Below are 57,671 nucleotides of genomic sequence, written 5' to 3' on the forward strand. Positions count from 1 at the left end.
TAACGCTCATATTTTTGCCGCGGGTGGGGCCGTTGTCTAGTTGGTGGGTGTGGGGTGCGTGTCTACTTTTGAATAAGCCTCTGTATGTTTTGAGAGCCCACGTTTAAACTAACTTGACCAGCAGCTTCCCGCCAAGCCGGCGGATTCCCAGATTGAACAATGCCATACCAACCACCATCACTTGGCAGATCAACCCGAACAGGAAGAACAGCCTGCATTGACCTCGAAATTTCAACTATTCCCAAGTCGCCCAATTGTGATAACGCGATAGTAACAATTTGCTCATTTGCCTCGCCAGCCATCTCACTAATCAAATTCTGAAGGTCATCTTCCCTCAAAGTTTTCACTTCAGACAACTTCTTCAAGATAATTAGTTGAGTTCGACCAACTAGACCTGGGCCCCCAACCCATTTGACAGCTTCCTCAAGCATTCGACGGCCCTTTTGCGTAAACTGCAAGGTGGAATCACCTACGGTGTCAGCAATTACAACAAAATCACGCCCAGATAAAATATCTCGATTATCTTTAAGCACCCCATCGTACTCATCTAGAGACAACTCACTTTCAGCCTTGCCGTCATCAAAAATCCTTGCGAGCAAGAATCGTTCAGCAGGGTCAAAACCATCCAACAGCTTCTGAGACAAAAACTATCAGCTCCTATCAGAAAATCTGGCCTACAGTTGACGCCTCAAACCTATAGTAGAACATACATTCTAGTCAACAGTTTTTTAGAACATTCTTTCCACCTGTGTCTCGGTGCTCCGTTGTCAGCCCCTAAAATAAATTTTTACTCACCCACATACTTCAGCTTCTGCAGCTCCGGCACGTACTCGAAGTCCACAATGTCACCATTGATGACCATGGGAATAGCTTGATCAATGACATCCAGCGGGACTATGAACCACTCTGAGGGTTTAAAAGGCTGCCCATCACCATCGTTCATAACGATGTCCAGGCGTACGTCGCTAAAGACTCGGTGAAGGAGGTGTTCCAGTTTTGAAGCCCTAATATCCTTCACCGCATATTCAGCAACCACTTTAACCGGCGCCATCAGGTAGGTGGGCTGTGTCTCTGCATGAGCTATTCGCTTCTGCACAGACCCACGTGAAAACCCGATCTTATAAAGGTCACGAAGCTGCGCAATATCCGGGTTAGTGCTTAGCGATTTCAGCACATAAATGTAGCCATCGGGCATGAAGTTATCGCCCAGTTCTTCGGTTGCGAAGTCACTGTGACTAGTTCCCTGCAGAGCAAGTCCAGCCTTCTCCCCCAAACGCCCAGCTAACGACTGGCGGTACATTGAGGACTCAGTTCCATTTTCAAAAATGACTCTCAGCCGTTCCTTTGGCACCTTTCGATCGCCATTCTTAACGTATTCGGTCTCCCCTACCTCTGCTACATAGAGCATGACTCCGCCCAGTACAAAGAAACGCCCCTGCTTGATAGTTGAGACGCCTGAGAATTTACCAAGTTTCAGCTCGCCGGTTTCCAGTTGCTGGTGCTTGAGCTCAAAGAAAGGCTTAAATTTTTCAAAGTCTTCGGCTTTTTTACGCTGAGCTACATCGAACTCATCGGGTTCGCGTTGCAGCTCCTCCATGCCGGTGAAGTCGTAGATATCATTCCCGTCTTCAAGCAGGTCGAGTACATCGATGTCACTTTCAAATAGTTCATCGACGCTGGTGGGGGCTTCGGGCAGTGTCAGAAGGTCAAACTCGTCCAGGTGTCGCACTAGATCAGCTTTAGCTTCATCGTTGAGAAAGCCCACTAGTCGTGCCCCTAGTTTACGTTCAGAAATCTCAAGGGTTTCCGGCGAGGGCAGGCGGTCGTGCTCCCGTCGGAAATCTACGATCTCTAGGAAAGCACGTTCAAGCCTATCGGTAGCGGTAATGGGCTTGGGTTTCTCGGGGGTATCGAGCAGCCCGTCGGTGTCATCAGCAATGAGCTGGTCTAACAAATCATCGAATGAGGGTTTCTCAGTGCTCATGGATTAGCCTTCCTAGCTCTGCGACTCTGTTTCGGGTACCTGCCCAGCAGCTGCCCGTCGCTGTTCCCGTTCTCGCTTAGCTTTTTGCAGGATGAGTAGGGCTTCAGCATAGGTACGTTCGGTGGCGTCTTCGGTTCGGCGTTCGGGCTTGCGGCCGTTGACCTGTACCCACATTTTGATTTTGGGGTAGAGCGTCAAGGCTTCTTCCGGCGTCATCACGATTTTATTGGTGGCTATGGTATCTGAAATAAGCCGAAGCACATTGGGGGTGACTGACTTAGAGAGCACCTCAAAGGCTTTCTGGAAGGGGTTAATAGTGTCAATCAGATTGATGTTGAGTTCATCAATATTGATGAACTTATCAGCCATCATCACAAATTTTTTGTCACCGACGTTGCGCACTTCGCCGTTCTTGACGACGGAGTCCACAACAACCTGCTGACGGACTTCTTCTACTTCTTCATCATTGAGGTCTGGGTACTGGGTGCGGATAATTTTGGGGATGATGACCTTGTTGGTGGTTTCTGCATCAAGGGCCCCTGTTGCGGCACGGGCAAAGGAGTCATCTTGCAGGATTTTCGCTTTGAGGTCGTTGAGGTCGGTGCGGACGATTTGGCGTACTCGCTCTGTTGAGGGTTCTTTGAAACCTTTGATGGCGATGGTGCCGGGGTCGGGGTAGTCGTCGTTTCCTTTTTTGGCTTTGAAGTTGAAGTTGGGGGCTAACACCTGTTCCATGAGCAGGGAGGCTGTGATGGCTTTGAGGGTGTTATTGACGGAGACTGTGACCTGGCTTTGGGCGGCATCTGGTTCGGCGATGAGGTTGGTGAATTGGGCGTGGGTTTTGCCTTCTGAGTCTCGGGTGACCCGCCCGATGATTTGGATGACTTCGGTGAGGGAGGCTCGGTAGCCGACGGTGAGGGCGTGTTCTGCGTAGGGCCAGTCGAAGCCTTCTTTGGCCATGCCGAGTGCGATGATGATGTCTACTGCGTCGCGGTTTTTGGAGGCGACGGTGGTGAGGTAGGCGAGGGTAGCGCTGCGTTTTTTGGGGTCGGTGTCGTCTACTAGGTCGGCTACGCGCACCAGTTGGCCGGTGTCTTTGCGGCGCATGACGATGATTCCGGTTTCGTCTTCGGTTTCTACGTGGTCGCCGATGGTGTCGAGGATGAAGCCGACTTCTTCGTATTTGTCTTTGGTAGATTCGCCTGAGCCAACGCTGGGTATGTGTAGGATAGTTTTCTTGTCGAGGTCGAGTACCTGGTCGATGGCGTCGGTGTAGCGCCCCTGGTAGAAGTGGTGGCCAATTCCTAAGGTTTTGAGGTGCTGGTAACCGTTGAGCTGGTCGTAGTAGTTGAAGGTGACGGGGGTGAATTTGGCTTCGTCTTCGGGGGTGAGCACGGGTACGGAGTCGCCGCGGAAGTAGGAACCAGTCATTGCGACGATGTGGGCGTCGGAGTGGGCCATGATATCGCTGAGCAGGGAGCCTAGGCGGCTGTTGTCGAGGTCTGCTGAGACATGGTGGAATTCGTCGATGGCGAGCACGGTGCCGTTGAATTCTTCGGGGGCGAGTTTTTCGAAGGCGAAACGTAGGGTGGCGTGGGTGCAGACGAGGATGGTGTCTGGGCCTTTGAGGAAGGCGGTGAAACGGTCTACTTTTCCGCTGGATGAGCCGGGGGTGCAGAGGTTGTTTTCGGGTTTGACGTCCCAGTCGGCGAAGAAGCCGTGGGCGGTGAGGTTGGTGCTGGCGAAGGATGCGCCGATGGAGCGTTCGGGAACAGCGACAATGACTTTACTGCGGCCTTGGTTGAAGAGTTTGTCGAGGCCGACGAACATGAGGGCACGGGATTTGCCGGAGGCCGGGGGTGCTTTGACGAGTAGATATTGGGCGGCACGTTCTGCATAGACACGGCGCTGCATTTCGCGCATGCCCAGTTCGTCGGTGGTGACGGAAGTGCCTGCCTGGGCGTAGGTGACGTTGACGATGTTCTTGGTGTTGTCGGTTGGGGTGCTCATGGTTAGTTCTCGTGGGTGGTGGGTGTAGTGGCGGGTGCGGATGCGGTTGCCTTGGGTGCGCGGGCACTGCGGCTGGTTTTCTTGGCGGCTTTGGCAGCGGCTTCTCGTTCTGCTTCTTCGGCGATCATTTTTTCGTAGAGGTCAAAGAGCACTGCCAGGCGTTCTTCGTCGGTTTCGAAGGGTTTTTTGGAGTAGAGAGAGTCGACGAGGTAGTCGATGGCTAGATGGGCGTTTTTCAGGTCGTCTGGCATTTTTTCGGGGCTGTAGAGTTCAGCCAGGGTCTTCTCGCAGTGGTACTCGCGGACGTCGAGCACACGCAGGGCGGCAGCGGTCAGCTTCTCCTTGGTTTTCTCGCTGAGGGGAGGAACCGGGAAATTGTTGTAGACCAGGGTGTTGGTATAACGTAACCGAGTTTCAAGTTTGCCTCCCACTGCGGCAACCCAGGCCATGTGTAACCGCGAGGTCAGTAGGGCAAAAAGCCAGGGCTCAGCGTCATAAATCGCATATGCAAGATTTGAGATAACGGTATCAGCGCCCACAAAGCCAATCGGAATATAGGAGCGCCGCTCTGAAGAAACGCTTGGAACAATAATAGAATCTGTAGGCTTGAAACGTGGTTCTGCAAACGCGTATGACTTATCAGCTAACTTTTGCGTTGCAACTTTCTTGCTAGATATACGCATTTCAGCTACTTTATCGAATCTATTTTTAAGAATTGAATAGCTTAAAGCTTTATCTATCTGAAATTCATCAACCCAAACACAGTAACGTGTTTTACCTTTAATAAAGTCATCAGCGCCTATAAACTTCTTTAAAAATTGACTAGCTTTGGGTTCTTCTTCTAAAATTCTGTTTTTCTCGTCTTCTTCTAATATCAGATTTCCACCATCTGTAGGTTTTGAGCCGAAGAGCATTGGAGGCAACAGTGTTGACAGTGGCTGCTTCCTAGCGTTAACAATGACGTTTGAACCACTCGTAAGATAGGGGCTGATATTCTCAGTGCTCTGCACTATTCCATCTGAAAAGATACGTTTCAAACGGGCTGATTCATTGCGTAGGCTAATCACCACCACTGTGACGCCTGCATTGCGTTTTGCATTGTTCTCCCATTTAAAGGAGGTATAAGCGTAGCCGATTTCGATTCCACCACTAAGGATCGTAGGGAACATGAGGGCTACGTGGTCGCCTTGGGCTACTGAGTTCGTTGAGACAAAGGCTAGCTGGGCTTGAGTGCCGCGGATATAGTCAGCTCCCTTGACGAACCAGAGGGCAATATAGTCCAGCTTCTTAGAGTAGGGTCGCTCCCCAAATACATAGGGGAAGTCTGCCTTTTGCTCCTTGGTCTGCATGGACGAGCCAACATAGGGCGGGTTGCCGATGAGGTAAATTTCGTCTGTGCCCTTGTTGGGGCAGATCTGGTTCCAGTCGAGGCGGGTGGCGTTACCGGCCTTAATCTGGCCTGTCTCTTTGAGAGGAATGAGGGGGATTTCAATGCTGAATTTTTCTTTGAATTCCCGGTTCATCTGGTGCTTGGCAATCCAGAGGGACAGCACCGCTACTTCTACCGCAAAGTCGTCAATCTCGATACCGTAGAAGTGTTCAATTGAAATCTGGGAGTCATGGTAGAGGAAGCCCTGCTTGTTACCGCCAATTATCTGGAGGCGTTCTAAGATAGCGTGTTCGAGGCGGCGGAGTTCCTTGTAGGCAATGACCAGGAAATTGCCGGACCCACAGGCAGGATCAAAGATTCGGATATCCGCTATACGATCTAGCAGTCTCTGAAGCTTCTTGACGCTGTTGTAGGAGGCATCGAACTCTTCGCGGAGCTCATCCAAGAAGAGAGGTTCTATTGTTTTAAGAATGTTCGGCACCGAGGTGTAGTGCTGACCCAGGTCAGAACGCTTATCCGGGGCCACCACTGCCTGGAACATGGAACCGAAAATATCCGGATTGATTTCCTGCCACTTGAGGGTACCCAGTTCGATGAGGGATTCACGTGCCTTCTGGGTAAAGGCAGGCACCACGAGCCCGGCGTTCTCACCGCCCCTACTGAATAGTCGGCCGTTCACGTAGGGGAAGTCCGCAAAAACCCCGGTTTTCTCGTGAGGGTCAGAAGTATCTAAGGCGTCAAAGAGAAGGGTCAAGAATTCGCGGGTATCACTACCGTCCGCCTGGGTGAAACTGCTTACCGCATTCGTGAACTGGTTATCGTCAAAAATTCCGGTGTCCTCTGCGAAGAAGCAGAAGAGCAGGCGGGTAAAGAAAACGTTGAGCAGGTGGCGGGCGCTCTCCGACTCAGTTACATGCGGGTTGGCTGAAAGGAGTTCATCAAACAGCTTGCCCATCTTTTCAGCGGCTTTGACATCTGCGTGGGCTTCTGAGGTGTATTGGGCTTTTTCCATCCCGGCCCAGGGAAGAAAGAAGGTGAACTTCTGGTCAATCTGGGCTATGGGGGTAGCGAGTGTTTCACCGGTTTTGGTGTCTGCTGCCAGCAGTTCCTGGTAGTCAGTCACGATAATAAACCGCGGGGAATAGCGGGTAACGTGGGCTGCGAGCCGGAGCTTTTCTAAAAGTTCTAGGGTGTCTTGGCCGGGCTGGGTTTCGCTGAAGTAGACGTAGTTCTTCAGGGCTACCTCGCGGTCAGGCTCTTGAGCAACATTCAGGTGTCCGCTTTTGAGGCGGCTGATGGTGCTTTTGGGGCGGCCGTAAGCTGCCAGCAGGTCGAAGATGAAGTCCTGGTCGTAGACTTCACGCCGCCCTAGCGGCTTCATGCGTTCCTCAATTGCGGAAAGGTTCAACCGAGCCATGCCACTCCCCTATGGTGATAAGATTTCGACTTCTCTAAGGATACCTATTCTGGGCTTCGGCTAGACGATGTGGACACTACAGCCTCACAGCGAAAGGCTTTCTGGAGCCTATCTACCCTGGGATAATTGGAAAATGGTGTTTACAGCTACTCTTGATCCTTGGTCCTTTTTGAAAACCGAAGCCGTTCCGCTGACCGTCATAACAGCAATTCTTGGTGTTATTTTTGCGGTGCTCAACCTCATGAAGCTAGCGTCAGACTCTCGCGAGCGCACCAGGCCCTACATCGCTCTCGAGCCGAGACTGGGCGTCCATCTCGACGGTGCAATTGATTTAGTGGTTACTAACTACGGTCAATCCCCCGCTCACAACGTTGTTCTCAAGCCTCTTGGCAAGCTTGAAGCTGGTAAAGACGAATACATTTTGCCTCTTCTGGACAAAGTTTTTAATCGCTCTTTCTATTTAGCTCCACACGCGAGTTTTAGAATCATGTGGCGGACGATAGAGGCGGGGAGAGAATGCGGTGCCCCTGAAGTTCTGGACGTTGAAGTAACGTATAGCTGGAGTAAACCTACTCTACTGTGGCGAAACCGTGATTACACAGAAGTAATCACGGTTGACACAGGCTTCACTGCTGCAGCGCCTATGCCTGCAACGGGGCCGATACGTAAACTTGGTAGCCCTAGCGAAAAATCCTTAGCTAACATCAACAACGCAATTAGGACGCTGAGTCAGCACGTTGCAAATCGCTACTAGCGGACTTTCAGTAGCATGTGGAAATTCAATGATTATTTGTTCGGTGGTGTCTCGCGATGAACAAGGTGATGCAGGCTCACAGCGAAGCTGCTGGCTCGGGGCTGGCGTGAATCACCCTTGTGAGCGCCAGCGAACCGGGTGAGAGGGTCGGCAGCGAGCGTGAGCCTGCATCACCTTCCGAACAAGTTTCGATAAGACAGCTCAAGGAGCCTTAAAGGGAAGCCTTGATCTCGGCCGCACTCGCCGTCGGTGAACCCACCTCGACCAGGCCGCACTCGGTCACCGTCAGCAGGGTGGGGTAATCGTCCACGCCCAACCCGAGCACCTGCTGCTACTCGGCGTCCGCGCAGGCCCAAGTTTAGTACCCCCTGAAAAGTGCAAGTGCCGCTGCAAAAAGCAACGGCACTTGCACTTTTCCGATGGCAGCGACCTTACAGGGCAGCTTCACCAAAGGGGTTCTACCTTTCTATCGCTGTCTATTTACTGCCCCTGGGCAGCAGCTTCGTCAGCAGAGGCGACGGTGAAACGGGTGCCAACGTGGGCCGGGTTTTCGATTTCGTCAATGGTGGCGACGGCGAAATCCTGGGTTGAGACGAACATGCCGGCGGGTACGTCCAGCTCGGTGCGGTAGTCACCGGTACGAGCGCCGGGGGTGATCATGGGTGAGGGGGCCAGGACGGTCCACTTCAGGTCGGTAGCTGCACGGTAGTCGCCCAGAATCTCAGCGAAGGTCTTGGCTTCGGGCAGGTACTCTTCGGGGAAGTCGGGGCTCTCCAGCAGCAGGCCTTCCCCGGCATTCAGGGAACCGGCACCGCCAACAACCAGGAAGCGGCCGGTGGGGGCAGCGGCAATGAGAGCACGGTGGGCGGCAATAGCTGCTGAGTAGTCACTGCGGCTAGCTACGGAAATGACGGTGGCATCGGAAGAGTTAATGACCTCTACCAGGGCTTCGGTGTTAGCCAGGTCGAGGGCTGAGGTGCCTGCTGAGCCGCTGCGGGTGTAGCCGGTGACTTCGTGGCCGCGGTTCTTAGCTTCTGCGACGATGTCTGAGCCGACCATACCTGCTGCGCCGATTACTGAGATGTTCATGGGGTTTTCTCCTTGAAGAAGTGGTTTTCGTTTTCTGATAGTTCTATAGTATGTTTTAGAAACTAATTACCTCAAGGTAACTATTGGAAGATTTTTAAAAAACTTTTCGAAAGGCCCACCATGCCCTCTTCAACCCAGGTCAGCGCGGACGTCCGCCCCGCCTCCCTGCCGGCCGCAGAGCAGCTGCCCGCCGACGTCCTCAACAAGCACTGCCCCTCACGCACCGTCCTGCGCCACCTGACCGACCGCTGGACACCCCTGATTGTTGCCGTGCTCGCTGACGGGGAGCCGGTGCGCTTCAAGGACCTCAAAACCACCATCCAGGGCATCTCCCCCAAGGTTCTCACCGAGACCCTACGCTCCATGGAACGCGACGGCCTCCTCACCCGCCACATCACCGCCAGTGTGCCGCCGCGCGTGGACTACCAGCTCACCGACCTGGGGCTGACCACCGTCGGACCCCTGGCAGCCGTCCGCACCTGGGCTGAAACTCACCTGGATGAGGTGCTAGCTAACCGCGAGCGCTTTGATGCCGCCCAGACCGTTTAAAAGCACCAGATCCTTTAAAGCAAGTGTGCCGCTCAGGCACCAAAGCGGGAGAAAGACCCCCGTCTCAGGACTGAGCGGCACATCGGCAGCTTTGTAGATTTTTAGGCTCGGCAGGTTTTATAGGTCCAGGCAGGTCGGGCCCAGCAACACCTTGAGATCACCAAAGAGGGCCGGGTTGGGGTTGACCCGCAGGTCTGCGCCCAGGCGGATGAGCAGGCGCTTGGTGCGGGTGGTCATAGCGATGCGGACCTCTGATTCACCCTTATGGTTCCTCAGGATGTCGCGCAGCTGCCCCAGGGTTTCCTCGGTCGCCTTGTACTCGGGGATAGCGATAGTGACGGGCCCGCCGGTGCCGTCCGCCGAAATCTCGGGGATATTCAGCTCCTGGGCGCTCAGGGTCACAGAGCCGTCATCGCGGCGCTGCAGGCGCCCCTTGATGGTACAAATCAGGTCTTCTGCCAGCACACCGGCAATCGGCTCGTAGGCCCGGCCAAAGAACATGACCTCGATGGAGCCGGTGCGGTCTTCCATCTCAATACGGGCATAGGGGTTACCGGAGTTCTTAGCGATACGGCGAGAAACGCTGGTAATCATGCCCGCGATAGTCACAATCGCCCCATCGGGCTTCACCGAATCTTCAGACACAAGACCCTGAATCGTGGAATCTGACAGAGAGTCCAGGGCATCTTCAAGACCACGCAGGGGGTGGTCAGAGACGTACAGACCCAGCATCTCGCGCTCAAAGTTGAGCTTATCGCGCTTCTCCCACTCGGGGACGTCCGGAATCTGCACCGCCAGCTCGTTCGCCGGGTTATCGTCGTCCAGCCCCAGACCCCCAAAGAGGTCGAACTGGCCGGCAGCCTCCTGACGCTTGACCGAGACAGTCGCGTCGATGGCCTCTTCGTGAATCATGGAAAGCGGACGCCGGTCGTGCCCCAGCGAGTCAAAGGCACCGGCCTTGATGAGGGAGTCCACGGTGCGCTTGTTACAGACGACAATCGGCACCTTGGCCAGGAAGTCGTTGAAGTTCTCGTAGCGGCCCTTTTCTTCGCGGGCATCGACCATAGCAGAGACCACGTTGGCACCCACGTTACGGATAGCGCCCATACCGAAGCGGATATCGTCGCCCACAGGGGTGAAGTTCAGGGCCGACTCGTTCACATCGGGCGGCAGCACCGTAATCTTCATGTGGCGGCACTCGTTCAGGTAGAGGGCGAGCTTGTCCTTGTCATCGCCCACCGAGGTCAGCAGCGCAGCCATGTATTCCTGGGGGTAGTGGGCCTTCAGGTAGGCCGTCCAGTAGGAGACCAGACCGTAGGCCGCCGTGTGGGCCTTGTTAAAGGCGTAGTCAGAGAAGGGCAGCAGAATATCCCACAGGGCCTTCACTGCTCCTTCGGAGTAGCCGTTATCGAGCATACCCTGGTGGAAGGTGGCATACTGCTTATCCAGCTCCTCCTTCTTCTTCTTACCCATAGCGCGACGCAAAATATCTGCCTCACCCAGGGAGTAGTTAGCAACCTTCTGGGCAATCGCCATAACCTGCTCCTGATACACAATCAGGCCGTAGGTGGTATCGAGGATCTCCGCCAGGGGCTCTTCGAGCTCCGGGTGGATGGGGGTGACCTCCTGCAGGCCGTTCTTACGCAGGGCGTAGTTGGTGTGGGAGTTCGCGCCCATGGGGCCGGGGCGGTAGAGCGCCAAAACCGCCGAAATGTGCTCAAAGTGGTCAGGCTGCATGAGCTTGAGTAGCTGGCGCATGGGCCCACCGTCGAGCTGGAAGACACCCAGAGTATCACCGCGAGCCAGGAGCTTATAGGACTCGGCGTCATCCAGTTCCAGGGTTTCAAGGTCCAGGTCTTCGCCGCGGTTGAGCTTAATGTTCTCAATCGCATCCGAGATGATGGTCAGGTTGCGCAGGCCCAAGAAGTCCATCTTAATGAGCCCCAGCCCCTCGCAGGTGGGGTAATCGAACTGGGTGATGACCTGGCCGTCCTGCTCACGGCGCATGATGGGGATAACGTCAATCAGGTCGTGGCTCGACATGATGACGCCCGCCGCGTGCACGCCCCACTGGCGCTTCAGGCCCTCGATACCCTTCGCGGTCTCAAAGACCTTCGAAGCATCGGCATCAGATTCGATGAGGTCGCGCAGTTCCTGGGCGTCGTTATAACGCTTGTCCTCGGGGTTGTAGACGTTGGCCAGGGCAATGTTCTTGCCCATGACGTCCTCCGGCATGGCCTTGGTCAGGCGCTCACCGGTGGAGAAGGGGTAGCCCAGCACGCGGGAGGAGTCCTTGAGGGCCTGCTTAGCCTTGATGGTGCCGTAGGTGACGATCATGGCCACCTTGTCTTCGCCGTACTTCTCGGTCACATAGTGGATCACTTCAGAACGGCGGCGATCATCGAAGTCCACGTCGAAGTCAGGCATGGAGACGCGGTCGGGGTTGAGGAAGCGTTCGAAGATCAGGTCGTGTTCCAGCGGGTTCAGGTCGGTAATACGCATGGCGTAGGCGACCATGGAACCTGCACCCGAGCCACGGCCCGGGCCCACGCGGATGCCGTTCTCCTTGGCCCAGTTGATAAAGTCAGCAACCACCAGGAAGTAGCCGGGGAAGCCCATCTGGGAAATGATGCCCACCTCGTACTCGGCCTGCTTGCGCACCTCATCGGGCACGCCCTTGGGGAAGCGGTAGTGCAGACCGCGCTCAACCTCTTTGACGAACCAAGATTCCTCGTTTTCTCCCTCGGGCACGGGGAAGTTAGGCATGTAGTTGGCCTTGGTGTTGAACTCCACGGAGCAGCGCTCGGCAATTTCCATGGTGTTGTTGCAGGCCTCGGGGTAGTCGCGGAAGAGCTCGCGCATCTCAGCCGGCGACTTCAGGTAGAAGTTGTCGGCGTCGAACTTGAAGCGTTTGGGGTCCTGCAGGGTGGAGCCTGACTGTACGCACAGCAGCGCGGCGTGAGCCTTGGCGTCCTCAGCGTGGGTGTAGTGCAGGTCGTTGGTGGCAACCAGGGGCAGGTTCAGTTCTTTGGCCAGCTTGAGCAGGTCGGCCATGACGTTCTTCTCGATATCGAGCCCGTGGTCCATGAGCTCGCAGTAGAAGTTCTCTTTGCCGAAGATATCCCGGAAGTCACTGGCTGCCTGCATGGCCTCCTTGTACTGCCCCAGGCGCAGGCGAGTCTGCACCTCGCCCGAGGGGCAACCGGTAGTGGCAATCAGACCCTTACCGTAGGTCTGGAGCAGCTCCCGGTCCATACGCGGCTTGTAGAAGTGGCCCTCCAGCGAGGCCAGGGAGGACGCCCGAAACAGGTTGTGCATGCCCTGGGTGTTCTCTGCCCACATGGTCATATGGGTGTAGGCACCACCACCGGAGACGTCGTCGCGCCCGCCCTCACCAAATTTCACGCGGGTGCGGTCCTGACGGGCGGTACCCGGGGTCAGGTAGGCCTCCACACCGATAATGGGTTTGACCCCGGCGTTATTGGCCTTGTTCCAAAAGTCGAAGGCACCAAAAAGGAAGCCGTGGTCGGTGGTTGCCAGGGCATTCATGCCCAGCTGCTTCGAGTGCTCGAAGAGGTCGGTTAGACGAGCAGCGCCATCGAGCATGGAGTACTCGGTGTGCACGTGCAGGTGGGTGAAGTCGGTGTTAGCCATGCGGGTTGCGTCCTTAGCGTCGGGCTCTAGAAGTTGCCCTCACGCAGGGTATCGAGAGCGTACTGAAGGTCAGGGGTGTAGGGGCTTTCGAACTCCACCTGCTCGCCGCTGGTGGGGTGGGTGAAGCCCAGCCGGTGGGCATGCAGCCACTGGCGGGTGAGGCCCAGATGCGCGCTCATGGTGGGGTCTGCCCCGTAGGTCAGGTCGCCCGCGCAGGGGTGGCGCAGGGCAGAGAAATGCACACGAATCTGGTGGGTGCGGCCGGTTTCAAGGTGCACCTCAACCAAGGACGCTGGCCCAAAGGCTTCGAGCACCTCATAGTGGGTGATGGCCGACTTGCCGTCCTCGTTGACCGCGAACTTCCATTCGCTGCCGGGGTGGCGGCCGATGGGGGCATCGATAGTACCCTTGAGCGGGTCGGGTAGCCCCTGCACCAGGGTGTGGTAGACCTTGGTGACGGTGCGGTCCTTGAAGGCGTTCTTCATGACCGAGTAGGCTCGCTCGTTCTTGGTCACAACCATCAGCCCCGAGGTGCCTACGTCTAAGCGATGCACAATCCCCTGACGCTCAGCAGCACCGCTGGTGGCAATATCAATCCCGGCGTGCTTCAGCGCCCCGACAACCGTAGGGCCGTGCCAGCCCATCGACGGGTGGGCAGCAACACCGGTGGGCTTATCAACCACCACGATGTCGTCATCCTGGTAGACAATCGAAAAGCCATCAACCTGCTCAGCCTCAATCTGCGTTAGATCACGCGGCGGGGTGCCCGCAGCCTGCACGGTCATTCCCTCAAGCAGTTTGGACGAAGCCTTAGCCTTCACTCCCCTGCCCTTGGCATCGAGAAGCTGAACCTCGCCGTCCTTAACCCAGCTACTCACCGTTGTGCGCGACTGGCCGCTCAGCTCAGCGAGCAGGGCATCAAGCCGGGTACCGGCCTGGTCGGCTCCTACCACAAATGTCAGTTCAATCTTCTGAGACACTAGACCCCCACCTCGTTCTTCTTTGCCTTATCGGATCGTACTTCACGCTGACCGTCCATGCGGTAGCCCAGAAAAGTCAGCAGAACAATCGCCGCCATTGATACACAGATAGCGGCATCGGCAATATTAAAAATCGCAAAATTCGGTACAGAAATATAATCGACCACATGCCCGATGCCGAAGCCAGGTTCCCGGAAGAGGCGGTCGTGCAGGTTGCCCACAATGCCCCCTGCCAGAGTTGCCAGCAGAATAACCCAGGGTAGGGTCTTAGCCCGCACCACCAGGGTCAGCGCCACCAGGGCGCCCACCGTTGAGATCAGGGTGAACAGCCAGGTAGACCCCTCGCCCATAGAGAAAGCAGCACCCGGGTTCAGGTAATAACGCCACCAGAGCAAGCCGTCGATTACGGTGATAGCCTGCCCCACGGTCATGGTGGTCTCGACCAGGTGCTTGACCCACTGGTCAGCCCCGTATACCAGGGCAAAGAGGGCCAGGGCTAGCAGGGCCTTAGCCACCCCAGAAATCGTACGAACCGGCACCAAAACTGTGCCCTCCTGCTGGGTTTTAGCCACCGTACTCCCTGCCTTCAAACATCAAAAACTGCACACACCAGCTTATCGCGTTCGGCACCCAGCCGGTACCGCGGGGCGGTATCTTAAACATCTCAGGCGGCCCCTCTTACCGAGGAGCCGCCTGAGCGTATTGAGGCTACCGCCTAAACACTAGGAAAGCCTAGGAGTTGTTGCTGAAAACCCCGTTACGCTGGCCAAACGCGCCGAAGCCCTGGGACTGTGCTGCCGCTGCGGCGGGAGCGCCCTCAGCCTTGGGTTCAAGAGCGGGGGTCTCTTCGAGGGTGGTCAGCTGCTTGTTCAGGTAATCGCGCAGGGAAGTGCGGTACTGGTTCTCGAAGGAACGCAGCTTGGCAACAGAAACCTCGAGGTCGCTCTTGGTCTTTTCCAGATCGCCAAGCACCTGGTTCGACTTCTGCTCAGCTTCAGAAACAAGCTTGGCGGCTTCGTCACGACCTTCGGTAATCAGGCGTTCACGCTCGCGCTTGCCCTCGAAGACGTAGTCATCGTGAACCTTCTGGGCCATAGCCAGCAGGCCGGTGGCGCTAGAGGGTGACAGAGTGGGCTCAGCGGCGGCAGGTGCTGCTGCCGGAGCAGGAGTTGCCGCAGCGGGCTGAGAATCAACGACGATTTCAGCCTCGGCCAGGGCACCGCCCTGCTGCTGGGCAGGAGCCAGTGAAATCTTCGCCTCTGCCTCTTCAAGCTGGCGCTTGAGGCTAGCATTCTCGGCGTTCAGACGACGCAGTTCAATGACAATCTCGTCAAGGAAATCGTCAACCTCTTCAGGGTTGTAGCCTTCCTTGAACTTAGTCGGCTGGAAGCGCTTATTGATTACTTCCTCAGGCGTGAGTGCCACGATCATTCACCTCTATTTTCTAAAAATCTTTATGCTTTGGCCCGTAGTGTTCCCGGTGCGCAGTATGTGCTGGAGTCAAGCGCATGAAGCTCGAACTTTCAGCGCGCTAAAAGTTCGGGTAGTCCCCTATTTACTACAACACAAAATTACCTGGCAAAGGGGCACCGCGCAACACTATGACCCCAGTTAAGTGTGAGCCACTGGTCACGTCACCACTTGAGGGGACAACCCCCAGCCTGCTGACTGACAGGCTTCAAGAGCCACCTTGCACACCCTACATGCAGCAGGCGTTTACCTACCAGGTTCTAAACGGAGAGGTTGTAGGCCAGGTTAGTTAGCAAGGAATAAGCGAACCAGAGAGCCATCAACAGAATCATGAAGCCCAGATCCAGGGAGATACCGCCCAGGTTAATGGGTTTAATTAGGCGGCGGGCAGCATTCATGGGCGGGTCAGTGACCGCATACACAAACGATGCAATTACCAGCACTAGACCCTTGGGCCGCCAGTAGCGGGCAAACATCTGCACCCAGTCGAGCACCAGGCGAATCATGAACACAACAATCAGCCGGTAGGCCGCGATGGCCAGCAGTGCAAAGAGATAGCCCACTGCGGTTTAGGCCTGGTTGAAGGGGGTGACGTCGTCGCTGTCCAGAGCTACCGGAACCTCGGTACCCTCAGCACCGAGAACCTCAAGGTTAGCGGGGGTCAGCAGGAAGACCTTGTCGGTCACGCGCTCGATGTGGCCGTTCAGGGCAAAAGCCAGGCCGGCAGAGAAGTCGATGAGACGCTTGGCGTCGGTATCGCCCATGTCGGTGACATTCATAATCACGGGGATGTTCTCACGGAAGGACTCACCGATAATCTTGGCGTCGTTGTAGGAGCGGGGGTGAATGGTGGTGATACGGCGCAATTCTTCGCTGCTTTCTTCGGAGAAGGAGGGGGTCAGGGCGGTTGAGGTATAGCTAGGTGCCTGCTGGCGGGTACCGGGGAAGTCCCAGTCGGTGCTGGTGCTTTCGGCCTGCTCAAGAAGCTGGTCGTCAGCCTCGGCTACAGAAACGCTGCCGGTGGTTGCTTCGGGAGCCGGACGGCTGCGGGGGGGCTCGGGTGAAATGCCCAGAAGGACGTCGCGGTCGGCGGTTGATGAGATATGGGCGCGCCCTTCGGTGGGAGCCAGTTCATCGGGGTAGGCGTCGTAGTGGTCGTCAGCCTCGAAAACGGTCTCTTCGTAGATCGTTTCGGGGCGGCGCTGGGGCCGCTCTGTGCGCTGCGCTTCGTCTTCTACCTGGCCCAGGCCCAGGTAGGCCATTGCCTGGTGTAGTGTGCGAGCCATTTTTACCCTCCCTTTGAGTAGCCTGTCCGCCGGTTGACGGGGCTTACAAACCTCTGTTCCTATCAACCTTTTACGGTACCAAAAAGTTGCCTGTCTTTCTCGCAGACAAGCCCAAGGGAAACTTCAGTATTCCCGGTGAATTATGAGCGTCTGCCCTTAGTGGGCCGGGCGGGCTCCCATGATAGAGGAGCCAACCCGCACCGAGGTAGCTCCCCAGCGTATGGCCTCAGCCAGGTCGTGACTCATACCCGCTGAGATAGTGGTGGCCTCGGGGTAGTGTTCCAGCAGCTGCTGGGAGTAGCCGTGCAGTCTCTCAAAGGCGGCTGCGGCGTCCTGCCCCAGCGGGGCAACCGCCATGAGCCCACCCAGGGTGAGGCCCGGCAGGGAGCTGATGTGGTCGGCGAGGGCTAAAATCTCGGTGGGGTCTGCCCCTCCGCGTGCGCCCAGGGCTGCCTGCCCGGCAGTAGCTTCAACGGTGGTATCGAGCCCTACCTGGATGAGGCAGCGCAGACCACCCTGTGTCAGTGCTGCCGGAGCGTCCGCCTCACCGTTCTCATAGCGGGCCACGCGATTGACGTAGGCCTTAGAAAGGGCATCGGCAAGCTGGGGGCGGTCAACCGACTGCACCTCGTGCGCGTACTGCACCACAGACTTAGCCTTGTTGGTCTGCAGCTGGCCGATAAAGGACCAGCGCAGCGGGTCATCGCTGCCCGTGTAGGCGGCCAGCTCACGGGCCTTGCCAGCGGCCTCTTGGTCGCGGTTCTCACCCACAGCGCGCACGCCCGCGTCATACAGGGCGGCGGCATCTGAGGCCGGGAAAAACTTAGTGACCACAATCAGCTCGGGCAGGGGGGACGAGGCGGTTCGGGCGCCGCTCATATCTTCCGCAGCGTCCTGAATGCGGGCCTGCACCTGAGCTAGGCGGTCGCTGAGTTCTGCACGACGTTCGGGGCTGTAGGTCAGGGTCATATTTTCATTCCTTAGAGCGGGCATCTGGGTTACAGGTGGGAGAGGCTGGGCACCTCAGCGGCTAAGGGGCCAGCTTCTACCCAGACTAGGCCAGCGATGCGCCCGGCAGGCTCCTGCCTCTGAGTATGGCCGCGGTGCGAGAAGAGGTGCTCATTTTCAAAGGTACAGGCCGCAAGGTCGCTATGCACGCGGGTTACCTGCGGCAGGGAGGCAAGGACGGCGCGGGCCCCGGCAGGCAGGTCAAGGCCGGGGGTACCCCAGGAGGTGCTGGAATAGACCTGGGGAATCAGCTCAGCAGATTCCTGCCGCATGGCCTCGGGAACCTCGTAGCAGCGTCCGCAAATCGAGGGGCCAATCCAGACCTGAATATTCTCGGCCCCCCTCTGCTTCATGGCCTCAACCTGACGTTGAATTACGCCGTCAAGCAGGCCCCGGCGCCCGGCGTGGGCCACGCCCAAGACCGGCTGGCCCGTTACAGCGTGCTCCCCCACAAAGACCAGGGGAATGCAGTCAGCCACCATAATGGCCAGGGGCCGACCCTCACGAGAGAGGGCAACATCGGCGACCGGTGCAGTATCACGAATTTCTTGAGGGCTAAGACCCTTCTCAGTCTCGACACTAAGCCGGTCTGAGGCGTCCGCATCAAAGACCACGGTGCCGTGCACCTGGTTGAGGTAGGTGAAGCCGCAGGACGCTCCTTCCCCCAGCAGCGCTTCTTCAAGGGCCTGCCGACGAGCCAGGGTCTGGTCAAGGTCATCGCCCACGTGCAGCCCCAGGTTACCGGCAGCAGCCGATGTGAAGGCCACGTTGACCCGGGCGCCATTTGCCAGGGTTACTAGCCGGTGGGAGAAAAGAGTGTCTGCCATGGGCCTTGCCTATCTTTCGGGGAGAGCAGGAACGCTGAAGGGGGTGAAAGCTAGGTCTAGCTTTCACCCCCTCTCAGCCTTTAGACGGCTTGTTTCCGTCTAGGGTGTGGGTCTGAAGTTTTTACTTCAGGAAGTCGGGCACATCGAGGGTATCGCGACGTGCTGACTGGGAGTCCTCAACAACGGGGGGCAGGTCAACGTCGAAGCCAGCGTTGGTAGGAACGTCGTTACCACCCTTATTCCAGCTGTTACCTGCTGCGGGTGCTGAGCCGAAGCCAGTGCCTGCGGCGGGAGCTGCTGAAGCGCCACCGAAGTTCTGCTGGGTACGAGCAGCCTGGTTAGCGGCGGGGTTGGTGTTGTTGGAGTTGGTTTCGGGGTTGACCGAGTCAAAGCCTGCGGCAATAACGGTAACGCGAGCCTCGTCACCCAGTGCGTCATCGATGACGGCACCGAAGATGATGTTGGCATCGGGGTGGGCAACTTCCTGCACCAGGCGGGCAGCTTCGTTGATTTCGAAGAGGCCCAGGTCTGAACCACCCTGGATGGAGAGCAGGACGCCGTGAGCACCGTCGATGGATGCTTCCAGCAGGGGTGAGGCGATAGCCAGTTCGGCTGCCTTGACGGCGCGGTCTTCACCGGAGGCTGAGCCGATACCCATGAGAGCTGAACCTGCACCCTGCATGACGGACTTGACGTCTGCGAAGTCGAGGTTGATCAGACCGGGGGTGGTGATCAGGTCGGTGATGCCCTGGACACCGGAGAGCAGAACCTGGTCTGCTGACTTGAAGGCGTCGAGCATGGAGACGTTGCGGTCCGAGATGGAAAGCAGGCGGTCGTTAGGAATAACGATCAGGGTGTCGACCTCGTCGCGCAGGGCGGCGATGCCGGTCTCTGCCTGGTTGGAGCGGCGACGACCTTCGAAGGTGAAGGGACGGGTCACAACACCGATGGTCAGTGCGCCCAGAGAACGAGCGATGCGGGCAACGACGGGAGCACCACCGGTACCGGTGCCACCACCTTCACCTGCGGTCACGAAGACCATGTCGGCACCCTTAAGTACCTCTTCGATTTCCTGTTCGTGGTCTTCTGCTGCCTGGCGTCCAACGTCGGGGTTAGCGCCTGCGCCCAGGCCGCGGGTCAGTTCGCGACCTACGTCGAGCTTGACGTCTGCATCAGACATGAGCAGAGCCTGGGCGTCGGTGTTGATCGCAATGAATTCAACGCCACGCAGACCAACCTCAATCATGCGGTTGACAGCGTTGACGCCACCGCCGCCGATACCGACGACCTTAATGACTGCCAGGTAGTTCTGGGGAGTTGCTGTATCCATGGATTCCCTACTAATTTGTGCCTTGTTTCAAACCAACTCAACCTTAGAGTGAAAGTTGAGGTTGGAGTAAACCTATTGTTTCAATCAATGAAAGAGTATCAACTTCACCTTGCAATGTCGCCCTCGTTTCACCCATGACCTTATTTTTCTCAGAAAATATCAAGGTCAAGAAGGAACTTCAGGTAGAAGTTGAAACTATTTTACGGTGGGGACGAGGGGGCTTGAGACATCGTAGGTTTCTACGGCCTGCTGGCTGCCCACCGAGTCCATAAGCTGAACTAGAACCTTAGCTTTAAGGTCGCTGTCTTCCGGGGTTCCCCAGACTACCTGCGTCCCGTCCACCATTTCTAGGGTAATGGTTGATGCAGAGTCAGCCTTAGCCTCAGATACCTGAGACAAAATCGAGGTCGGCAGGGCCGCCAGCACACCGGTTACGGTACTAAAAGCAGCCGATCCCAGAATATCCAGGCCTCCGGCAACCAGCGGAACGCCGGCGTCCTCAACCGACGCTGCGGTGCCCAGCTGCACTCCCTCGTTATCAACCAGCACGAAGCTACCCTCGTTCTCCACCACAGCCACGGGCACCCGCTCATGCAACTGCACTACCAGCTCGTGGGGCGGATTCGCCTGCAGGGTCACCCCGTAGAGTACGTTCTCGTTACCAATCAGAGAAGCAACCTCAGACTCGCTAATGCGGGTCATGGGCACCCCCTGGAGCTGGCTCAGCTGCTGCTGTACGGTAGCCTCATCCAGCAAAGAAGCGCCTTCTACCGTAATCGTCCGGGTAGCCAGCAGGGGCGAGAAGAAAACAACCCCCACAAAAATCAGGGTAGCGAGCACCAGAGCGCCCGCCCCGTAGGCCCACTTCTTCCAGCTACCGGCTGCCCGACGCTTGGGGCGCAGCTGCACGGGAGCAGAAGGCAGACTCTGGGGCTCGCTCTGCCCGCTCTGCCGCTCCTCTTCCTGGGCCTGGCGCCACTGGGCGAAACGACTGTTTTCAGAGATATCCACCAGGTTATCGCCAGCCTCTGGTAGCTGGCTCACCTTAGCGGAGTTCAGGCGAATACGGGGCTTCTTTTCATCGGCCACTAGAGCGCAGCACCTTCACGGGCAGAAAGCTTCTCTACCAGCACCCGGCCCAGGGCGGTCACGTCACCGGCACCAACCGTCATGATGATATCGCCGGGCAGGGCGGCGGCTACGACAGCGTCAATCGCCTGGTCGGTGCTCTCAGCGTAGTGCACCTCGGAGAAACCGGCCTCGGTGATGAGATGGCTGGTCACCCCCTCCATGGGCTTCTCGCGGGCAGGGTAGATATCGAGCACGTAACTACGATCAGCCTGAGACAGCGATTCAGCGAACTCGGTAGCGAACTCCTTGGTGCGGGAGAAGAGGTGGGGCTGGAAAATCACGTAGAGGTTATGCCCGGCAGCGACCGTACGGCCGGTTTCCAGGGCGCGGTGTACTTCGGTGGGGTGATGGGCATAGTCATCAAAGACCTTGACCCCGGCAGCTTCACCGCGCAGGGTAAAGCGGCGGTCAGTACCCGAGAAGTGGGCCAGCGCCTTCACAGCCTCTTCGGGGCTGGCACCTGCCAGCAGGGCACAGACAAAGGACGCCGTAGCGTTGAGCTGGTTATGAATGCCGGGCACCGGCAGGGTCAGGGTAATCTGCCCCGCGAACTGCTGGCCGCCTACGGCAAAGTCCCAGACCAGGTTCGAAGAGCAGTCGGTTCCTTCAGAGGTGATACCGGTCAGGCGAACCATGGCGCCCTCCCCCTCACCGTAGGTGACAACCTGCACACCGGCGTCCGCGGCCTGAGCAGCGAGGGCGGCTGCGCCGGCGTCGTCAGAGCAGGTCACGAAGACACCGCCGGGCGCCATAGAGGCGATAAAGCGGTTGAAGGCCTCGAAGACCCGCTCGTTGGTGCCGTAGAAGTCCAGGTGGTCGGGCTCAGCGTTGGTAATAACCGCAATCTCGGGGCGGTAGCGCACAAAAGAGCCGTCGGATTCATCGGCTTCAGCCACGAACCAGGACTCCGGCCCGGACGCCCCCAGGTGGGCGTTGGTGTTATAGCCGGCGATGGTAGAGCCGACCGCAAAAGAGGGGTCCAGCCCCAGGCCGTCTAGCATCACCGAAATCATGGATGAGGTGGTGGTCTTGCCGTGGGTACCGGCAACCGCGATCACCTTGGAGTCGCGCATGGTCGCCGCCAGAGCTTCAGAGCGGTGCATCACGCGCAGGCCGCGGGCCCGGGCAGCAGCGAGTTCGGGGTTATCTTCGCGAATCGCGGTTGAAATCACCACGGTATCGATGCCCTCGATATTCTCGGCAGCCTGGGGCACCGATACCCGGGCACCCAGCTCTCGCAGGCTATCAACAGCGGCGCTTTCAGCCTGGTCAGACCCGCTCACGGTCATGCCAGCGCGCAGCATGAGCCGGGCGATAGCCGACATACCGGCCCCACCAATACCCACAAAATGCACCCGGCCCAGGTCGGCCAGGGCCGGACGCTCGGGGAAGGGAGGGTTGAGAGGAGCGGGAAGGTCGATTGAAAGATCCATTAGTGAGGTGCTCATACGCGGGCCGCCTTCAGTACTTCGTCTGCCATAACCTGCGCAGCATCGCGGATGCCGTGCCGGTAGGACTTTTCTGCCATGTCGGTAAGTTTATCGGTGTCTGCTAGCAGGGCCGGTACATTCTGACGGAACCAGCTAGCGGTGAAATCTGAGTCGTCCACCAGCAGGGCTGCCCCGGCCGCCACCAGAGAGCGGGCGTTGAGAGCCTGCTCGCCGTTACCGATGGGTAGGGGAACAAAGATAGCCGGTAGGCCCACGGCAGCGACCTCGCTGACGGTTGCCGCACCAGAGCGCACAATCATGAGGTCAGCAGCGGCGTAGACATCTTCCATGGAGGTAATGAACTCAACCTGCTGGTAGCCGGGGGCTGTGCGGAGCTGGCCGGACTCGTCCTTAACCGCCTTGTCACGACCGGTGATGTGCAGCAGCTGGTAGCCTGCCGGGCCAATCTCGTCGATGATTTCGGCAACTGCCCGGTTAAGGCTCAAGGCTCCCAGAGACCCACCGGTGACCACCAGGGTGGGCAGGGCCGGGTCAAGGCCCAGACGCTCCCGGGCAGCACCCTGTTCAGAAGCGCGGTCGAGGTCGGCGATGTTCTGACGCATTGGCATACCCACGGTGCGAGCACCGGCGATGGGGGTATCGGGGAAGGCGGTAGCTACCAGGGCAGCCTTCTTCGCGCCCACCTTGTTGGCAAGGCCGGGCTTGGCGTTGGCCTCGTGAATCACTACGGGCACACCGAGCTTGCGGGCTGCCAGGTACATGGGGGTGCACACGTAACCGCCCACGCCCACCAGGACGTCCGCCCCGGTATCGGTCAGAATCTTCTCGGCCTGCTTGAGCGAGGCCCGGAACCGGCCAGGGAACTTGATGGCGTCCAGGTTGGGTCGGCGGGGGAAGGGCACTTTAGGGATAAAGCTGATGTCGTAGCCCGCTGCCGGTACGAGCCGGGCCTCCATGCTATTTTCGGTGCCGACGGTCATGATGGTGACGTCAGGCTCGCGCTCCTGGAGGGCTCGGGCGATAGCCAGCATGGGGTTGATATGCCCGGCTGTGCCGCCGCCTGCCAGCACGACAGTGGGTGCGTGGGTCATCAGGTTTCACTCCCTTAGTGTTCTGTTTCGACCCTTAGTTTACGCGGATTGGGCCACAGGCACACCTTGAGGCCCCTGGTCGTGAGCCACCTTACCCCCTTAGTGCTCCTCGGGGAGCTTGCGGGCTTTGCGGATAGTGCGCAGGCCAGCGGGCAGTTTTTGTTCCTTGGGGGCGGGGGCTTGCGGCTCGGTGGTCTGCGGCTTGGCTGCGGTGCTGGGCGCAGCCGGGCGGGCAGGGTGCTGGGGCTGAGCCGCAGTGGTGCGGGTGTGAGCCTGCTGCACGCTGGCAGAGGGGCGGGCCCCGCTGGCCGAGCTAGAGCGTCGGGCCATAGCGGCCTCGGCACTGGCTTCAGCTGACAGGGGGCTTGACCGGCGGACGGTCTGGGCGGACGGACGCGCCGTAGCTGCCGAGGGCCTCACGGTGCGCGCACTCCCCTGGGCGCGTTGAGGGGCGGACGCCACCGGGCGGGCCGGGGTGCGCCCATCGACGAGGGCGCCCAGGCGGGTGGTGAGCTTATCAAGAGTCCAGCCTGTGCCGTCGGGGTCTGCGGCGATGACGGTCTGCTCCCGCTCAGCGATACGGGCCAGAGCAAGGCGGCGGGCGGCGTCCTTTTGCATCTTGCTGTTGGCGATGCCGGTACGCTCCCCCACAATCGGGTTGAGGGGGGTCTGGCGGGCAAAGGCGATGAGGATACCGATGCCGGTCAGTGACGACACCAGGGCGGAACCACCGGCAGAAATAAAGGGCAGGGGCACACCGATGACGGGCATAAGCCCTACTACCATGGCGATGTTGAGCAGGGCTTGGCCGGCGATCCAGGTGATGATGCCGATGGTGGCGTAGCGGATAAAGAGGTCAGAGGAGCGCAGCAGGATACGCATAGCGCAGTAGATCAGGGCTGCGTAGAGTAGCAAGACGGCGATAGCACCGATCAGACCCAGTTCTTCACCGACCACCGCAAAAATATAGTCGTTGTGGGCTTCGGGCAGGTAGTTGTACTTCTGGCGGGACTGGCCCAGGCCCACGCCCCAGAAGCCGCCGGTAGCGAGTGCTGCCAGGCCAGAGTTGGCCTGGTCGCAGGTGGCCTCAACGCAGTCGCGCCAGAAGGCAAAGGTGTTGAAGAGACGCTCGATGCGGTTGGGGCTGATGGCTACCATCATGATGGCTGCCAAGGTGCCCAGGCCCGCGCTAATCATCACTAGCCCGCGGGAGGGGCGGGCTGCCAGGAAGATTGCACTGAAGAAGAGGGCGTAGATGAGTACGGTGCCCACGTCGTGGCCTGCCAGAATCAGGGTGACAATCAGGCCAAAGCCGAGGAGGGCGGGAATGAGCCCCTTGTAGGCGGTCTGGGCCAGGGTTCCCCGGTCGATGCGCCCCTGACGGGAGTAGACCGAGGCCAGCCAGAGAATCATGATGGGCTTGGCGAATTCTGAGGGCTGAATCGAGAAACCAGCGATGTTGATCCAGTTGCGGTTGCCGTTGACGGTGCTACCTACAAAAATCACGGCGATGAGCAGTAGGGCTGCTGCCCCCAGCAGGGTGTGCACTACCCAGGGCCGCCGGTACCAGATGACCGGTACCAGGTAGCCCACGATCAGCATAGCAACGAGACCCAGTATCGCGAACATGCCCTGGGAGCGGGCCTGGCTGAAGGCACCTGCGCCCGATGAAATCTGTTCCACGCTTGAGGCAGAGAGCACCATCATCACGCCGAAGAGGGTGAGCACGGTGGCGGTCACTACCAGCACGATGGGCACATCGGTCAGCACCATGGATCCCAAACGTACCTGGGCGTTCTCCCAGGTGTTCCGGGATTTCTCCCACAGACGCCGAATCAAGCCAGGACGCTGCGGTGACCGGGGTTCTGCTGCCAGGCTCATAGTCTTTTCGCTTCTCTTCTCTCGGGTGAGGACGCCCCACCGTAGGTGCGGTTAAAGGTGAGGGAGGGTGGGAACCAGTGGTTACTGATTGCCCGCCCTCCGCACAGATAGGTTCTAGGAATTGATCTGGTTGACCAGGTCAGCTACCGCGTCGATGAAGGCGTTGCCGCGTTCAGCGTACGAGGTGAACTGGTCCATTGAGGCTGCTGCAGGGGCCATGAGCACGATATCGTTCTGTTCCGAAATCTCGTGGGCCTTGGCAACCGCCAGTTTCATGACGGCCCGTCCGTCTCTGGCATCGGCCAGTAGGGAGCTCTCGCTGATCTTGTAGACCGGCACGTCCGGGGCCTGCTCAGCCAGGGCAGATACCAGGGCTGCGGTGTCGGTGCCGATCATGACCACGGCCTTGAGGCGGTCCTTGTGTTCAGCAACCAGCTCGTCGTAGGTCACGCCCTTCGACAGGCCACCGGCTACCCAAATCACGGGGTTGAAAGAGGCCAAGGAAGCATTCGCTGCGTGGGGGTTGGTGGCCTTAGAATCGTTGACCCAGAGTACCCCGTGGGTGTTGGCCACCAGCTGGATGCGGTGGGCGCCAGGTTCGTAGTTCTGCAGGCCTGCCTTGACCTGTTCAGGTTCAATACCGGCGGCCCGGGTCAGGGCCGCTGCCACCAGGGCGTTTTCGACGGTGTGCTTGGTCGGCAGCTGGCCGGTGTCAGCCACCTCAGCCAGTTCCAGGGCCTGGTTGCGGCGGTCATCGAGGAAGGCCCTGTCAATGAGCAGGCCGTCAATCACACCCAGCATGGAAAGACCGGGAGTATCTGCCCAGAAACCGATGGCGCGAGCGCCCTCGACGACGTCCGCCTCTTCGACCATCTGCACGATCTCGGGGTAGTTAGCGTTGAAGACGCAGGCTACCTGGGTGTTCTCGTAGATACGGGCTTTATCGGCCAGGTAGTTCTCGTAGCCAGCGTGCCAGTCGACGTGGTCTTCTGCCACGTTGAGCACGACAGAGGCTAGAGGCGACATGGAGTAGGTCCAGTGCAGCTGGAAGCTGGAGAGCTCCACGGCGAAGAAGTCGTAGTCGACGGGGTCGCGCAGGGCATCCAGGATGGGGGTGCCGACGTTACCCACGGCAATGGCCTTGTAGCCTGCGGTCTGCAGGATAGATTCGGTCATGCCCACGGTGGTGGTCTTGCCGTTGGTACCGGTAATGGCCAGCCAGGGGGCGACCTTACGGCCTTCGCGCTGACGCAGACGCCAGGCTAGCTCTACATCGCCCCAGATTTGAATCTTCTGGGCTACCGCATCGGCCAGAATGCCGATGGTGGGGGCAAGCCCGGGTGAGGTGACCACCAGGTCAGCGGACTGGCCCTCGACCAGGGGAAGGGCATCCATGGCTCCGGCGCCCAGCACCGAACCGGCTGCGCCCACAATCTTGAGGGTATCTGCCTTGCCGCGGGTGGTTTCGTTATCGTTACCGTCCACCACAACTACGCGAGCACCCAGCTCAATGAGAGTGTCAGCGGCTGAGAAGCCAGAGATACCCAGGCCCGTTACAACCACGCGCAGACCGGCCCAGTCAGACTCCCAGCTGGTCAGCGCTTCCAGACGCTCATAACCGTAGACGGGGTTTGCGTTACTTGCCTTCATTAGAAGACACCTCCATTGCTCAGTAGCCAGTCACCGTAGAAGATGCCCAGGGCCACTGCTACAAATAGGCCTGCCAGGATCCAGAAGCGGATGACTACGTTGACTTCGGTCCAGCCCTTGAGCTCAAAGTGATGCTGCAGGGGGGCCATGCGGAAGATACGCTTACCACCGCTCATCTTGAAGTAGCCCACCTGCAGAATGACGGAGATGGCAATCATGACGAAGAGGCCTGCGATAATCGGCAGAAGCATCTGGGTGCGGGTGATGATAGCGAAAGCAGCTAGCGCACCGCCCAGGCCCAGGGAACCGGTATCGCCCATGAAGATAGTAGCCGGTGATGTGTTCCACCAGAGGAAGCCGATCAGGGCACCAATCAGGGAGGCTGCCAGCATAGCCATCTGGCCTGAGTCAGGAACCTCGTAGCAGACGTTATCCAGGGAGCCGGGGGCGCACAGGTGCTGCTGCTGCCACATAGAAATCAGTAGGTAGCCGCTGAAAACCATAATGGCTGCACCGGTTGCCAGACCGTCCAGCCCATCGGTCAGGTTCACGGCGTTAGTGGTGGCCGTAGCAATCAGGCTGGCCCAGATGATGAAGAGGATAATACCCACCACAGGCCCGGCAAAGGCCAAATCCAGCCAGGAGATATCGCGGGTGAAGGAGAGGTTGAAGGAGGCAGGTGACCAGCCGCGCTCGTCCTTAATCAGCAGCGCACCAACCGCAAAGAGGGTACCGATGAGCCCCTGGAGCACAATCTTGCCCTTGGGGGTCAGGCCCTCACTCTGCTTCTTCCAAATCTTCTGGAAGTCATCGATGAAGCCAACGCCCGCCATACCCAGCATGAGGAACATTGCCAGCAGTACCGATGCCGACGGGGCCAGGGTAGTGCCAGTGAGCAGGGCTGAGAGACCCAGTGCCAGGAAGAATCCGAGGACGGTTGCTGCCATCATCATGACGCCGCCCATGGTGGGGGTGCCCCGCTTGGTCTGGTGTGAGGTGGGGCCGTCTTCGCGAATGAACTGGCCGAACTGCTGCTTCACCAACCATTTGGTGTAGAGCGGGGTTCCGGCGATCGAGATGATCAGGCCGAAAGCGGCAGCCAACAGGATGGAAATCATGTGGTGTCTGTGCCTTCCCGGTTATGAGTTATCTGTGGTCTTGGCGGCAGCATCGGGCTGGGCGCCACTGTCTGAGTTTAGTGCCTGAACAAAGTCACCGGCGCTTAACCAGGGCTGTGATTGCCCACTATCACCTTCATTGTGGGTGAGGTTGCCCTCATAGTCAGCAACTTTTTGGCCGAGAAGGCCCAGGCCAGCCCCGTTTGAGGACTTGAAGAGGACGATATCGCCCGGCTCTAGGGCGCCGCGCAGGAGTTCGAAGGCTTCCTCGGTGGTGGCAACCCAGGTTGCCTCGTTACCCCAGGAGCCTTCCAGGTGGGCGGTGTTGTAGATGGGCTTAGCGATGTCGCCTACGGCGATGAGCTTAGAAATGTTGAGGCGTACTGCCAGCTGGCCGATGCGGTCGTGTTCGGTCAGGGTCTGGTCGCCCAGTTCCAGCATGGCACCGAGCACGGCCCAGGTGCGGTTGGTGGAGGGCAGACGGCCCAGCTGAGCCAGGGTTTGCAGGGCAGCGGTCATGGACTCGGGGTTGGCGTTGTAGGCGTCGTTAATGACGGTCACGCCGTCGGCCCGGTCGGTACGCTGCATACGCCATTTGGAGGCTGCCCCAGCGGTGTTGAGCTGCTGGGCAATGCGGTCGGGAGCAATTCCTACCTGGTAGGCAACGGTGGCTGCCGCCAGAAGGTTGTAGACGTGGTGTTCACCGATGAGCTGGGAGCTAATCTCATAGGCCTGCCCGTCGGGGAAGGTCAGGGTGAAGGCGGGTTTGCCTTCATCGGTGGTGGTGAGGTTGGACGCCGTCATGCGGTTTTCTGCCACGCCGGGGTTAGCGGTGTGGGTTAGTTCCGCTTCGCGTCCTTCAACGCCGAAGTAGGTGACGGGGGTGGACGCCCGGTTCAGCATGCGCCTCACCCGGTAGTCGTCGATGTTCAGGCCCAGGCCCAGACGGACACCCTCGGCCATCTCGCCCTTGGTTGCTTCGATGTTATCGACGCCGCCGAACTCACCGGCGTGGGCGGTGCCCACCTTGAGTACAACGCCGTAGTCCGGGGAAATCATATCGGTCAGGTACTTGATGTTACCTACCCGGTCAGCGCCCATCTCAATGACCAGATACTTGGTGTCTTCTTCGGCCCGGAAAACGGTCAGCGGCACGCCGACCTCACCGTTGAAAGACCCGATGGGGGCTACGGTCTTGCCCTCTGCCCCGAAGATGGCGGCCAGCAGGTCCTTGGTGGTGGTCTTACCCGCAGAGCCGGTAATACCCACGACCGTCACGTCGCCGCGCTCACGCAGGCGGGCCACGATGTAGGCGGCCAGACGCCCCATAGCCAGCACAACGTCGTCTACCAAAATTGAGGGGTAGGGCTGGCCCGCATCGTCCTGAACCTCACGTTCAACAAGAGCTAGAGAGGCCCCCTGCTCGAAGGCGGCGGGTAAGAAGTTATGGCCGTCCGTTACCTCACCAGGCTTAGCGATAAAGAGGCAACCGGGGCCGACCTCACGGGAGTCAGTGGTAGCAGAAGTGCAGGTCAGGGCAGAAGCACCGGCGGAGTCTAGGCCCAGCAGGGTACCCGCTACAGCTTCTTCAATCTCAAGCGCTGAAAGTTCAATCATAGGTTTACCTTTAGGTTACTTCTGGTGGTTCTGGTAGGCCGGGAGCACGCTGAAACCGGCAGCCTGAAGAGCGCGGGCGGTCTCTACCCGGTCGTCAAGGTCGATATCGGTACCGGCAACGTCCTGGGCTACCTCGTGGCCGCGGCCAGCGACCAGAATCGAGTCCTTGGGGCCGGCCAGGGCGATAGCTTCGTCAATGGCAGTGGCACGGGGCTCGATGATAAGCACCCGGTGGGCGCGGGCACCGGCTTCAAGAGCCGCAAGAGCACCGGCCTCAACAGCCTCGCGGATGGGGGCAGGGTCTTCGCCGTGGGGGTCGTCGTCGGTGACAACCACGATATCGGCGTAGGTGGCCGCGATTTCGCCCATGAGGGGGCGTTTGGTCTGGTCGCGTTCACCGGTTGCACCGAAAACGATAATGACCTTGCCGTCCGCATCTGCCGGCTCGATTGCTTCAAGGGCACGCTTGAGGGCATCGGGGTTGTGGGCAAAGTCCACCAGGGCGGTGGGTTCGGTGGAAATCAGCTGCATGCGGCCGGGGACAACGGGAGTCAGGGTCTCGGTACGGGCTAGCACTTCGGTAATACGGTCGCGCTCTAGCCCGTCGCGGGCGCTCTCAAAGACCATTACGGCAGCTAAGGCAGCGTTCGAGACGTTGAAATCGGCAGGGAGCAGGGTGGCGCTGGGCAGTTCAAAACCGTCGCCACGGCGCAGGGTAAAGGAGTGGCCGATGCCGGAGCGCTCTACCTGCACCAGAGCCCAGTCTTGGGCAGCAAGGGAGGTGAGAGCGTCCGCCCCCGGCTCATAGCCGGCACCGAAGTTGGTAAAGAGGCGCACCACGGCGCGGGCCCCCAGGGCCTGAACCGCACGCTCTGCCATAGCAAGGCCCCAGCGGTCGTCGGCGGTAATGACGGCGCGGCGGGTGCGGGCCGGGGTGAAGAGCTCGACCTTGGAGTCAAAATAGCTCTCCATGGTGCCGTGCAGGTCTAGGTGGTCCTGGGTGAGGTTGGTAAAGCCCGCAATGTCGTAGCGGATACCATCGACGCGGCGGTAATCCAGGGCATGGGATGACACCTCCATCGCTGCGCTGGTAATACCCTGCTCACGCATCAGAGCGATAAGGGAGTGCACGTGGGGGGACTCGGGAGTGGTGAGCTTAGAGGGAATAGCCTGGCCACCGGCAAGAATCTCGATGGTACCGATCAGGCCGGTCGTGTGGCCCAGGGCCTGCATGATCGAGTTGGTCATGTAGGTGGTGGTGGTCTTACCGTTGGTGCCGGTCACCGCAAAGAGGCGGGGCGCTCCCCCGCTACTAGGCTGAGAAGCATAGATACGGGCAGAGAGCGGGCCGACAGCAGCTCGCACCTGGTCGGTGGTGACTACGCCCAGGCCCTCAGGAAGGCCTAGCTCACGCACAATCTCAAGGCCCGCTGCGTCGGTCAGCAGGGCGGACGCCCCCAGCTCGATTGCAGCAGGAAGGAAGGAGGCACCGTGGGCCTTCGCCCCACCCAGGGCAACATAGAGGTCACCGGGCTGCACTTCGCGGGAGTCCATGGTGATACCTGTGATAGGGCGGGCGGACGCCTGCACCAGCTGGGCCGCTAGCCCCACCTCGGCCAGCCAGTCGGCAACCTCAGCGCAGGTGCGCTCGGTAACCTGACGGGGGCGCAGGGTCTGGGCGCTGCCATCAAGTGCTCGGTTTTCTGTCACGGGCTTTCCCTCCAATGGGCGGTCTATGTCAAGGTGCGCTGCGTGGCGCGAGTGCTAATAGGGTCTACTTTAGCCGTTTTCGTCGTGGCCCTCAGCGAACTTAGGGGTCTCTTGCGGCTCGGTAGTGGAGCGCGGCACATTGTAGATGTGCAGGGTTTTCTCCATAATCTCCGCGAACTGGGCCGTAGTGTTGGCCAGGCCAACAGCCGATGCCGTGGTCTGCGGACGGTGCATGGTTACCGAGACCAGGAAGCGGGGGTTCTCGGTGGGAGCGACCCCCACAAATGAGGTAGTCCAACCGTCATAGGTGCTAGAACCTTCGCCCACATTTTCTGCGGTACCGGTCTTACCGGCAACCCGGTAACCGTTAATCTGGGCCCCCTTAGCGCCACCCTGGTAGACCACAGCTTCCATCACCTGCAAAGTCTTACGGGCGGTTTCCTCACTCACCACGCGGGTACCTTCAGCGACCTCGCGGACTTCCTCGGTGCCGTCCGTATCAATCACAGCATCAATAATTCGGGGCTTGAGCATAACCCCCTTATTCGCCACAGCCTGGAAAATCATTGAGGTCTGCAGGGCCGACTGGGCAACGCCCTGGCCAAAGAGAACCGTGTACTGCTGGCGGATATCCCAGTCCCGCCAGTCACTGACCAGGCCCTGGGACTCACCGGTGAGCTCAATACCGGTGAACTCCCCCATGCCAAACTTCTTAAGCCAGTTGTATCGCTGCTCCTTGGTGAGCTTGCTACCCATCATGACGGTACCGGTGTTCATCGAGTCAGCAATAATACCGGCAACAGTGCGCTTCTGGGCGGGGTGCACGAAAGCATCAGTAATGGTCTGCTGGTCAATTTCGAGCTCAGCAGGCACATCGTAAACGGTCTCAGGTTCAGCGATACCCTCTTCAAAGACGGCAGCAGTGGTCAAAATCTTCTCGGTAGAGCCAGGCTCAAAGACCTGGGTAATAGCGCGGGGGTTCATATCGGCCAGCTCAAAACGCTCAGCACCGGGGTCCATCGTCGAAGAATCTGCCAGGGCCAGAATTGAGCCGTCACGCACGTCCATCACAATGGCCGTACCCCACTCAGCCTTCAACTCCTCAGCACGGGCCTTGACCACCTGCTGGGCAAAGTACTGTACGTCCTGATTAATGGTCAGGCGCACGCTCTTACCGTCCTGGGCAGGGGTATTCTGCTCATCCCCAATCGGGATGCGGATGCCATCGGCTGAAATTTCGTAGATACGTTCACCGTCAATACCGGCCAGGTACTCCCCCATGGTGCGTTCAATACCCACCGAGTTATTCACCTGGCGGGTCTCACCGCTGGTACCGTCCATGGCTTCTTCAATAATGCTAAAGCGGCCCACCACCGAGCCACCCACCTGGCCATTGGGGTACTTACGGTCAGACAGAATCTCACCGTAAATATAGGGAGCGCCCAGGGCATCTACCTTGTTATAGATCGCAGGAGTAACGTTCTCCTTCACAATCTTGTATTTGAGGTCGCCATCGAGCGCCGCCTTCACATCGGCGTCACTCATTTCAAGAATATCGGCCAGCTCGTACACCAGCTCGGTGGGGGTCACCTCAACCGGATCACGGCTTTCCTCGGTATAGCGTTTAAAGTTCGCCACAGCAGACTGATCAACGGTAATATTGTAACGCTGCACGCTGCGCGCCAGTACGTTGCCGTTGATATCGAGAATCTCCCCGCGCAGGGCCGGAATGGTCTGCTTACGGGTACGCTGGGCCTTAGCAGCGTCGGCCAGACCGTTCGGGTCAAGACCCTGCAACCAGGCAAGGCGCAGGCCCACGACGCCCAGGCCACCGATACCCAGGGTACCCGCGATAAAGCCACGCCGCCCAACGGTGCGTTTGATGCCCTGTACGGGTTCATTCTGCTCAGTGCCGCTCATCGTCCCCTATTTCTCTTCCGCTGTGGTTCACTCTTTACTGTGGCCCGCGCGCCGCGCGCTAGCCCCGCTACCCCATAAGGCGAACAGGTGCCCACCACCAGGGCAGGCACCGTATCACGCGCTTACTATTGACCGCCTGCGCTCGCCGCAGCGGACGGCTGGGCTGAGGTCTGGGCCGCGGGTGAGGCGCTGGCAGGAGCTGAGGCCTGGGCACTTGCTGAAGCAGCAGCGCTGGCTGATGCTTCTGCTGAGGCCTTGGCTTCGGCTTCTTCCTTCTTACGCTGCTCCTCAGCCCGGGCGCTGGCCTCTTCGTAGGCCTGGGTGTCGGCCAGGGCAGGGGGTGCAATCAGGTTCTTTGTTGCGGCTTCGCCTTCAACCGCAGCCAGGGGGGTGCCGGTAATTTCACCGGTTTGCAGGTCGAGAGTGGCCTGGCTAGAGGCAGCTACCAGCCCTAGCTGGCTTGCGCGGATAGCCAGGTCCTGGGGGGCCTGGTGGAATTCGATTTCCTGGGCCAGGGCCTCATTCTGCTGGATGAGGGCCTGCTCTTGAGCTCGTAGCTCAACCAGGTCGTACTGGCGGGAGGCCATGACGATGCTCAGCACCAGCACGGTGAGCAGGGCAACGAGCATGGCGCCCAGGGCCACGAAGACGCGCCAGCGGTTGGAGGTAGCGCGCAGGGCCCGGGAGCGTGAGAGAGGACGGCGGGCGGGGGCTGCTTCTTGGGGTTCATCGCGCACCACAGACAGGCGGGGCTTGTTCAGCTGCCCGCCCTCGTCGGTTGAGGTGGGGAAACGGGGTTCCGCGCTCATCGTGTTGCCTTTGGTGTCTTGATTTTTTCTGCTGCCCTCAGTTTTGCGGACGCCGCCCGCGAGTTCTCTTCAATTTCCTGCTCGGTGGGGGGTTCAGCACCGCGGGTGATGATTTTGAGTTCGGGTTTGTGTTCTTCGAGCTCAACGGGAAAACCCTTGGGGGCGCTGGAGGTGGCCCGGGCGGTGAAGGCTCGTTTGACGATTTTGTCTTCGAGGCTGTGATAGCTCATGGCCACGCAGCGTCCGCCCAGGTTGAGGGCGTCGATTGCTGCCGGTATGGCACGCTCTAGGGCATCGAGTTCGTGGTTGACCTCGATGCGCAGGGCCTGGAAGGTGCGCTTGGCGGGGTGCCCGCCCTTGCGCTGGGCAGCTACGGGCACGGCCTGCTGAATTACTTTGACCAGCTGACCGGTCGTCTCAAAAGGACGCTCAGCGCGGGCCGCTACGATACGAGCGGCAATGCGGGCTGCGAATTTTTCTTCACCCCACTGGCGGATGATGCGGCGAAGCTCTGCTTCTTCGTAGGTGTTGACCACGATAGCGGCGGTGAGCTCCTCGGTGTTGTCCATACGCATATCGAGCGGGGCGTCGTAGGAGTAGGCGAAACCGCGTTCACGCTCATCGAGCTGCATGGACGATACGCCCAGGTCAAAGAGCACGCCGTCGACCTGGGTGACGCCGGCTTCTGCCATAGCGCGGGGAATCTCGTCGTACACGGCGTGTACGGGGATGAAGCGGTTGCCAAAGCGGGCCAGGCGCTCACCGGCGAGCTTGTGAGCCATGAGGTCCCGGTCAATACCGATGAGGGTGAGGTCTTCGAAGCGCTCAAGCATGGCTTCAGAATGGCCGCCCATGCCCAGGGTTCCGTCGATGACGACGGCGCCGGGGCGGGAAATTGCGGGCGCGAGGAGGTCGAGGCAGCGGTCAAGCATGACCGGCACGTGCCTGTCTTTGGCGTCCTTGCCGGGTGAGAGGTTCTCTACCTGAGTCAAGGGGTGCTCCTCGCGTTGGTGGTTTTGTGGTCCGCTGTCTTTTGGGGTTAGAGCATGAGCCCTGGCAGGATCTCATCGTCGGTGCCGGAGAAGGCTTCTTCCTGTTCTTTCAGGTAGGCCTCCCAGGCTTCGGTGCTCCATATTTCTGCTCGTGAGCCTGCGCCGATGACCGTGAGGTCTTTTTCTAGCCCAGCGTAGTCTCTGAGGTTTTGAGGTATGGTGATTCGCCCCTGCTTATCGGGCACCTCGTCGGAGGCACCCGATAGAAAAACTCGGATGTAGTCTCGCGCCTGCTTTGACGACAGCGGAGCTGTGCGCAGCTGTTCGTGGATGCGCTCAAACTCGGTCATGGTAAAGACGTAGAGGCAACGCTCCTGCCCGCGGGTGAGCACTAGACCTGCTTCTAGTTGCTCGCGAAATTTCGCGGGAAGAATCAGGCGCCCCTTGGCGTCCAGACGCGGGGTGTGGGTTCCGAGGAACATGGCACCACCGCCTCTACCTGTCGTCTGTGCTTCCCCCTGCAAGAGAGAAACTACACCAGTGTTGTTCTATCTCCTCCACTTTACTCCACTACGCCCCACCGAATGTACCAAATACGGAATTTTTACCGGGTTTTTGAGTGTTTTCACACGGAATGTGACGGTTGCGACCGATTCTGCTACAGGAGGCCCATCTCGAACTCTTTCCCCGAGGTCAGCCCGCCGCTCTGTATATAACTTTGAAGGCATACAAAAAACCGCCCGGCACAAACCGGGCGGTTGATTTATAGGGGTGGGAAGGAGACTAGAAACGGGAGCCGCCTTGGCGTTCGTCCCACTTATTTTCGAGGTTCTGCATGAAGCGAGAATTGCCCTTAGCTTTTGAGGGGGCTGGGCGGGCGGACGCTCCACCACCGGTAGCTTTCGCGCCCTTGGGGGCGGTGGTGGCAAAGTAGACTCCGGCGGCGGCTAGCACGAAGCCAAGAACGCCGAGAAGAATGATCTTGGTGGATACCCCGGCAATAATAACGCCCAGGCCAACAACGGCAACGAGGGCACCAATGACCAGGTTGCGGGGAGAAGAGGTAACAGCGGGAGCCACCAGGGGCTGGGGGCCGGTCATGGTTGACGCGAAGGCGGGGTCTTCGTTGAGCTGCTTTTCGAGCTGGGCAAGAAGTTCCTGTTCCCGTTCTGAAAGCGCCATGGTGTCTCCTTAGCTTGTGCGGTGAGCCTGAACGCGCAGGTGGGGCGAGCAGCCCGTACGCGAGCGCGCGTTAGGTTGTCTACTCATCTTACCGGTAGCTCTTGGGTGCAGCCTAGACGCTCCCTGAAAATGACCTCTCATTTCATCGCTCTTTTCGACTGCCAGGAGTGAGCAGGCTAGCGGGCAGGAGACCCTTGGCACCGAAGCGGGCGTTGATGGTGTCCATGGCGTTTTCCGCTTCTTCCCATTCTTCGGCAAGGGAATCCTGGGTCGGCAGGGCAGCCTGGTGAGCCGCTCCGGGTGAGCCTGGGGTGAAGAGTTGCATCTGCACACCGGCGTCCCGTCCTTCAAGTTTTTCTGCGCGCACGCCGAGCAGGCGTATTGGCCGATGGGAGGAGCCGTCCGCCTGTAAAACTTCGAGCTGCTTGAGGTGGGCAATGACGGCGTCGAACATGACGCGGCCAGATACGGTTGCAAGGGGTAGGGGGCAGGAGCGGGTGAGGGTTTCGAAGTCCGAGTAGCGGATTTTGAGGCTGAGGGTTCTGGTTTGCCGCCCGGCGGCCCGCAGCCTGCGGGCTACGGTCAGGCAGAGGGTGTAGAGCTCGGCAGCGATCGCTTCGGCATCGGTCTGGTCAGTGGTAAAGGTATGTTCGGCTCCGATTGATTTTTCGATGCGCTCGGGGGTGACCTCGCGGCGGTCTATGCCGCGGGCAAGTTCATAGAGGTGCAGGCCTGCCGCTTGCCCGCAGCGGCCCTGGAGCCAGGGCAGGTCGTATTCCCGCAGCTGGGCAACGGTATGAATGCCCAGCCCCTCAAGGTAGGCGGCGCTTTTAGCTCCGACGCCCCAGAGCTTGCCCACCGGCAGGGGGTCCAGGAATTCTTGCACCCGCTGGGGTGGGACCACCCAGAGACCGTTGGGTTTGGAACCGGCTGAGGCCATCTTGGCAACGAATTTACTCGATGAAATCCCTACGGAGCTCGGTAGGCCCAACTCGGTTTTGATGCGGTAGCGGGCTTGCTGTGCGATATCGACGGGGCTCCCCTGGGCGCGGACGGCCCCTGTGAGGTCGAGGAAGGCCTCGTCAACGCTGACCTGTTCTAGGCGGTCGGTGATGGCGCCCAAGATAGTCATGACCTGAGCCGAGTAGCTGCGGTAGTGGGCGGACGGCTCCAGTAGCAGGGCAGCGGGGCAGAGCTGGCGAGCACGGGCCAGGGGCATGGCTGAGCGAACCCCGTAACGACGGGCTTCATAGGAGGCAGAGAGGACGACCGAGCGCGGCGAATTGCGAGCCACGATGAGCGGACGCCCGCGCAGGGCCGGCTGGGATAAGAGTTCTACGTTGACAAAGAAGGCGTCCATGTCGAGGTGCATGATGATGCGGGCAGGTGCGTCCGTCCGTCCGCTCCGCGTAGATAGCTGTCCCATGCACCCCGCCTTCAAATATCGAAACTATGTTCTAATCTATCCTAGGCCAGCGGGGCAGGTTTTGACCAGGGGCAGGCCCCTATCAACTAGACTGGTGTGCAGAGCTATCCCCAGACCCAAGGACGTCATGACCACCCAGCCAGCACCCGCTACCGGCCCCGACGAGTCCGCAGCCTACCTTGAGGCCCTTGAAGCCGAAATGGGCCGCTTTTTTGATACCCAGCAGGAGCTAATGGCCGCTGTCTCGGTTGAAACCCTGCCCCTGCTGGAGTCCGTACGCGCCCTATCTACCGGCGGCAAACGCCTTCGAGCGTTACTGGCTTACTGGGGTTACCGTGGAGCTGGTGGAGCGGGAGTGACCGAGTCCATCGTGCGGGCTGGTCTGGCTATTGAGCTCTTCCAAACTGCGGCACTGATTCACGATGACATTATCGACGCCTCCGATACCCGCCGGGGAGCGCCCAGCGTGCACCGCCGGTTCGAGGCCATGCACCGGGAGCTGGGCTATAAGACCAGCGCTGAGTCCTTTGGTGTCTCAAGCGCAATCTTGGCCGGGGACCTGTGCCTGTCGTGGTCAGAAATGGTGTTCTCCTCTATTCCCGAGCTCACCGCCGCCAGCGAGGCCCGCTTTATCTTTGACCTGATGCGCACTGAGGTCATGGCTGGCCAGTACCTCGATATTGTGGGCGAAGTCGTACCCGAAGAAGAGCCAGAAGTTGCCCTTGAGCGGGCCAAGAACGTAATCCGTTACAAGGCTGCCAAGTATTCCTGCGAGCACCCCATCGCCCTGGGCGGAGCCCTGGGACTTGGCCTGGCACACGGTCAGGCCTCCGAGCTAGTTGAGGGCTACCGGGCCTTTGCTCTGCCCCTGGGCGAGGGTTTCCAGCTGCGCGATGACGTGCTGGGGGTCTTCGGCGAGCCCGAAACCACCGGCAAGCCTGCCGGCGATGACCTGCGCGAGGGCAAGCGCACCGTCCTCACGGCCTTTACCGCTATGAAGGTTTCTGCCGACCAGCGGGCCTTCCTCGAAGAATCCCTGGGCTCCCCCACCCTGAGCGCAGAAACTATCGTGCGCTTGCAGGAACTCATGCGAGATTCCGGGGCCCTCCAGGCGGTTGAAGAGATGATTCAGGCCAAGGGCGATCAGGCTCTAACAGCCCTCGACTCTCTTGATCTTGAGACCTCAGTGCAGCAGGCCCTGCGTTCTATTGCGTCCAAGGCCCTACACCGCTCCTTCTAGAGCAGCGCTAGCAGCTATCAGGTAATAGAACAGCAGGCTCACACCGGAGTGTGAGCCTGCTGTTCTTTATCTAAACCTTTGAAGGCTTTACCAGGCCAAGGCCGAGGCGCGGCGGCGGATTTCGGTCTTGCGGCCGTCAATCAGGGCGTCGATAGGACGGCCGGGAAGGGTGTCGTCAGCGGTGTAGAGCCAGACAATGGCTTCTTCTGCGGTGAAGCCAGCATCGGTCAAAACGCTCAGGGTACCCTTGAGGGATTCAAGGACGCGGTCTTCGCGCATAAACAGGGCGGGAACCTTGCGGACGCCGGTTTCAGGGTCGCGCACGGCCAGCAGGGTTCCGTCGGCCAGCAGGTTGTGCACGCGGGTGACCTTGAGGTCAAGGGCTTCTGCGATATCGGGAATGGTCAGCCAGTCGCCAACCAGAGCAATTACTTCGGGTGTAGTTTTTTCATCAGTCACCTATCCATTGTGCCCCAGAAACCGGGGAAGCGGTAGGTAGCTCGCCCGGTAGCGCCCAAGGAGGGTTTTCGGCCTCTTCCCAGGGGCCGCCCGTACAATGGTGAGGATGACTGATGACTTCTCTGCTGCCCCCTGGCTGACCGGGGTGATTTTCAAGGGCCACTTTGAGGTGGGCCACCTGATTGCGCGCGGTGGCATGTCCGAGGTGTACCATGCGGTTGACCTGTGGTCAGATAACCCGGTGGCTCTCAAGGTCCTACTCCCCCATCTCTCTACCGACCCTGCCCAGCAACAGAAGTTTTTTAGGGAGGGTTCGGCGCTCAAGAAGATTCAGCACGAGAACGTGGTGGGCGTCATCGACGAGGGCACCGAGCTGGTGCACGGCCAGCAGGTCATGTTCCTGGTGTTGGAATACGTGCACGGCTGTACCCTGGCCCAGCTCATGCAGCTGCGCCCGGTGCTGTCGGTGGGCGAGATGCTCGATGTCATGATTCCTGCGGTTGAGGGCCTGTCTGAGGTGCACGCCCACCACCTGATCCACCGCGATATCAAGCCCGCAAACATTCTCTTAGAGGCCGATACAGAGGGCGTTAAGCTCTCCGACTTTGGTCTGACGCGCAGGGCCGATCAGAGCGCAACCGGCCAGCTCATGGGCACCCCTTCCTTTGTGGCTCCCGAGATTCTCGACGTTGCCTCACCCGTCGGGCCTCCTGCAGATATTTTTGCCCTGGGCGTGATGATGTACCGCATGCTCACCGGCCGTATGCCTTTCGCCGGGGCCGATAACGACCAGCAGGTGCTCTACCACAACATGAACACCGACATTCCCTCGCTCACCCACCTGGCTGAGGGCATCTCGTCCGATATCGCGGGTGTGGTGAGCTGGTGCACCCGCCGCAACCCCCGCGACCGCCCCCAGGACGCCACCGAACTCTACCGGGCCCTGCGCGATATTGAGGCCCGCGCCAGCGAGCAGGAAAAGGGCTACCGCCTAGATCAGGTAGACCAGCCCACTACCGCCCTCTGGGAGGACGTCGCCGACATCGCCGAACAGTCGGGGCGGGTACGCCACGGGCAGACCGCTATCACCGGCTTCGGCGCCGCCGAGGACCTCCTCGATGCGGGCACTTCAGGCCCCCTCAGTGCGCACGAGCAAGCCGTGCGCTCAGCAGCGGACGCCCCCGTAGAGGTCTACTCCCCCACTGACTTTGCCGGGGTTGGGCCCAAGACCGAAACCCAGGCCGTCCTCGATGCCCAGCTCTCTGAGCATGAAGCTGACCAGGACCCAGCGGTGGTCGAGCACCCCCCTATCTCGGCCGGCTATAACCGGCAGCGGGCTGCCGCCTACCGTAGCGAGCGCGCGGACGCCACACCCGCGTCCGCCCCGCACGCGGCCTCGGCGCGCCCCACCGACCCCGCCCAGTGGACTGACGCGCAGCGGCGTACCCCGGCTGAGAGGTGGCGCCCACCCCTCTCCCCAGCGGCCCTGGCCCTGATCCTAACCCTGATACTGCTGGGCTTTGTGACCGCAGGTTTTGTGGGCTGGTGGCTGGCCAGCCTGATCCTCTAGCACCCGCCCGCTCCTGCCCGGCTCTAGAGCCCGTCTAGAAGCCACACAAAGAAAAAGCCGCCGTGGCCCTGCTCTTAAAACCTGTGTTCAAGAGGCAGGCAACGGCGGCTTGCTCTGTGCCCTAGAGGCCTTAGCCTTAGCGGCGGGCCAGGTACTCAGCAACCTGGAAAGCGATTTCCAGGGACTGCTGGTGGTTCAGACGCGGGTCACAGAGGGTCTCGTATCGGTCTGCGAAAGCTGCTTCTTCGATGGGGTCAGAACCGCCCAGGCATTCAGCAACGTCGTCGCCGGTCATCTCTACGTGGATGCCGCCGGGGAAGGTGCCCAGGGCCTCGTGCACCTCGAAGAAGCCCTGAACCTCGTTCATGACGTCATCGAAGCGGCGGGTCTTGTAACCGGACGGTACGGAGATGGTGTTACCGTGCATGGGGTCGGTGACCCATACGACCTTGGCGCCTTCCTTCTGCACGCCCTCAACGATGGCGGGCAGGTTTTCGCGGATCTTGCCGGCGCCCATGCGGGTGATGAAGGTCAGGCGGCCGGGCTCGCGGTTGGGGTCCAGCTTGTCGATCAGGGCCATGGCGTCGTCGGCAGTGGTAGTGGGGCCGAGCTTGACGCCGATGGGGTTGCGAACCTTGGAGAGGAAGTTGACGTGGGCATCGTCCAGGCCGCGGGTACGCTCACCGATCCAAAGGAAGTGGGCGGAGGTGTCGTAGGGCAGGTGGGTGCGGGAGTCAACGCGGGTCATGGCACGCTCGAAGTCCAGCAGCAGGGCCTCGTGGCCGGTGTAGACGTCGGTGGTCTTCAGGGGGCCGAAGTCGGTGCCGCAGGCTTCCATGAACTTAATAGCGCGGTCGATTTCACCGGCGATGGACTCGTAGCGGGCGTGGGCAGGGTTGGAGGTGAAGCCCTTGTTCCAGGAGTGCACCGAGCGCAGGTCAGCGAAGCCGCCCTTAGTGAAGGCCCGAATCAGGTTAAGGGTGCTGGCGCTGGTGTGGTAGCCGCGCAGCATACGGTTGGGGTCGTGCACACGGGATTCTTCGGTGAAGTCAAAGCCGTTGACCATTTCACCGCGGAAGGAGGGCAGGGTGACGCCGTCACGGGTTTCGTCGTTCGATGAGCGGGGCTTAGAGAACTGCCCTGCCATACGGCCCATCTTAACCACGGGCATAGAGGCACCGTAGGTCAGCACAACGGCCATCTGCAGCAGGGTGCGCACACGGCCTGAAATCTTATCGGCGGTAGCACCAGCAAAAGTTTCGGCACAGTCGCCGCCCTGCAGCAAGAAGGCTTCACCTTCAGCAACGCGAGCCAGGTCGGCGCGCATCTGGTCAACCTCACCGGCAAAAACCAGCGGAGGAACGCTGTTCAGTTCATTGATGACGGCAGTAAAGTCGGGGTGCTCAGCCCACTGGGGGTGCTGGTCGATGTGCAGGGAGCGCCACTCTTCGAGTTCGGGGAAGTCGTTCGGGGTGGGTACGGCGCCGGGGTTGGTCACGGGGTGACTCCTTTGTATATGGTCGCTAGAGCCTAGCTGAGGGTTAGGCTCTTGTCTCTTATTCAAAAGTATTGGGGCTTAGGTGTAGGGTTCAAAGCTGTGTCCACCATGTGACATACAGCTCTTAGAACGGGAGCGGACGAGCTAGGAGCGGGTTTCAAGCAGACGACTGGTGGCCTCGTCCGCACTGATTCCTTCAGCCGTCATAAGCTTCTTAACGTCGGCCGCATAGACCGGGGTGATGGGGCGGCCGGTCATCTGGCTAATCCGCTCAATAACCAGGTCTGCCAGTTCCCGCTGGGCGGCCCATTCGTCGTCCCGCCCCATATAGGGGGTCACATCGATGGGTTCACCGATGACGGTCTTCACCCGGATCGGTTTGCCGTCCTTCCGCAGGCGCAAGCGGTTGGAGCCAGGCACCTGCACATCCTCGTTACCGAACTGGGCAACGGGGATAATGGGGACGCCGGCCTCCAGAGCCAGGCGGGCCACACCAATTTTGGCCCGGTAGAGGCGAGCATCGGGGCTACGGGTCCCCTCGGGGTAGATACCCACGAGCTTGCCCTCGCGCAGGGCGGCAACAGCAGCAGCCAGAGATTCAGCCGACTTAGCACCACCGGAGCGGTCAATAGGTAGCTGGCCCACAGAAGTGAAGAACCACTTCATCAGGCGCCCCTTAAGACCGGGAGTAGTGAAGTAGTCTGACTTGGCCAAGAAAAATACCTGACGCGGAGCCGCAAGAGGCAAGAAAATAGAGTCAATAAAAGACACGTGGTTACTTGCCAGAATAGCGCCGCTTGCTGCCGGGATATTTTCAGCCCCCACGACCTCGTGGTGATAGGCCCGCTGCAAGAAGGGCTTGAGCACGGTGCGTAGCTGCATATACATGGTGTCTCTCCTTGCGATAGAGCAATGTCAGGGGTCTCGTGGCTAAAGCAGTCAGCGAGCGGCTTTCCACTACATATTGTATGCCCGAGTGGGACGAGTTATCTAAACCAGTCAGTATGAGTAAACCCCGCTGGCGGCGAAGCTATTCCCCTCAGAGCGTCACACCCCGCGAAAGTAGGGTTATCGCCAGGGGCGGGCTGTAAAATGGCCAGGAAGAACCGCGTGCACAGGCTTCGTTGCCGAGGCACTTTACCCCTCCCCCGTCCCAGGGCCCGTTAGAGACAAGGTAACGCCGTGAAAGAAATTCACTCCCCCCAGATTGTTACTGTTGATCCGGCAGTCAATATCACCGATATGGTAGAGCGCCGTGCGCAGGACAGTCGCAACCCCCTGGTCTACCGGGTCCAGAAATCTACCGGTAACTGGGTGCCCGTTACTGCCAAGGACTTCCGCCGTCAGGTCATTGACCTGGCCAAGGGCCTGATGGCCGCTGGCATTGGGGCAGGCGATGTCGTTGGCATCATGAGCCGCACCCGCTACGAGTGGACCCTCATTGACTTTGCTATCTGGTACGCAGGGGCCGTAACCGTGCCCGTCTATGAGACTTCCTCCCCCGCGCAGGCTGCCTGGGCCCTGTCCCACTCTGGCGCTAAAGCTGTCTTTGTGGAGAACAGCAAGCTGGCCGACGTCATCGAGCAAGCTCGGGCGCTCAGCGATGAAGAACTCTCCCTGGACGCCCTGAAGGACGTCTGGGTACTAGAGGAGGCTGTACTTCCCTCCCTGATCGCCGGCGGGTCAGCTATTACAGATGAAGAAGTAGAGGAACGCCGCGCCACAGCCAACCTGGATACCGTGGCCACAATCGTCTATACCTCCGGTACCACCGGCCGCCCCAAGGCCTGCCCCATCACCCACGGCAACTTCGTCCGCCTCTCTGCTAATGCCAAGCTCACCATCCCCGAAATTGCCAACGAAACCAACTCAACCCTGCTCTTCCTCCCCTTGGCCCATGTGTTGGGGCGCCTGATTCAGGTGCTGGCTTTTGACGCGGGTCTGACGGTAGGGCACGCCCCGGATATCAAGAACCTTTCCACCGATTTAGCTTCTTTCCAGCCCACTATGCTGCTGGTGGTGCCCCGTGTCTTTGAGAAGGTCTATGAGGGGGCTATCAAGAAGGCTGAGAAGGGCGGTAAGGTCAATGCCAAGCTCTTCCAGCGCTCGGTTGACGTTGCTATCAAGTGGTCCCAGGCCAAGATTGCGGGCAAGATGACCCGTACTCTCACCCTGCAGCATAAGTTCTACGACAAGCTGGTCTACTCCAAGCTGCGCGACGCCATGGGCGGCAAGGTGCGCTTCGCGGTCTCCGGTGGCGGACGCCTCGCCCCCCACTACGGTCACTTCTACCACGCTGTGGGCATCGAGGTCGTTGAGGGCTACGGCCTGACCGAGACCACCGCCCCCCTGGCTGTGGGACGTATCCGCCAGTTCGATATCGGCAATGTGGGCACCCTGATTCCCGGCGGTTCTGCCCGTATCGCTGAGGACGGCGAGCTGGAGTTCAAGGGCGTTGGCTTGATTTCTGGCTACCTGGATAACCCCGAAGAGAACGCGGCTGCGTTCACCGAGGACGGTTGGTTCCGCACCGGCGACCTGGCCCGTATTGACGATGACGGCAAGATCTACATCACCGGCCGTAAGAAGGAAATCATCGTGACCGCTGGCGGCAAGAACGTCATGCCGGTTCCCGCCGAGGATCGCCTGCGGCAGTCCCCCTTCGTGTCTCAGGCTATGCTGGTGGGCGATGAGAAGCCCTTCATTTCGGCTCTCATCACCCTGGACCCCGACGTCCTGCCCGATGAGCTCGAGCGCATCGGACTGCCCCGCACCCTCTCCCTCAAGGAAGCCTCCACCAATCCCCGCGTCCGTGAGGCTATCCAGAAGTTCATCGATGACGCCAACGCCTTTGTGTCGAAGGCCGAGTCTATCCGCGAGTTCCGTATTCTTGATAAGGACTTCACCGAGGCCGAGGGGCACCTGACCCCCTCTATGAAGGTTCGCCGCAAGCAGGTTCTGGCTGACTTCAACTCCTATGTTGAAGATATGTACAACCGCACCAAGTCCACCGTGACCGAGACCGCCGCGCATACCGCTGAGCGTGTTCAGGAGCTGCGTGCCGAGCAGACCGAGAAATGGGACCAGTTCAAGGCTGTGCAGGCTGAGAAGATTCAGGAGTTCACCGAGACCCAGGGGCAGAAGCTGCACGAGCTGGCAGATAAGATCCAGCAGGTCGCTCCCCTACCCGGAGCTAAGGATAAGGACGCCGCCAGCAGCTCGGATGCCGACGAGCAGGTTGAGAAGGCCGCTAGTGACTGGGTAGAGGTCACCGAGGCAGAAAAGGACTCTCAGTAAAGTACACGACCCCCGTTCCTGTTATCAGGAGCGGGGGTCGTGCGTTAGGCGGGTTACAGGCTAGTCGAGCTCAAGCCCCAGCAGGGCGTTCTCCACAACCTCGGTCAGGGCCGGGTGGATCCAGTACTGGCCGCGGGCCATATCGCGGGCACTCAGGCCAAAGCTCATGGCCTGGATCAGGGGCTGAATCAGGTTGGGTGACTCCTCACCGATAAGGTGGGCACCCAGTAGCTCCCCGGTATCCTTGCGGGCAATCAGCTTGCAGACACCTTCGCTATCGTCCATAGCCCAGCCGTAGGCTACGTCGCCGAACTTCTGTTCCTTGACGGTAATCTCAAACCCTTCAGCAGCAGCCTGCTCCCGTGCCTGGCTTTCGGTCAGGCCCACAGCGGCAATGGGCGGGTGCGTGAACACAGCAGCGGGCACGTAGCGGTGGTCGGTGGCCCGTAGCTGGTCGGGGTGCACGATATTCCACTGCACGGTACGCATCTCAGCGTTTGCCACGTGCTTGAGCTGGTAAGGGGAGCTCACATCGCCCAGGGCCCAGACGCCCTTGACCGGCTGGCCGCCGGAGAGCACCCGCTGGTACTCATCCACCTGTACCAGGCCCCGCTCATCCACATCAAAGTAGGTGGCAGCATCGAGGGTATCGGAGTTGGGGGTGCGGCCCGTTGCCACCAGCACCAGGTCAGCGGGCACGGTAACCCGCTCACCGGCGTCCTCAAATACCACCGTCACAGACCCGTCGTCGGCAGCCTCGATAGCCTTCAGGGCGTGGTTGGTGCGCAGGTCCCACTGGCGGGCAGCCTCACGGGTAAAGATCTCGGCAATGGTGTCGTCGTGGCTGCGGAGCAGGCGGTCTGAGCGCACAGCCTGGGTCACCTGAGCGCCCAGACCCGAGAAGACGTGAGCAAACTCGGCTGCGATGAAGCCGCCGCCGATGACCACCACGCGCTCGGGTAGCTCATCAATACGCATGACGGTATCTGAGGTGTGCACCTGGGGCAGGTCGATACCGGGGACCTGGGGCAGGGTAACACGGGATCCGGTAGCCAGCACCAGCTGGTCAGCGGTCAGCTCAAGGCCGGACGCCGTAACCACGCTCCGGGGGCCGGTCAGCTTAGCGTATTCCTCGTAGACGTCCACGTTCTCAAGGGACTTCCGCCAGGCCAGCCCGCCCTCACTAATAGCGTCGATACGGCCGAAGATTCGGTCACGAATCTGCCGCCAGGCAGTGTGCTTGTGCTCTAGCTCTACACCCAGACGGGCAGCGTCCTTAGCGCGGGCAACGGTAGAGGCCGGGTAGACATACATCTTGGTGGGAATACAGCCCACGTTGAGGCAGGTACCGCCGAAGCGGCCGCCGTCGATGATGGCAATCTTCTTGCCCTCGTAGTCCTCGTTGGGCAGGGAGTTACCGGAACCGGAGCCGATGATGATGAGGTCGTAGTGGCGCGATGTTGTCATGGTTGCCTTTCGTCAGGTGCATACATTCAGAAGAAGTGAGGCACATTATCGACTATAACCGGTGACAGCAGCTCATTATTCCTCTTTATGAAGATAGGAGTCTCCCCAACCTTTTGCAGAAGTTACAGGCAACACTTATCTTTAAATAAGATTAGTCTTACCTAATTAATACCTATGCTATACCTGACTAGGAGAATGCCTGATGTTTCTGGCTACCTTTCTCATCGGCTTACGAGAAGGCCTCGAGGCCGCGCTGGTCATCGGCATACTTTTAGCCTGCGTGACCAAAGTGGGTCGCAGCGACACCCGCCCTAAAATCTGGTGGGGCGTTGGCATCGCGACAACGGTATCCCTCATCGCCGGAGCCATACTAACCTACGGTCGTTATGGTCTCAGTTTTGAGGGCCAAGAGCTCTTGGGCGGCGGCCTCTCCCTTCTTGCCGTCCTTATGGTAACCACGATGGTGTTCTGGATGGCTAAAATAGGGCCTTCCCTCAAACAAGAACTTGAAACATCCGCCAGAGCTGCGCTAGCAACCGGTAGTGGCTGGGCTATGTTCTGGCTGGCAGCTGTCACTGTCGGCAGAGAAGGTCTCGAAACTACTCTCATGCTATGGGCCTGGTCGACGGCTCCCCAAGCACTAGCAGGCGCAATTGTTGGCATACTTCTGGCTGTTGCCCTCGGCGTTGCCATCAACAGGGGCATGATGAAATTCAACCTCAGCCGTTTTTTCGCAGTTACAGGTGCTCTGCTCATCGTGATGAGTGCCGGAATTCTCGCCTACGGAATCCATGATCTACAGGAAGCAAGATTCCTACCGGGCCCGTTCTCAGGTGCCCCCATCACCCCAACAAATTTCAGGACGGGTGAAGTACTCGTTGGATTCACCACCACCCCATTTTGGGGAGCGTCTTTTCCTTTCGGCTGGGCTTTCGACCTCCAAAACTATATAGACCCCTCAGGTGCCGTGGCATCCATCCTCAAAGGAACGGTAGGGTTCACACCCCTCATGTCCTGGCTTGAGGTCATAGCCTGGGCCCTCTATCTCACCATAGTTTTCCCCCTCTGGATCAGGCGCCAGCGTCGGACTACCCACGCGCCCTCCCGGAACTAACCACCCCAGCTGCCGGTCTGCGTCCGGCTCCCCTTACCTACAGTCTCAGAAAGGCACACCATGACAACACATCGCCCCGTCCTCAGCACCCTCATCACCACCAGCCTCGCGCTAACCCTCACCGCCTGCGTCGATAAACAAGCCCAGCAGTCCGACGGGAATACGATTACAGTTTCATCTACCACCTCTGACTGCCTTGTCTCAACCAACAGCACTACGTCGGGAACGGCGCAGTTTAGTATCACCAATGACGGCGAAAAGACCACCGAGTTTTACCTTCTCGGCTCAGACGGGTTGCGAATCGTTTCTGAAAAAGAAAATATAGCTCCGGGCCAAACAGCAGACCTCACCGTATCCCTGCAGCCGGGTGAATACTACACAGCATGCAAGCCGGGCATGCGAGGTGAAAATGTGGGCACGGCAGCCTTCACCGTCACCGGCGACCCCGTTGAGCTCACGGGTGAGCAGAAAGAACTCTATGAACAGGCGGTGGCTAACTACGTCAACTTCGCCAAGAATGAGGTAGGCGAGCTCCTACCGCAGGTTGAGGAGTTCGCCACCGCCTATATGAACGGTGACGATGAAAAGGCTCGTGAGCTCTATGCAACAACACGTGTCCACTACGAACGCATTGAACCTATTGCCGAAGCTCTCGGCATTCTCGACCCCCGTATTGATTACCGGGAAATTGACTACCTTGCAGAAGCAGAACTGCTTGAACAAGATGACCCCACCTTTACCGAGTGGCTCGGTTTCCACCGCATTGAAAAAGACCTCTGGGTGCCCGCAGCCGATGCTCTCCAGCCTGACGGTAGCTCAGCACACGATGGGTGGAGCGCTTCAAGCAAGGAAGACCGGCAGCGAATCGGACAAACCCTCATCAACGATGTTCAGGCCCTCTACGATGAAATTCATTCCCCCACCTTTGCTGAAGACCAGCAGCTCAATATCACCTCTGTATCGAACGGTGCGGCTGCCCTGCTTGAAGAAATTGCAGTCGGTAAGGTAACCGGTGAAGAGAACTGGTGGAGCCACCGTGACCTCTGGGACTTCCAGGCTAACCTTGAGGGCTCCCGCATTGCTTTTGATCTGGTCGCTCCTATTGCCTCAGCTGAGTCAGAAGAGAACGCCCAGCTTGTTGAAACCATCGATGCTGCCTTCAATGATTTGCAGGCTGAACTAGATCAGTACGGCTCCTATGATGAAGGGTTCACCCCCTACAACGAGGTCAGCGAGGAGCAACGCAAGGAGCTTACCACCAAACTCGATGCAGTACGTGAGCCCCTCTCCCAGCTCACAGCCACCCTCGTCGACTAGTTTCTCACCCAACCCCGTCAGCACTAAGGAAAGCGACCATGAAATCTACTCCATCACACTCCCGTAGCACCTCGGGGCTGTCACGCCGTGCTGTCCTTGCTCTGACGGGGGCTGGGTCTGGTGTTACCTTACTCGGAGGTTTAGCTGCCGGTTATACAGCTGGGAAAGGTAGCGAATCTATCTCAGAGCAAGCCGATGTTACCTACGATTTTTATGGGGCTCACCAGGCAGGTATTACTACAGCAGCCCAAGATCGCATGCACTGCGCGGCATTTGATATGGCAGAAGATACCACCCGGGACGATCTGATTCTTCTGCTCCAAGACTGGACTTACGCCGCAAGTAGGCTAACCCTGGGGCTTGATGTCACCGCTGCCGGAGCTTTTGGAGGTGGGCCAGCCCTACCCCCGCCAGATACGGGAGAGGCAGCTGACCTAGGAGCCTCCGGTCTGACTATCACATTTGGTTTCGGTAGGAGCCTCTTTACTCAAGAGGACGGCACAGACCGCTTTGGCTTGGCAGGGCAACTACCGCAAGAGTTTGAGCCTCTACCCAAAATGGTCAATGATTTCATTGATACATCGCAGTCAGGAGGGGACCTTTTCATTCAGGCCTGCGCCTACGACCCTCAGGTTGCTGTACACGCCATCAGAAACCTCACCCGCATTGCCGTTGGAATCGCCACGCTTAGATGGTCCCAGCTAGGCTTTGGTCGCACATCTTCAACCACATCCGCTCAAGCTACTCCCCGCAATCTCTTTGGGCAGAAGGACGGCACTTCTAATATCAAAGCGGAAGAGACCGGCAGGCTCGCAGAACATGTCTGGATTAATCAGGGCATTGCAGCCGGAGGAAGCTACCTAATTGCCCGTAAGATCTCAATGAACATTGAGGTGTGGGACGGGATCCAGCTCCAAGAGCAGGAGCGGGTTACCGGTAGGGACAAACGCAATGGCGCTCCCCTCTCAGGCGGTGATGAGTTCACACCGCCCGATTTTTCTGCCAAGGATGAGAAGGGAAACTTACTGATTGACGAACGCTCACACATAGCCAGGGTACACCCTGATCACAACCAGGGCATTGCTATGCTCCGACGGGGGTATAACTACGTTGACGGAAACGATGCTCAGGGCAGACTTGCGGCAGGTCTATTCTTTATTGCTTTTGTTAACGACCCTGCGCGTTTTGCTACTGTCCATAAGAATATGGCCCGAGACGACCTTTTTGTTGAGTATCTGAAGACCCGTTCAAGCTCAGTCTTTTTAGTACCTCCCGGGGTCACTGAGGAAGGCGGATATATCGGTCAGGCCTTCTTCGAGAAGGCTTAGCTGCTGGGGTGAGCTTCTGTGCTGTTCTCGGTTGAGGACGTCTGCGCCGCGGCTTTTGCGTTGTCGCGGAAGTTCTTTTGCATCTGGCGGAAGACCAGCACGTTACCGACCACGATATGAAGGAAGCCAAGAATCATCACGTAGATATTCCAGCCGCCCTGCGGGGCGAGCACACCCAGTAGCAGCAGAATCGCTCCGAAACCAATAATCATCAGGTGAGTTACGTTCATGCTTTCTAGCCTACAGGTAGGGACCAGATTCCTCTCAAAATCCTTGTGCACAGTACATACTTTCGTCACTTTTCTGGTCCCTACTTGAGATAACAAGAGAGCGGACGCCCGCCCCGACTTTCACAAGCCGGGGCGGGCGTCCGCTTCTTAGCTACCTGGGGTAGATAGTTACTTGACGTTGACCACGATCAGCAGGTCGCCGCCAGCTACCTGGGAGACGTCGTTGTAGACAACGCGCTCGACGGTACCGGAGACAGCTGAGGTGATGGAGGCTTCCATCTTCATGGCCTCGATGGTGGCTACCTGGTCGCCGGCTGAGATTTCGTCACCGGGCTTGACCGTGATAGAGACACCGCCAGCGAAGGGAGCTGCGATGTGGCCGGGGTTTGAGGCGTCAGCCTTCTCAGCTTCCTTGACGTTAGACTCTACGGAGTTGTCGCGGACCCTAACGGTGCGCTGCTGCCCGTTGAGGGTGCAGATGACCTCGCGCATACCCTTTTCGTCGGGCTCAGAAATAGCCTGAAGGGTGGCAATCAGGCGAACGCCCTTACCTAGGGAGATCACGTGCTCGCGCTTGAAGAGCATGCCGTAGAGGAAGTCGCGGGTGTGCAGGATCGACAGGTCGCCGTATTCCTCGCGGGCCTTCTCAAAATCGCGGGTGGGTCCAGCGAAGAGCAGGCGGTTGAGGGTAGCGCGGCGGGTTGCTGAATCCCCGTTCAGAGCCTCTAGGTCATCGGCGGATAGCTCGTTGACCGAGGGCTTGGAGAGCTTGCGGCCCTCCAGTGCGCGGGTGCGGAAGGGCTCGGGCCAGCCAGCGGGCGGGGTGCCCAGCTCACCGTTGAGGAAGCCAATCACCGAGTCGGGGATATCGAACTTCTGCGGGTCCTTCTCGAAGTCCTCGGGTGAGACGCCCATGCCGACCAGCTGCAGGGCAAGGTCACCGACCACCTTGGATGAGGGGGTTACCTTGACGATGTGCCCCAGCATGCGGTCCGCAGCGGCGTACATGTCTTCGATATCCTCGAAGCGCTCCCCCAGACCCAGGGCGGTTGCCTGGGCACGCAGGTTGGAGAGCTGGCCACCGGGAATTTCGTGGGTGTAGACACGACCGGTGGGTGAGGACAGGCCCATCTCGAAGGGCTTGTAGATGGTGCGGACGGCCTCCCAGTAGGGTTCCAGTGCACAGGCCGCTTCCAGGGTGATGGAGGGGGCGCGGTCGGTGTACTGCAGGGCACCGACCAGGGCTGAGAAGGAGGGCTGGGAGGTGGTGCCTGCCATAGATGCAGAAGCCACATCGACGACGTCCACACCGGCCTCGACAGCGGCCAGCAGGGTGCCGACCTGGCCACCGGCGGTGTCGTGGGTGTGCAGGTGTACGGGCAGGTCGAAGCGCTCACGCAGGGCGGTGACCAGGCGACGGGCAGCTTCCGGACGCAGCAGACCGGCCATGTCCTTGATAGCAAGGATGTGGGCACCGGCTTCTACCACCTGGTCAGCCAGGTTCAGGTAGTAGTCCAGGGTGTAGGTCTGCTCAGCGGGATCTAGCATGTCGCCGGTGTAGCAAATAGCAACCTCGGCAACGGCGGTGCCGGTGGCGCGAACAGCCTTGATAGCCGGGGTCATCTGGGAAACATCGTTGAGGGAGTCGAAGATACGGAAGATATCGACACCGGTCTCAGCGGCTTCCTTAACGAAGGCGTCGGTGACCTCGGTGGGGTACGGGGTGTAGCCCACGGTGTTGCGACCGCGTAGCAGCATCTGGATGGGCAGGTTGGGCATAGCCGCACGCAGGTGGGCCAGACGCTCCCAGGGGTCTTCTGAGAGGAAGCGCAGGGCAACGTCGTAGGTCGCACCGCCCCAGGCCTCAACTGAGAAGAGTTCGGGGGTCACGTGGGCTACCGCGGGGGCCGCTGCGAGTAGATCGCGGGTGCGGACGCGGGTGGCCAGCAGGGACTGGTGGGCGTCGCGGAAGGTGGTGTCGGTAATCAGCACTTCCTTGGTGTCGCGTACAGCCTTGGCGAACCCTTCGGGGCCCAGTTCCAGCAGGCGCTGACGCCAGCCTGCGGGGGGCTCATGGCTGGAGGCGTCGAAGGGTGAGCGGTAGGGCTCTTCGGTCTTATCCCCGGGGAAAGCGGGGAGTTTCCAGCGGGGGTCAAGGCCCTCGATACGCTCACCGTGAGGCTTATTGACGGTGACGTCGGCCAGGTACTGCAGGGCCTTGGTGCCACGGTCAGCCGAGGGTTTCTTGGTCAGAAGCTCGGGGTGCTCATCGATGAAGGGGGTGGATACGTCGCCTGCCCGGAAGGTAGGGTCTTCAAGCACCGCCTGGATGAAGGGGATGTTGGTTGCTACGCCGCGAATACGGAACTCTGCCAGGGCTCGGGAAGCGCGGCGGACGGCGTCCTCAAAGGTACGGCCGCGGCAGGTGAGCTTAACCAGCATGGAGTCGAAGTGGGGAGAGATCTGGGCACCGGTGTAGACGGTACCGCCGTCCAGACGGATGCCAGAACCACCGGCGGAGCGGTAGTAGGTGACCTTACCGACGTCGGGGCGGAAGCCGTTAGCGGGGTCCTCGGTGGTGATACGGGACTGTAGGGCGAAGCCGCGCACGCGCAAATCGTCCTGACGGATACCCAAATCTTCCAGGGTCTCACCGGCAGCGATACGCATCTGGGACTGGACCAGGTCAACGTCGGTGACTTCTTCGGTCACGGTGTGCTCAACCTGAATGCGGGGGTTCATTTCGATAAAGACATGCTGGCCTGCGCGTTCACCGGCGGTATCGACCAGGAACTCCACAGTACCGGCGTTGACGTAGCCCAGTTCCTTGGCGAACTTAACAGCGTCGCGGAAGAGAGCCTGGCGAATCTCTTCATCGAGATTGGGGGCAGGCGCAATTTCAACGACCTTCTGGTGGCGGCGCTGTAGGGAACAGTCACGCTCAAAGAGGTGGACAATATTGCCCTCACCGTCAGCCAGAATCTGCACCTCAATGTGGCGGGGGCGTAGCACAGCCTGCTCAAGGAAGACAGTGGGGTCACCAAAAGCGGTATCAGCTTCGCGCATAGCCGCTTCCATAGCGCCGCGCAGGTCTTCACGCTTTTCAACGCGGCGCATACCGCGTCCGCCGCCACCGGCAACTGCCTTGACGAAGATGGGGAAACCGATTTCTTCGGCCTCAGCCAGCAGCTTCTCAACGTCGGAGCTGGGCTCGGTGGACTTCAGGACCGGAATACCGGCCCGCTTAGCTGCCTTCAGCGCCTCAACCTTGTTACCGGCAAGTTCAAGAACCTCCGGCGGGGGGCCAATGAAAGTAATCCCGGCAGCCGCAGCGGCACGGGCCAGCTCGGGGTTCTCAGAGAGGAAGCCGTAGCCCGGGTAGATAGCATCAGCGCCGGCTTCTTTGGCGACGCGAATAATCTCCTCAACATCGAGGTAGGCTCGGACGGGATGGCCCTCTTCACCAATCGGGTAGGCCTCGTCAGCCTGCTGCCGGTGAATGGAGTGGCGGTCTTCATAGGGGAAGACGCCGACGGTCTTAGCGCCGAGCTCGTAGGCCGCGCGGTAGGCGCGGATTGCGATTTCGCCGCGGTTAGCGACCAGAATCTTTGAAAACATTTTCTTCCGTTCCGCCCCACGCGGCACACAGGGTGCGGTGAGGCTAAGCCACAGTTCGTGTGTGAACACCTCAAATATATCTTTAGACTTCCTAAAGCACCTGGTTTTGTCTCATTTTTTGTGATGCCGAACGTAATGTAAAGATTTTATTGTGAGCATGGCTACACATACCTAAGATCGCGGCTGTGAGCTTGCCTGACTTTCTGTACTACCTAGCAGCAGGCGCATGCCCTCTTGGGTAGCATAGAAAGTCAGTGTATCCGCCAAATTCGAGAGGCTTTCGTGGCAATGAGCAGCGTGGTAAGTATAAGCAGCCTAAAGGGCGGTGTGGGCAAAACATCGGTGGTGCTCGGATTGGCTTCAGCCGCGCAGGCAAGCGGCCTGCGGGTTCTGGTGATTGACCTCGACCCCCACGGGGACGCCTCCACGGGCCTGGGCGTGGGCACCTCTGGCGGCATGGACATGGGCACCCTGCTATTTTCTCCTGCCGACTATTCCCTAGCGGACGAGCTCGTCCCCGCTTCGTGGGCTGCCCTCGGCAGCCTCGGTAACGCCTCTCGCACCGGACTGGAGGCGGGCACCTGGGTGGGGCGCGCGTCCGCCCGACTAACAGCCCTGGAACAACTCGACTCGGCGACCCTGTTACCCCGCCTGGCAGGTCTGCTTGAACCTCTGCGGGAGAGTTTTGACCTCATCCTCATTGACTGCCCGCCCACCCTGGGGCGCCTGACCGAAATGGCCTGGGCAGCTTCTGACCGCGTACTTTCTGTAGCTGAGCCTTCCCTCTTCTCCGTAGCGGGCTCCGAGCGCACCCTGCGCGCTATCGCCCGTTTCGAAGCCAATACTCCTTACGCTGTCGAGTCAGCCTCGGTAGTCATCAATAAGGTACGTGCAGGCGACCCCGAGCACGACTACCGCATCGAGGAAATGAAGGTGCTCTTTGGCGACCTGGTCGCTGAGACTATCCTGCCCGAGACGCACCTGCTCCAGCGCATTCAGGGATCCGCCTACCCCGTGCACTACTGGCCCGAAGAAGAAGCCCAGGAACTCGCCAGCGCCTTCACTACGCTGCTGGTGGGCCTGCTCGATGTAGCTACGGAATAAGACGTATAGGGGGCGCAGGCTCACAGCGAAGCTGTTGGCGCGGGGCTGGCGTGAATCGCCCGTGAGCGTCAGCGAACCGGCGAGAGGGTCGACAGCGAGCGTGAGCCTGCGTCTCTAGACGCAACTACCCCACCATCGCATCTGCGAGGCGGGGTAGTTTTCTATGCTCTTTAGGCGCCGGCTTTGCGGGCTCGGCGGGCCGAAAGTTCGTCGTGAACTTCGGCTTCTTGCTGTACTTCCTGGGCGGTGCTTTCGCCGGGCAGTTCACTCAGCGATACTTCCAGTTCGCGCCAGACACGGCCGATAGCAATGCCGAAGACGCCCTGGCCGGCCTGCACCAGGTCAATGACCTCAGAGGCCGAGGTGCATTCGTAGACCGAGGCGCCGTCGGACATAAGGGTGATTCCGGCAAGATCCTCAACGCCGCGGGAGCGCAGGTGGTCGACCGAGGTGCGAATCTGCTGCAGGGATACGCCGGTATCAAGCAGACTCTTAACGATTTTGAGTACGAGCACATCGCGGAAAGAGTAAAGACGCTGGGAGCCAGAACCCTGAGCCGAGCGGACGGTGGGCTCCACCAGGTGAGTGCGGGCCCAGTAGTCGAGCTGGCGGTAGGTAATACCCGCTGCCTTGCAGGCGGTGGGGCCGCGGTAGCCAAGGTTCTCATCAACCAGAGAAACGGGGTCATCAAAGAGGACGCCCTGCTCACCCACCGGGGAGGTGCGGGGCATGACGTCTTCGAAGCCCAGCAGGGGCTGATCCATGGGGGCAGGTACGCCTCGTAGCGCGGCGGGGGCGCTAGGGTCACCGTTGTACTGTGTCACGGTTTGAGGTTCCTTCCCTTGAACTGATCATGGACTCTCTTATCCTACCTGCCCAGTAACCCTTTTGCCGGTTAATCGGTCGGCAGGGGCACCGGCGTTTTAACGTGGTTCTGGTCATTAAGACAGACCACGTTCACCCGGTGCCCCATCGTGCAACGATAGGTGGGGTTAGTCGTAGCTGGGCATACTCCCGGCAACCAGGGCCATGTGCAGACGGAGCAGAAGCTGGGCAATATCACCGGCGAGTTCAGCAGCGCGGGCCTGGGATTCTTCGTCCTTGCGCAGGGCCAGGGGGCCCACCGCGGTTTCTACCAGGTCGACTTCGCGGTCGGCTGCAGCGCGGAAGGCTCGCAGGTGGCGCGGGTGCAGGCCGTGGGCTGTGAGCTGGTCACTCACCCTGGTGACGGCCAGGTCGTACTGGTCGTATTCTTCTTTGTTGTCTGCCAGCAGACCGTAGTTCATGAGCTCACGCAGCAGGGGCATATCAACCCCTGCCTCCTGACCCAGCTCACGCAGGGTGTAGGTGCGGGCAGGTTCTGTCTCGGCTGCCGGGCGGGCGCTCGGCAGCTCTTCGGCGCCCGGTTGCGCGGACGCGTCCGCCCCGCTCCCCTGCCCCTCGGCAGGTTCGCTACCGGGGGCGGGTGCTAGCCCCGCGTCGATGTCAGCCAGGCGCTGGCGGATCACCTTGAGCGGCAGGTACTGGTCGCGCTGCAGCTGCAGCACAAAACGCAGGCGCTCAATATCTTCTTCGGAGTACTTGCGGTAGCCGGTATTGGTACGCTGCGGGCTCACCAGACCCTTATCTTCAAGAAAGCGAATCTTCGAGGCGCTAATGCCCTCAAATTCCCCTTCAAGGGCGCTGAGCACCTGACCGATGGT

Annotated in this window: 45 protein-coding genes (1 of these 45 running past the window's edge); 9 read left to right on the top strand and 36 right to left on the bottom strand. The window is 59.5% G+C overall.

All coding sequences use genetic code 11. The features are described from left to right. Window positions 1-62 precede the first annotated feature (62 nt). The 4 genes from ACFP6B_RS02320 to ACFP6B_RS02335 form a co-directional block, all read right to left on the bottom strand. Window positions 63-644, bottom strand: a complete 582-nt coding sequence (locus ACFP6B_RS02320) for a hypothetical protein (protein ID WP_377126296.1) — start codon at window positions 642-644, stop codon at window positions 63-65. A 143-nt stretch (window positions 645-787) separates the two neighbouring features. Then, window positions 788-1,984 (bottom strand): GIY-YIG nuclease family protein, encoded by a 1,197-nt coding sequence (locus ACFP6B_RS02325; protein WP_237237636.1) that lies wholly within the window; start codon window positions 1,982-1,984, stop codon window positions 788-790. Between the two features lie 12 nt (window positions 1,985-1,996). Continuing rightward, complete coding sequence (locus ACFP6B_RS02330; protein WP_377126300.1) at window positions 1,997-3,994, bottom strand: DEAD/DEAH box helicase; 1,998 nt, start codon at window positions 3,992-3,994, stop codon at window positions 1,997-1,999. A gap of 2 nt (window positions 3,995-3,996) precedes the next feature. Next, window positions 3,997-6,801 carry a DNA methyltransferase gene (locus ACFP6B_RS02335; RefSeq protein WP_377126303.1) on the bottom strand — a complete coding sequence of 935 codons (2,805 nt, stop codon included), beginning with the start codon at window positions 6,799-6,801 and terminating at the stop codon, window positions 3,997-3,999. Between the two features lie 133 nt (window positions 6,802-6,934). Between ACFP6B_RS02335 and ACFP6B_RS02340 the strand changes: the two genes are divergently transcribed. Beyond that, window positions 6,935-7,555 (top strand): hypothetical protein, encoded by a 621-nt coding sequence (locus ACFP6B_RS02340; protein ID WP_237209220.1) that lies wholly within the window; start codon window positions 6,935-6,937, stop codon window positions 7,553-7,555. A 480-nt stretch (window positions 7,556-8,035) separates the two neighbouring features. On the opposite strand, the gene ACFP6B_RS02345 is transcribed toward ACFP6B_RS02340, so the two are convergent. Then, window positions 8,036-8,644 carry an NAD(P)-dependent oxidoreductase gene (locus ACFP6B_RS02345; RefSeq protein WP_377126306.1) on the bottom strand — a complete coding sequence of 203 codons (609 nt, stop codon included), beginning with the start codon at window positions 8,642-8,644 and terminating at the stop codon, window positions 8,036-8,038. A 120-nt stretch (window positions 8,645-8,764) separates the two neighbouring features. Here ACFP6B_RS02345 and ACFP6B_RS02350 point away from each other — a divergent pair, with 120 nt between their 5' ends. Beyond that, window positions 8,765-9,193, top strand: a complete 429-nt coding sequence (locus tag ACFP6B_RS02350; RefSeq protein ID WP_377126309.1) for a winged helix-turn-helix transcriptional regulator — start codon at window positions 8,765-8,767, stop codon at window positions 9,191-9,193. A 117-nt stretch (window positions 9,194-9,310) separates the two neighbouring features. Here ACFP6B_RS02350 and dnaE read toward each other — a convergent pair whose 3' ends face one another. From dnaE to dinB, 23 genes are all read right to left on the bottom strand, one after another. Further along, complete coding sequence (gene dnaE / locus ACFP6B_RS02355; protein ID WP_377126312.1) at window positions 9,311-12,847, bottom strand: DNA polymerase III subunit alpha; 3,537 nt, start codon at window positions 12,845-12,847, stop codon at window positions 9,311-9,313. A gap of 26 nt (window positions 12,848-12,873) precedes the next feature. Further along, complete coding sequence (locus ACFP6B_RS02360; RefSeq protein ID WP_377126315.1) at window positions 12,874-13,827, bottom strand: RluA family pseudouridine synthase; 954 nt, start codon at window positions 13,825-13,827, stop codon at window positions 12,874-12,876. After that, window positions 13,827-14,399 carry a signal peptidase II gene (gene lspA / locus ACFP6B_RS02365; protein ID WP_377126318.1) on the bottom strand — a complete coding sequence of 191 codons (573 nt, stop codon included), beginning with the start codon at window positions 14,397-14,399 and terminating at the stop codon, window positions 13,827-13,829. Before lspA ends, ACFP6B_RS02360 begins: the two co-directional genes overlap by 1 nt. 160 nt (window positions 14,400-14,559) lie before the next feature. After that, window positions 14,560-15,252: a DivIVA domain-containing protein gene (locus tag ACFP6B_RS02370; protein ID WP_237185428.1), complete on the bottom strand. Its 693-nt coding sequence runs from the start codon at window positions 15,250-15,252 to the stop codon at window positions 14,560-14,562. A gap of 305 nt (window positions 15,253-15,557) precedes the next feature. Beyond that, on the bottom strand, window positions 15,558-15,860 hold the full coding sequence (locus ACFP6B_RS02375; RefSeq protein WP_377126321.1) for a YggT family protein: 303 nt from the start codon (window positions 15,858-15,860) through the stop codon (window positions 15,558-15,560). Between the two features lie 6 nt (window positions 15,861-15,866). After that, a complete protein-coding gene (locus ACFP6B_RS02380) occupies window positions 15,867-16,583 on the bottom strand; it encodes a cell division protein SepF (protein WP_377126324.1) in 717 nt (238 codons plus the stop codon). Between the two features lie 156 nt (window positions 16,584-16,739). Then, on the bottom strand, window positions 16,740-17,552 hold the full coding sequence (locus ACFP6B_RS02385) for a YggS family pyridoxal phosphate-dependent enzyme (protein ID WP_377126327.1): 813 nt from the start codon (window positions 17,550-17,552) through the stop codon (window positions 16,740-16,742). A gap of 29 nt (window positions 17,553-17,581) precedes the next feature. Continuing rightward, window positions 17,582-18,418 (bottom strand): polyphenol oxidase family protein, encoded by an 837-nt coding sequence (locus ACFP6B_RS02390; RefSeq protein ID WP_377126330.1) that lies wholly within the window; start codon window positions 18,416-18,418, stop codon window positions 17,582-17,584. Between the two features lie 121 nt (window positions 18,419-18,539). Further along, window positions 18,540-19,748 (bottom strand): cell division protein FtsZ, encoded by a 1,209-nt coding sequence (gene ftsZ, locus ACFP6B_RS02395; protein ID WP_377126333.1) that lies wholly within the window; start codon window positions 19,746-19,748, stop codon window positions 18,540-18,542. A 195-nt stretch (window positions 19,749-19,943) separates the two neighbouring features. Then, window positions 19,944-20,837, bottom strand: coding sequence for a cell division protein FtsQ/DivIB (locus ACFP6B_RS02400; RefSeq protein WP_377126336.1), 894 nt, complete (start codon window positions 20,835-20,837; stop codon window positions 19,944-19,946). Beyond that, complete coding sequence (murC, locus tag ACFP6B_RS02405) at window positions 20,837-22,327, bottom strand: UDP-N-acetylmuramate--L-alanine ligase (protein WP_377126339.1); 1,491 nt, start codon at window positions 22,325-22,327, stop codon at window positions 20,837-20,839. Before murC ends, ACFP6B_RS02400 begins: the two co-directional genes overlap by 1 nt. After that, window positions 22,324-23,421: an undecaprenyldiphospho-muramoylpentapeptide beta-N-acetylglucosaminyltransferase gene (gene murG / locus ACFP6B_RS02410; protein ID WP_377126342.1), complete on the bottom strand. Its 1,098-nt coding sequence runs from the start codon at window positions 23,419-23,421 to the stop codon at window positions 22,324-22,326. The genes murC and murG overlap by 4 nt, the downstream gene beginning before the upstream one ends. Before the next feature lie 99 nt (window positions 23,422-23,520). Then, a complete protein-coding gene (locus ACFP6B_RS02415; RefSeq protein ID WP_377126345.1) occupies window positions 23,521-25,302 on the bottom strand; it encodes an FtsW/RodA/SpoVE family cell cycle protein in 1,782 nt (593 codons plus the stop codon). Between the two features lie 114 nt (window positions 25,303-25,416). After that, window positions 25,417-26,952, bottom strand: coding sequence for a UDP-N-acetylmuramoyl-L-alanine--D-glutamate ligase (gene murD, locus ACFP6B_RS02420; RefSeq protein ID WP_377126348.1), 1,536 nt, complete (start codon window positions 26,950-26,952; stop codon window positions 25,417-25,419). After that, the gene (gene mraY, locus ACFP6B_RS02425) at window positions 26,952-28,070 is read right to left on the bottom strand and encodes a phospho-N-acetylmuramoyl-pentapeptide-transferase (protein WP_377126351.1); all 1,119 of its coding nucleotides are present in this window, start codon (window positions 28,068-28,070) and stop codon (window positions 26,952-26,954) included. Before mraY ends, murD begins: the two co-directional genes overlap by 1 nt. Window positions 28,071-28,091: 21 nt before the next feature. Next, complete coding sequence (locus tag ACFP6B_RS02430) at window positions 28,092-29,687, bottom strand: UDP-N-acetylmuramoyl-tripeptide--D-alanyl-D-alanine ligase (protein WP_377126354.1); 1,596 nt, start codon at window positions 29,685-29,687, stop codon at window positions 28,092-28,094. 15 nt (window positions 29,688-29,702) lie between these two features. Beyond that, on the bottom strand, window positions 29,703-31,397 hold the full coding sequence (locus ACFP6B_RS02435; protein WP_377126357.1) for a Mur ligase family protein: 1,695 nt from the start codon (window positions 31,395-31,397) through the stop codon (window positions 29,703-29,705). Between the two features lie 69 nt (window positions 31,398-31,466). Continuing rightward, window positions 31,467-33,317 (bottom strand): peptidoglycan D,D-transpeptidase FtsI family protein, encoded by a 1,851-nt coding sequence (locus ACFP6B_RS02440; RefSeq protein ID WP_377126360.1) that lies wholly within the window; start codon window positions 33,315-33,317, stop codon window positions 31,467-31,469. A 125-nt stretch (window positions 33,318-33,442) separates the two neighbouring features. After that, entirely contained in the window at window positions 33,443-34,126 is a 684-nt protein-coding gene (locus tag ACFP6B_RS02445) for a hypothetical protein (protein ID WP_237207197.1), read from the bottom strand. Next, complete coding sequence (rsmH, locus tag ACFP6B_RS02450; RefSeq protein ID WP_377126364.1) at window positions 34,123-35,118, bottom strand: 16S rRNA (cytosine(1402)-N(4))-methyltransferase RsmH; 996 nt, start codon at window positions 35,116-35,118, stop codon at window positions 34,123-34,125. The genes ACFP6B_RS02445 and rsmH overlap by 4 nt, the downstream gene beginning before the upstream one ends. A 47-nt stretch (window positions 35,119-35,165) precedes the next feature. Next, window positions 35,166-35,600, bottom strand: coding sequence for a division/cell wall cluster transcriptional repressor MraZ (gene mraZ, locus ACFP6B_RS02455; RefSeq protein WP_135011380.1), 435 nt, complete (start codon window positions 35,598-35,600; stop codon window positions 35,166-35,168). A 301-nt stretch (window positions 35,601-35,901) separates the two neighbouring features. Then, window positions 35,902-36,300 carry a DUF3040 domain-containing protein gene (locus ACFP6B_RS02460; protein ID WP_237236676.1) on the bottom strand — a complete coding sequence of 133 codons (399 nt, stop codon included), beginning with the start codon at window positions 36,298-36,300 and terminating at the stop codon, window positions 35,902-35,904. Window positions 36,301-36,442: 142 nt separating this feature from the next. Beyond that, window positions 36,443-37,726, bottom strand: coding sequence for a DNA polymerase IV (gene dinB / locus ACFP6B_RS02465; protein ID WP_377126369.1), 1,284 nt, complete (start codon window positions 37,724-37,726; stop codon window positions 36,443-36,445). Between the two features lie 127 nt (window positions 37,727-37,853). Between dinB and ACFP6B_RS02470 the strand changes: the two genes are divergently transcribed. Continuing rightward, entirely contained in the window at window positions 37,854-38,966 is a 1,113-nt protein-coding gene (locus ACFP6B_RS02470) for a polyprenyl synthetase family protein (protein ID WP_377126372.1), read from the top strand. Window positions 38,967-39,053: 87 nt separating this feature from the next. Here ACFP6B_RS02470 and ACFP6B_RS02475 read toward each other — a convergent pair whose 3' ends face one another. Beyond that, window positions 39,054-39,425 (bottom strand): Rv2175c family DNA-binding protein, encoded by a 372-nt coding sequence (locus tag ACFP6B_RS02475; RefSeq protein WP_377126375.1) that lies wholly within the window; start codon window positions 39,423-39,425, stop codon window positions 39,054-39,056. A gap of 106 nt (window positions 39,426-39,531) precedes the next feature. On the opposite strand from ACFP6B_RS02475, the gene ACFP6B_RS02480 reads away from it, so the two are divergent. Next, complete coding sequence (locus tag ACFP6B_RS02480; RefSeq protein WP_377126378.1) at window positions 39,532-40,995, top strand: serine/threonine protein kinase; 1,464 nt, start codon at window positions 39,532-39,534, stop codon at window positions 40,993-40,995. A 136-nt stretch (window positions 40,996-41,131) separates the two neighbouring features. Here ACFP6B_RS02480 and ACFP6B_RS02485 read toward each other — a convergent pair whose 3' ends face one another. Together ACFP6B_RS02485 and ACFP6B_RS02490 are read right to left on the bottom strand one after the other, a co-directional pair. Next, on the bottom strand, window positions 41,132-42,493 hold the full coding sequence (locus ACFP6B_RS02485) for a class II 3-deoxy-7-phosphoheptulonate synthase (protein WP_237223023.1): 1,362 nt from the start codon (window positions 42,491-42,493) through the stop codon (window positions 41,132-41,134). A gap of 144 nt (window positions 42,494-42,637) precedes the next feature. After that, on the bottom strand, window positions 42,638-43,381 hold the full coding sequence (locus ACFP6B_RS02490) for a lysophospholipid acyltransferase family protein (protein ID WP_377126381.1): 744 nt from the start codon (window positions 43,379-43,381) through the stop codon (window positions 42,638-42,640). 294 nt (window positions 43,382-43,675) lie between these two features. Between ACFP6B_RS02490 and ACFP6B_RS02495 the strand changes: the two genes are divergently transcribed. Continuing rightward, window positions 43,676-45,790: an AMP-dependent synthetase/ligase gene (locus ACFP6B_RS02495; protein WP_377126384.1), complete on the top strand. Its 2,115-nt coding sequence runs from the start codon at window positions 43,676-43,678 to the stop codon at window positions 45,788-45,790. Window positions 45,791-45,850: 60 nt separating this feature from the next. Here the strand turns inward: ACFP6B_RS02495 and ACFP6B_RS02500 are convergent, their stop codons facing one another. Continuing rightward, a complete protein-coding gene (locus ACFP6B_RS02500) occupies window positions 45,851-47,257 on the bottom strand; it encodes a mycothione reductase (protein WP_377126387.1) in 1,407 nt (468 codons plus the stop codon). 202 nt (window positions 47,258-47,459) lie between these two features. On the opposite strand from ACFP6B_RS02500, the gene efeU reads away from it, so the two are divergent. The 3 genes from efeU to ACFP6B_RS02515 are packed head-to-tail and all read left to right on the top strand — an operon-like array spanning window position 47,460 to window position 51,016. Further along, window positions 47,460-48,371, top strand: coding sequence for an iron uptake transporter permease EfeU (gene efeU / locus ACFP6B_RS02505; protein WP_377126390.1), 912 nt, complete (start codon window positions 47,460-47,462; stop codon window positions 48,369-48,371). A 60-nt stretch (window positions 48,372-48,431) separates the two neighbouring features. Then, window positions 48,432-49,688, top strand: a complete 1,257-nt coding sequence (gene efeO, locus ACFP6B_RS02510; RefSeq protein ID WP_377126393.1) for an iron uptake system protein EfeO — start codon at window positions 48,432-48,434, stop codon at window positions 49,686-49,688. Window positions 49,689-49,726: 38 nt separating this feature from the next. Then, window positions 49,727-51,016 carry a Dyp-type peroxidase gene (locus tag ACFP6B_RS02515; protein ID WP_377126396.1) on the top strand — a complete coding sequence of 430 codons (1,290 nt, stop codon included), beginning with the start codon at window positions 49,727-49,729 and terminating at the stop codon, window positions 51,014-51,016. Here ACFP6B_RS02515 and ACFP6B_RS02520 read toward each other — a convergent pair. Both ACFP6B_RS02520 and ACFP6B_RS02525 read right to left on the bottom strand, forming a co-directional pair. Continuing rightward, window positions 51,013-51,246: a hypothetical protein gene (locus tag ACFP6B_RS02520; protein ID WP_377126399.1), complete on the bottom strand. Its 234-nt coding sequence runs from the start codon at window positions 51,244-51,246 to the stop codon at window positions 51,013-51,015. The genes ACFP6B_RS02515 and ACFP6B_RS02520 overlap by 4 nt on opposite strands. 168 nt (window positions 51,247-51,414) lie before the next feature. Next, window positions 51,415-54,864 (bottom strand): pyruvate carboxylase, encoded by a 3,450-nt coding sequence (locus ACFP6B_RS02525; RefSeq protein WP_377126402.1) that lies wholly within the window; start codon window positions 54,862-54,864, stop codon window positions 51,415-51,417. A gap of 327 nt (window positions 54,865-55,191) precedes the next feature. On the opposite strand from ACFP6B_RS02525, the gene ACFP6B_RS02530 reads away from it, so the two are divergent. After that, on the top strand, window positions 55,192-55,968 hold the full coding sequence (locus ACFP6B_RS02530) for a ParA family protein (RefSeq protein ID WP_377126405.1): 777 nt from the start codon (window positions 55,192-55,194) through the stop codon (window positions 55,966-55,968). Window positions 55,969-56,138: 170 nt separating this feature from the next. Here ACFP6B_RS02530 and ACFP6B_RS02535 read toward each other — a convergent pair whose 3' ends face one another. Both ACFP6B_RS02535 and ftsR read right to left on the bottom strand, forming a co-directional pair. After that, on the bottom strand, window positions 56,139-56,732 hold the full coding sequence (locus ACFP6B_RS02535; protein WP_377126545.1) for a MerR family transcriptional regulator: 594 nt from the start codon (window positions 56,730-56,732) through the stop codon (window positions 56,139-56,141). Between the two features lie 228 nt (window positions 56,733-56,960). Beyond that, a protein-coding gene (gene ftsR / locus ACFP6B_RS02540; RefSeq protein WP_237195270.1) for a transcriptional regulator FtsR crosses the window boundary here: on the bottom strand, window positions 56,961-57,671 show its 3' portion. It continues 45 nt past the right edge of the window; 711 of the gene's 756 nt are visible here — the last part of the coding sequence; its start codon lies off the right edge, out of view — the gene reads right to left on this strand; its stop codon occupies window positions 56,961-56,963.

This window comes from Rothia nasimurium (assembly GCF_042660305.1).
GTDB classification, from domain to species: Bacteria; Actinomycetota; Actinomycetes; order Actinomycetales; family Micrococcaceae; genus Rothia; species Rothia nasimurium.

What these genes read in the sequence shown, in the direction of transcription:
- ACFP6B_RS02515 (WP_377126396.1), top strand. Translation starts at nt 49,727, where the DNA reads ATGAAATCTACTCCATCACACTCCCGTAGCACCTCGGGGCTGTCACGC.
- ACFP6B_RS02380 (WP_377126324.1), bottom strand. Translation starts at nt 16,583, where the DNA reads ATGGCTCGCACACTACACCAGGCAATGGCCTACCTGGGCCTGGGCCAG.
- ftsZ (WP_377126333.1), bottom strand. Translation starts at nt 19,748, where the DNA reads ATGGATACAGCAACTCCCCAGAACTACCTGGCAGTCATTAAGGTCGTC.
- dnaE (WP_377126312.1), bottom strand. Translation starts at nt 12,847, where the DNA reads ATGGCTAACACCGACTTCACCCACCTGCACGTGCACACCGAGTACTCC.
- ACFP6B_RS02390 (WP_377126330.1), bottom strand. Translation starts at nt 18,418, where the DNA reads ATGGCAGACACTCTTTTCTCCCACCGGCTAGTAACCCTGGCAAATGGC.
- ACFP6B_RS02415 (WP_377126345.1), bottom strand. Translation starts at nt 25,302, where the DNA reads ATGAGCCTGGCAGCAGAACCCCGGTCACCGCAGCGTCCTGGCTTGATT.
- mraY (WP_377126351.1), bottom strand. Translation starts at nt 28,070, where the DNA reads ATGATTTCCATCCTGTTGGCTGCCGCTTTCGGCCTGATCATCTCGATC.
- ACFP6B_RS02500 (WP_377126387.1), bottom strand. Translation starts at nt 47,257, where the DNA reads ATGACAACATCGCGCCACTACGACCTCATCATCATCGGCTCCGGTTCC.
- ACFP6B_RS02330 (WP_377126300.1), bottom strand. Translation starts at nt 3,994, where the DNA reads ATGAGCACCCCAACCGACAACACCAAGAACATCGTCAACGTCACCTAC.
- ACFP6B_RS02325 (WP_237237636.1), bottom strand. Translation starts at nt 1,984, where the DNA reads ATGAGCACTGAGAAACCCTCATTCGATGATTTGTTAGACCAGCTCATT.
- efeU (WP_377126390.1), top strand. Translation starts at nt 47,460, where the DNA reads ATGTTTCTGGCTACCTTTCTCATCGGCTTACGAGAAGGCCTCGAGGCC.
- ACFP6B_RS02335 (WP_377126303.1), bottom strand. Translation starts at nt 6,801, where the DNA reads ATGGCTCGGTTGAACCTTTCCGCAATTGAGGAACGCATGAAGCCGCTA.
- murD (WP_377126348.1), bottom strand. Translation starts at nt 26,952, where the DNA reads ATGAAGGCAAGTAACGCAAACCCCGTCTACGGTTATGAGCGTCTGGAA.
- dinB (WP_377126369.1), bottom strand. Translation starts at nt 37,726, where the DNA reads ATGGGACAGCTATCTACGCGGAGCGGACGGACGGACGCACCTGCCCGC.
- ACFP6B_RS02350 (WP_377126309.1), top strand. Translation starts at nt 8,765, where the DNA reads ATGCCCTCTTCAACCCAGGTCAGCGCGGACGTCCGCCCCGCCTCCCTG.
- ACFP6B_RS02440 (WP_377126360.1), bottom strand. Translation starts at nt 33,317, where the DNA reads ATGAGCGGCACTGAGCAGAATGAACCCGTACAGGGCATCAAACGCACC.
- ACFP6B_RS02520 (WP_377126399.1), bottom strand. Translation starts at nt 51,246, where the DNA reads ATGAACGTAACTCACCTGATGATTATTGGTTTCGGAGCGATTCTGCTG.
- efeO (WP_377126393.1), top strand. Translation starts at nt 48,432, where the DNA reads ATGACAACACATCGCCCCGTCCTCAGCACCCTCATCACCACCAGCCTC.
- ACFP6B_RS02340 (WP_237209220.1), top strand. Translation starts at nt 6,935, where the DNA reads ATGGTGTTTACAGCTACTCTTGATCCTTGGTCCTTTTTGAAAACCGAA.
- murC (WP_377126339.1), bottom strand. Translation starts at nt 22,327, where the DNA reads ATGAGCACCTCACTAATGGATCTTTCAATCGACCTTCCCGCTCCTCTC.
- ACFP6B_RS02470 (WP_377126372.1), top strand. Translation starts at nt 37,854, where the DNA reads ATGACCACCCAGCCAGCACCCGCTACCGGCCCCGACGAGTCCGCAGCC.
- ACFP6B_RS02445 (WP_237207197.1), bottom strand. Translation starts at nt 34,126, where the DNA reads ATGAGCGCGGAACCCCGTTTCCCCACCTCAACCGACGAGGGCGGGCAG.
- ACFP6B_RS02525 (WP_377126402.1), bottom strand. Translation starts at nt 54,864, where the DNA reads ATGTTTTCAAAGATTCTGGTCGCTAACCGCGGCGAAATCGCAATCCGC.
- ACFP6B_RS02490 (WP_377126381.1), bottom strand. Translation starts at nt 43,381, where the DNA reads ATGTATATGCAGCTACGCACCGTGCTCAAGCCCTTCTTGCAGCGGGCC.
- mraZ (WP_135011380.1), bottom strand. Translation starts at nt 35,600, where the DNA reads ATGTTCCTCGGAACCCACACCCCGCGTCTGGACGCCAAGGGGCGCCTG.
- ACFP6B_RS02480 (WP_377126378.1), top strand. Translation starts at nt 39,532, where the DNA reads ATGACTGATGACTTCTCTGCTGCCCCCTGGCTGACCGGGGTGATTTTC.
- murG (WP_377126342.1), bottom strand. Translation starts at nt 23,421, where the DNA reads ATGACCCACGCACCCACTGTCGTGCTGGCAGGCGGCGGCACAGCCGGG.
- ACFP6B_RS02535 (WP_377126545.1), bottom strand. Translation starts at nt 56,732, where the DNA reads ATGGATCAGCCCCTGCTGGGCTTCGAAGACGTCATGCCCCGCACCTCC.
- ACFP6B_RS02460 (WP_237236676.1), bottom strand. Translation starts at nt 36,300, where the DNA reads ATGGCGCTTTCAGAACGGGAACAGGAACTTCTTGCCCAGCTCGAAAAG.
- ACFP6B_RS02385 (WP_377126327.1), bottom strand. Translation starts at nt 17,552, where the DNA reads ATGACCCTGACCTACAGCCCCGAACGTCGTGCAGAACTCAGCGACCGC.
- ACFP6B_RS02345 (WP_377126306.1), bottom strand. Translation starts at nt 8,644, where the DNA reads ATGAACATCTCAGTAATCGGCGCAGCAGGTATGGTCGGCTCAGACATC.
- ACFP6B_RS02430 (WP_377126354.1), bottom strand. Translation starts at nt 29,687, where the DNA reads ATGATTGAACTTTCAGCGCTTGAGATTGAAGAAGCTGTAGCGGGTACC.